Below are 57,671 nucleotides of genomic sequence, written 5' to 3' on the forward strand. Positions count from 1 at the left end.
TGGCTGAGAAAAATTTAATGCCGTTATCTTGATAAGGATTGTGTGATGCTGAGATCACTAAACCAGCAGACAAGCGCAATGCTTTAGTGAGATAGGCTACACCCGGTGTGGGTATGGGGCCGCAAAGCATGACATCCACACCAGCTGCGGCAAATCCAGCCTCTAATGCCGCCTCTAAAAGGTAGCCCGACACACGCGTATCTTTGCCAATGAGAATTTTGCAACGCTCACCTGGCTGCGCATCACGAGTAAGCACTTTGCCAGCGGCATAACCCAAGCGAGTCATAAACTCAGGAACGATAGGAAATTGCCCTACCTCTCCACGGATTCCGTCTGTGCCAAAGTACTGTTTTTTCATGACTGTAATTATAAAACTTAGACAGAGCCATCCAGCTGAATAGCTTCCCAGAGCTTTAAAGCATCTACCGTCTCGGCTACATCGTGCACTCGGATAATGTTGGCGCCTCTATCGGCGGCCATAATAGCCCCAGCAATGCTGGCAGCTACACGTTCATTCGTATCCTTACCTGTTATTTTGCCAATCATGGATTTGCGAGAGATGCCAGCCAAAACAGGAAGCCCTAATGATGAAAATTCAGCAAAATTTGTCAACATATTCAGGTTGTGCTCCAGACTTTTACCAAAACCAAAGCCTGGATCAATAGCAATTCGATCGTTTGCAATACCAGAAGAAGTTAAAAGGTCAGCACGACCCCTGAGAAACTGTTTTACTTCTGCAATCACATTGATGTATTCGGGATTGAATTGCATCGTTAAAGGGTCACGTTGCATGTGCATCAGAACGATACCGCAATCATTACTCTCTAATACAGCTTCAACCGATCCGCTTTGGCGCAGAGCCCAAATATCATTCACGCAATCCACGCCAGCATGCAATGCTTGTCGCATTGTTTCTGACTTGTAAGTATCGATTGAAAGTGGGACTCCGCAATCTTTGAGAGCCCCAATTACAGGCAACACCCTATCAAGCTCTTCTTGGAGCTCTACAGGTTCGGCACCGGGTCTTGTTGATTCACCGCCGATATCAATGAGATCCACGCCATCTGCAAGCATACGCTCAGCTTGTGCAATTGCATCCTTTGGAGATCTAAATTTACCGCCATCGGAAAAGGAATCAGGCGTAGCATTCAGAATGCCCATAACAATTGGGCGTTTACGTTTATGAAAGTCAAAAAGAAAACGCCCACAACGCCAAGTTGCGGGCATTTCTTGCTGGCTTTGATAGTGCATCAAAGACTGGAGCTTGCTAGCTTACTTAAGCTGTAGCAGGAGCACTACCCGCCGCAGGACCAGGTGTTCCTGCAGAATTACCAAACTGCGTTGCAGGCGGTGGTTTAGGTGACCGTGGAGGGCGACCTTCCATGATGTCATTAATCTGATCAGCATCAATGGTTTCCCACTCGAGCAATGCTGCAACCATGGCCTCAACCTTATCGCGGTTTTGCTCTAAGATCGATTTCGCTAATGCGTATTGACTATCAATCAGCATCCGAATTTCAGCATCCACTTTTTGCTGGGTGAGTTCAGAAACTGTTTTGGTGCTGTTGCGACCAAAAATACTCTCTGATTCGGTATCAACGTAAACCATGGTGCCTAAGCTATCACTCATGCCGTAACGAGTCACCATATCGCGAGCCATCTTGGTGGCACGTTCAAAGTCATTGGATGCGCCTGTACTCATGGAATGCAAGAAAACTTCTTCAGCAGCACGGCCGCCAAAAAGAATCGCTAATTCTTCTAACATGCGGTCTTTGTAAAGATTTACGCGATCGAATTCTGGTAACTGCCATGTAACACCTAAAGCCATACCGCGAGGCATGATGGTGACCTTATGAACGGGGTCTGCCTTAGGAAGGACTTTAGCCACTACCGCATGACCAGACTCGTGATAAGCCGTATTACGGCGCTCCTCTTCACGCATTACAGCAGATTTGCGCTCAGGGCCCATATAGATCTTGTCTTTAGCATCTTCAAAGTCTTTCATATCTACCGAGCGCTTATTGCGACGTGCGGCAAATAAAGCAGCTTCATTGACTAAGTTAGCTAAATCAGCACCAGAGAACCCCGGTGTGCCGCGCGCCAAAACGGCAGCATTGACATCAGGGTCAATAGGCACTTTACGCATATGCACTTGCAGAATTTGCTCACGACCGCGGATATCAGGCAAACCAACATGAACTTGACGATCGAAACGACCGGGGCGGAGTAATGCTTTATCCAATACATCAGAGCGGTTAGTTGCAGCAACAACGATTACACCGCTATTACTTTCAAAACCATCCATCTCAACTAACATTTGGTTCAATGTTTGTTCGCGCTCATCATTGCCACCACCCATACCGGCTCCGCGATGACGACCTACCGCATCGATTTCATCAATAAAAATGATGCAAGGAGAATTTTTCTTGGCATTTTCAAACATATCACGCACGCGTGAGGCGCCAACACCAACAAACATTTCTACGAAATCAGAGCCTGAGATCGAAAAGAAAGGCACCTTGGCTTCGCCCGCAATCGCACGTGCCAGCAAGGTTTTACCAGTACCAGGAGGGCCTACAAGCAATACACCGTGTGGAATACGCCCACCAAGCTTTTGAAACTTTTGCGGATCTTTTAAGAAATCCACCAACTCAAATACTTCTTCCTTAGCTTCATCACATCCAGCAACATCTGCAAATGTAACGGTGTTGCTATTCTCATCAATCAGGCGAGCTTTCGATTTTCCAAAGGAAAATGCGCCGCCTTTACCACCACCCTGCATTTGGCGCATCATGAAAAACCAAAAACCAATAATTAACAATGTTGGCCCAAGATAGTACAGAGCAGAAACCAACATATTGGGTTCATCATCTGCTTTACCAGTAACTTGAACTCCATATTTCATGAGGTCACCCACCATCCAGATATCACCTGGAGAGATGATGGAGTACTTATTACCATCGGCTGGTGTTACTTGTAAGGTGCGACCCTGTACATCAACTCGCTTAACTTTGCCGGCTTTGGCATCGTCCATAAATTGAGAATAGGTAACCTGTGCTTGATCCTTGGGCTTGTCAAACTGTTTAAAAACAGTGAAAAGTACCAAGCCCACAATGAGCCACACACCGATTTTCTGGAACATATTGCTGTTCAAAATGAGTCCTTTTCTGGATTGAACCAGGAGTTAAAGCGAATCGCTACCTAAGTATTTGATTCTACTACCACCTTTTTTCAAGGGCTAATGGCATATATATTTAATAAACCCTTGATAAACGGGGGTTATTGAGCGTTTATGAGCCCTATTTTGGCTGCTTTAGGTTTCTACCTAGAAGGAAAATCTCTGAAGATCTGGCTCTGGATGCCTTAGGTTTCCTAGAGGCTACTGTTTTAAAGACCTTTTTAAAGGATTCAACAATCTGGCTGTAGCCACTACCGTTAAAGCACTTTATTAACAAGGCACCTTCAGGTTTTAAATGAGCAACAGCAAAATCAAGTGCAATTTCAGCCAAAAAAGCCATTCTGGCAGCATCGGCCACACCAACCCCAGATAAGTTTGGAGCCATATCAGATAGAACTAAATCAACCTTTCCGTCAGCCTCTTTTGGAAGAAGTGCCTCAAGCGCAGCCAGACCCTCATCCTCACGGAAATCGCCCTGAATAAAACTCACATCGGCGATATCTTCCATGGGCAGAATATCAATAGCAATGATTTGCCCATCCGGTTTGCCGGATTCAATTTTGGGGTTACTTTTACCAAGCTCAGTTAAGCGATTCCGTGCGTACTGGGACCAGCTCCCTGGGGCACTCCCCAGGTCAACGATAGTCATGCCTGCTTTAATGAGATGATCTTGCTCGTCAATTTCACTGAGCTTGTAAACCGCCCTTGCGCGATAGCCCTCTTTCTGAGCCATCTTCACATAGGGATCGGTCAAATGATCCTGTAACCAACTTTTATTAAATTTATTCTTTGCCACAACTTACCCACTTTCGGGTTCTATTTTCCTAGTTTCCGCCTTCTAAAGCAAAAGGAATTCAAGGGAAAAATCGTTAAATTCATCCCAATAAGCTCATTTTGATAGTGAATGCTCTATCATCGACCCCATGACTGCACTCGCCCTTACCCCCGCACAACGCAAATCCCTCAAAGCCGATGCACATGACTTAAGTCCTGTGGTGATGATTGGTGGCGATGGCTTAACTCCTGCTGTAATCAAGGAGGCCAAATTAGCGATCAATCATCATGGCTTAATAAAGATCCGCGTTTTTGGAGATGATCGTGAAGAGCGTATCGCTATTTTTGAAGAACTCTGCGATAAGTTAGATGCTGCACCAGTACAACATATTGGCAAATTGCTGGTCTTATGGAAGCCAAAAGATGTTGTGGATGAAGCCTTCAGTAATCTTGGTCGCTCAAGTAAGCAAACGAAGAAGTCGCTTCAGGCACCACGCACTAAGCGACAACCCAATCGTAGTACTACGAAATCAGGTATTCGCACGAGCACTTCCGAGCGATCTGATCGTCGCTCTGCTTCCAATAAATCACCTTTTGAACGAGCGGCTGCCGTAAAGTCAGCAACCCCAAAAAAACGAATCCTTCGTTCAGAGGCAGCTGAATCTAAGATTGGCTGGTCTTCTCCTGGCTATAGAAAAGCAACAGCAGCACCGGCGCCCATTAAGAAGCGCAAAGTGAGAATGAGCAGCAACAAGAAAAAATCACTGGGCTCTTAAGTAAGGGCTCAATACAAAACGCCGCTAGTCGGCGTTTTTTGTTGTCCGCCATAGGAGCGCAAGACCAAGCAGCGCCTGAATCATAAAGAGAATACTAGATGCACCATGCAGTCGACTAAACATGGGCGCATAGGATGATTCGCGTACTGATAAACCTAGATATAAGGCTTGATCCCTCAAAGCGTTCATCCAAGGAATGAGGATGAAGGCAGACCCAATTGAGCAGGCTAAGATACCAAGCAATATCCAGCGCGTCAGACGGTATTGCGATATGTTTTGGCGAACAAGATAGTTTGCCGTCACCATCAAAATGGTGCAGATGATTACACCAGAATAAGCAGTAAGTTTAAAAAGAGCTGCGGCAACCATGCCAGCGACTTGTCGATCGCCAAGACTAGCAAAGAGAATGGGTACAACTAAAAAACCAATGGTAATGTAACCGCCAACCCAGAGGCCTGCAATCAGGCTAAATACTCTCTGGGTACGGATGTGATGCATTAGACGTAACGCACTGCCAGAATTTCAACTTCACGATTGCCGCCTGGTGCCTGCACAGCAACCACATCACCCTGTTCCTTGCTGATTAATGCACGTGCAATTGGGGAGCTGATAGAAATCTTACTTAAAGCGATATCTGCCTCGTCATCACCAACGATTTGATATGTGAACTTAGTGCCGTCTTCAAGATCCTCTAGGTCAACCGTAGCGCCGAAGACTACACGTCCAGAGACATCCAGCGAAGCAGGATCAATAATTTGAGCCGCTGAGAGCTTGCCCTCAAGCTCCTGAATGCGACCCTCAATAAAGCCCTGTTTCTCTTTAGCGGCATCATACTCAGCATTCTCAGAGAGATCGCCTTGAGCACGAGCTTCTGAAATAGCATTAATGACTGCAGGACGCTCTACGTGTTTGAGGCGGTGCAACTCCTCTTTCAGAAGTTCTGCACCGCGTTTGGTAATTGGAATTGTGCTCATACTGCTACCTAACTTAAATTCTTGCGCAAAATTACGCATCTAAAAAGTAAATTTTAGATTAAATGAGCGCCTTATGTAAGTTCTGCAATGAATAGACCTCCAGAGACTCAAGTTTGCCATTTTGAGAAGCCAGCAATCCGTCCATCACTGCCCGGGCCGCACTAATGGTTGTGTAATACGTTACGCCATTAGCCTGGGCACTAGTGCGAATCGATCTAGAGTCAGCAATGGCAGTACGTGTCTCATCCACAGTAGTAAATACCAATGAAATCTCACCATTTTTAATGAAATCCACAATATGGGGGCGCCCATCTTTTACTTTGTTTACAACCCTTACCGGCAAGCCAGCCGCCTCAATAGCCGCAGCAGTGCCTTTAGTGGCAACCATTGGGAAGCCTAGCTGATGTAATAGCTTGGCAACCTCAATTGCTTTTGGCTTATCACTATCTTTTACTGTCAAAAGAACTGTCCCGCTCTTAGGCAGCTTGATGCCAGCGCCTAATTGAGACTTAAATAAGGCCTCACCGAAAGTCTTGCCAACTCCCATCACCTCTCCAGTAGATCGCATCTCTGGTCCGAGAATAGGATCAATGCCCGGGAATTTATTGAATGGAAATACTGCTTCCTTGACTGAGAAGTATGGAGGCTTCACTTCAGTCTTAATGCCCTGCTGACTTAATGATTGACCCACCATGCAGCGAGCCGCAATCTTTGCTAGTTGCAGGCCTGTTGCTTTAGATACAAATGGGACAGTACGTGACGCACGTGGATTAACTTCCAATACATAAATCACATCTTTTCCATCGACATTCTGAATAGCAAACTGTACATTCATCAGGCCAATGACATTCAGACCCTTAGCCATTGCAGCAGTTTGGCGTTTGATTTCCTCTACTGTCTTATCTGATAATGAATATGGAGGCAACGAACAAGCGGAGTCGCCGGAATGCACGCCAGCCTGCTCAATATGCTCCATGACACCACCAATGAAAACAATCTCACCATCACTGATGCAATCCACATCACACTCAATCGCGTCATTAAGGAATCGATCTAACAACACTGGTGAGTCATGGGAAACCTTCACGGCTTCACGCATATACCGCTCCAAATCGCGACCATCATGAACAATTTCCATTGCGCGACCACCCAAAACATAAGATGGACGAACCACTAATGGATAGCCAATCTCATCAGCCAACTTTAGAGCTTCTTCTTCAGTACGCGCTGTGCGATTCGGTGGTTGACGTAAACCGAGGTCTTGCAAGAGCTTTTGGAAACGTTCGCGGTCTTCCGCAGCGTCAATCATGTCAGGCGAAGTGCCAATGATTGGCACTCCATTACGTTCAAGATCAAGAGCCAATTTCAAAGGAGTTTGACCGCCATACTGAACGATTACACCCTTGGGCTTTTCTTTAGCAACAATCTCGAGAACATCCTCTAGAGTTAGAGGCTCAAAGTAGAGGCGATCAGAGGTATCGTAGTCGGTTGAAACGGTTTCTGGGTTGCAGTTGACCATGATGGTCTCGTAACCATCATCACGCATTGCTAATGCGGCATGTACGCAGCAATAGTCAAACTCGATACCCTGACCAATTCGATTTGGGCCTCCACCCAGAACCATGATCTTTTCTTTGTTAGTTGGCTGCGATTCGCACTCGCCATGCTCTGCTTCGTATGTTGAATACAAGTAGGCAGTATTTGTTGAGAATTCTGCCGCGCAGGTATCTACACGCTTGTAGACAGGAACCACTTTTAAGCGATGACGTGCAGCACGCACTGAAGCAGCATCGACACCCAATAATTTTGCTAAGCGACGATCAGAAAATCCTTTTTGCTTTACAAAGCGCAGTTCTGGTGCTGTGAGGCTATCAATCTTGCGTTGTTTGAGTTCAGCCTCAATGGTAATTAGCTCTTCAATTTGCTCCAAGAACCACGGATCTACTCTCGTCTCGCTATAAATCTCGTCAAGACCCATGCCCATACGGAATGCATCTGCCAGATACCAAATACGATCTGGACCTGGTTCATTAATTTCGTTGATGATGTCATCGAGGTCTGTAGATACTTCATCCAAGCCATCAACACCAACCTCAAGACCACGCAGTGCTTTTTGGAAGGACTCCTGGAAAGTGCGACCAATCGCCATGACTTCACCAACAGACTTCATCTGCGTCGTTAAACGAGAATCTGCTTGTGGAAATTTCTCAAAAGCAAAACGGGGAATCTTCGTAACCACATAATCAATCGAAGGCTCAAATGAAGCGGGTGTTGCACCCCCGGTAATGTCGTTCTTGAGTTCGTCTAGGGTGTAACCAACAGCCAGCTTAGCGGCAATCTTCGCAATCGGGAAGCCTGTCGCTTTGGATGCTAATGCTGATGAGCGTGATACTCGCGGGTTCATCTCAATGACGATCATGCGACCATCTACTGGATTGATCGAGAACTGAACGTTAGAGCCACCAGTATCAACACCAATTTCCCTCAGAACAGCAATCGATGCATTACGCATGATTTGATATTCTTTATCTGTAAGAGTCTGCGCAGGAGCTACCGTGATGGAGTCACCGGTATGCACGCCCATTGGATCTAAGTTTTCAATCGAGCAAACGATGATGCAATTGTCGTTGCGATCACGTACCACTTCCATCTCAAACTCTTTCCAGCCTAAGAGGGATTCTTCAATTAAGAGCTCACGAGTTGGTGATAAATCAAGACCGCGCTTACAAATCTCTTCAAATTCTTCACGGTTATAAGCAATGCCACCGCCTGAACCACCCATGGTGAATGAAGGACGAATAACTACTGGGAAACCTGAGCTACCAGTTTCTTGTTGTATACGTTGTTGAACTGCATGAGCCTCATCCATAGAGTGCGCAATGCCAGACTTTGCAGAACCCAAACCAATTTTGGTCATGGCCTCTTTAAATTTTTGGCGATCCTCAGCTTTATCAATCGCTTCTGGTGATGCACCAATTAATTCGCAGCCGTATTTTTCCAATACGCCATGACGATGCAAATCTAATGCGCAATTGAGTGCAGTTTGGCCACCCATAGTTGGCAAAATTGCATCCGGCTTTTCGGTAGCAATAATGCGCTCTACTACTTCCCAGGTAATTGGCTCAATATAGGTTACATCGGCCATCTCTGGGTCAGTCATGATGGTTGCAGGATTGCTGTTGACCAAAATAACTTTGTAACCTTCGTCACGCAAAGCCTTACATGCTTGCGCTCCAGAATAGTCAAACTCGCAAGCCTGGCCAATCACAATCGGACCAGCGCCAATAATGAGGATGCTCTTAATGTCGCTACGCTTAGGCATTATTTGCCCTCCTTCTTGCTGGCAGCATTCATGAGCTCCACAAATCGATCAAATAAATAGGCAATGTCATGAGGACCAGGAGAGGCCTCAGGGTGCCCCTGGAAACACAGTGCTGGCTTATCTTTCCAAGCCAAACCCTGTAAGGACCCATCAAACAAGGAGACGTGAGTAACACGAATATTGTCCGGTAGAGTTTTGGCGTCAACAGCAAAGCCGTGATTCTGAGATGTAATCGCTACGCGTCCAGTATCTAAATCTTTTACAGGATGGTTGGCGCCATGGTGACCAAATTTCATCTTCAAGGTTTTAGCGCCTGCGGCAAGGCCCATGATTTGATGTCCCAAACAAATGCCAAACGTTGGCACGCCTTTTTCAATAATTTCTTTGGCAGCAGCAATTGCGTAATCACATGGACCAGGATCTCCAGGGCCATTTGAAAAGAACACGCCATCAGGATTCATGGCCATTACTTCAGCAGCGCTAGTTTGTGCAGGCACCACTGTCAGTTGACAACCACGTTCTGCAAGCATCCGCAAAATGTTGCGTTTCACACCAAAATCATAAGCCACCACTTTTTTGACTGGCTTGTTGGCGTCTAAAGTTCTATAGGCAGGCTTGCCATCAGGACCATGCAGATCCCATTCTGCTTCGCGCCATTCATATGGTTTTTGTGTGGTGACTACCTTGGCAAGATCTAAGCCTGACATTCCGGGGAAAGCCTTTGCAAGCTCAAGAGCCTTTATGCCTAGATTTTCATAACTGTCGCCTACTTTGCCGGCAACAATGGCACCCGATTGAGCACCCTTGTCACGAAGAATTCGGGTGAGTTTACGAGTATCAATGCCTGCAATGCCCAGAACGCCGGCCTTGTTGAGATAGTCATCCAGGGAACCTTCTGAGCGGAAATTGGAAATGCGTTTTGGCATATCTTTAATAACTAAACCTGCAGCATGAATCTGATCAGATTCTGCATCTTGTGCATTTACACCTACGTTACCGATATGCGGATAAGTCAATGTCACGATTTGGCGTGAGTAGCTGGGATCAGTAATGATCTCTTGATATCCAGTCAATGCAGTATTAAAGACAACTTCGCCGGTAGTTTCGCCTGCGGCGCCAATACTAAATCCGGGAAATAAAGTGCCGTCGGCTAAAGCCAACACGGCGGAAGGAAAAGAAGGAAGCAAGGGTGACAAACCATCTCCAGTCCCTGCTCCATCCGACGCTCAAAACCCTCAAAAAAGACCAACCCGAGGATGTTTTTGGCGGGAGGTGAGTGTCTTTAAGCGCTAGGGTATTTAATTAGTTTCGAACCCTGTAATCATACCATTTCTGCTCGTAAACCCTTGAATACCCAGCCATATAGGGCTCTAGAAGGAAAAAGCTCCTCCAGCCTAGTGACTAGAGGAGCAATTTTGCCCAAAGTTGCAGTTATTAAGCCTTGGCGCTTTGCTCAATAATAGTTTTGATTTGAGCCAATACAGACTGATCATCCATGGTGCTGATATCGCCAGGATCGCGACCTTCTGCAACGGCCTGAAGAGCGCGACGCACAATCTTCCCAGAGCGAGTCTTAGGTAGAGCTGAGACGATATATACGCGCCCCGGACGAGCGATCGCACCTAGAGTGGTATCCACAGTCTTCATACATTCCGCTTCTAGGGTTGCAGTATTTGAAGAATCCTTCGGAATCACGAATGCAATCGCAGCCTGTCCCTTTAATTTATCTTCAATACCCACTACGGCAACTTCTGAGACATTCGGATGGCTAGAAATGCTTTCTTCAATTTCACGTGTACCAAGGCGATGTCCAGCAACGTTGATTACGTCATCAGTACGTCCCAAAATAAAGAAGTAGCCATCTTTATCTTTGATGCCCCAGTCAAAAGTTGAATAAATCAACTTACCAGGAATTGTTTCCCAATAAGTGCTAATGAAGCGCTTGTCGTCACCCCAAACAGTTTGCATGCAGCCTGGAGGCAACGGGCCTTCAATCGCAATCACACCTTTTTGGTCTGGACCCAACTCTTCAGAGGTTGCATCATCAAGCAACTTCATGTTGTAGCCAAATGAAGGAACACCTGGAGAGCCAAACTTATGCGGCATGACTTCAACACCACGTTGAATAGCTAGCATTGGCCAGCCAGTCTCAGTCTGCCAGTAGTTATCAACGATTGGTTTATTAATTGCACCGTGAATCCAACTTGCTGTTGGCTCATCTAATGGTTCGCCTGCCAAAAACAAGGCGCGCAATTTAGAAAGGTCATACTTCGTTAAGAAGGCAGGATCTTGTTTTTTGAGCACGCGGACAGCTGTTGGTGCAGAGAACATCACTGATACTTTGTACTTATCTACCAGCTCCCACCAAATACCCGCGTCAGGACGCAAAGGCGTACCTTCATACATGATGGTTGCCATACCTGAAAGCAATGGTGCATAAATAATGTAGCTATGGCCAACTACCCAACCAATATCGGATGTACAGAACATCGTCTCACCCGCATTGCCGGTAAAGATGTGCTTCATAGATGCCGCTAGAGCAACGGCATATCCACCTGTATCACGCTGCACACCTTTTGGTTTGCCAGTAGTGCCAGAGGTATACAAAATGTATGAAGGATGAGTTGCGTCAACCCACTCAATCGGCACCACATCATTTAAATGCTTTTGACGTTCACTTGCATAATCCAAATCACGGCCAGCAACGGTAGTGAATTCGGTTAGACCGCGATTCACAATCAAAACCTTTTCTGGTTTGTATTCAGCTAAAGAGATTGCTTCATCCAATAACGGCTTATAAGGCACAGCTTTACCGCCACGAGCACCTGCCTCAGCAGTCACAATTAATTTAGGTTTTGCATCATCAATACGAGAAGCGAGGCTATGGGAAGCAAAGCCACCAAACACAACAGAGTGAATGGCGCCAATACGAGCACAAGCAAGCATTGCAAAACAAGCCTCAGCAATCATCGGCATGTAGATTAATACGCGATCACCTTTTTTAACGCCTGCAGATTTATAAATTGCAGCCATACGATTCACTTCATCGTATAGCTCTTTAAATGTATAAGCCTTCTCTTGATTGGTTTCTGTTGAGACTGCCACTAAAGCGATTTGATCTGGACGATCTTTAAGATGGCGATCGACTGCGTTGTAACAAAGGTTTGTCAGGCCACCCTCAAACCATTTCGCAAATGGCGGGTTGTTGTAATTGAGAACCTGATCAAATGGTTTTTCCCAGTGAATTAATTGCGCCTGCTCACCCCAAAATCCGTCTGGGTCTTTAATTGAGCGCTCGTGATGTGCTTTATAGGACATGGTCAACCTGATTTCTTTAAAAAAGTTACTCAAATTACTGGCTCTTGCTCACTGCTTTGCCATTGTTACTGCTGGCTGAGGCTGGTGAACTACCATTTTTCGCAGATTTTGCAAGCCCTGTCGATGCGGATTTATGCTGAGATGCAGCATTTTTTGCGGAAGAATTACCCTTAGAAGCATTCTTTTCGGCGGTTTTTGGATGATTTACAGGTGCGCACTTAACTGGTTTTGAGCCTTTTGCCCCCCTAGCAGGCTTAGGACACTTCGGCGCAGGCGGCGCAGGTTTTTCAAGGCTGAGGCTGGCGTTTTCTGCCATGGCAGTCGAAACATCACCTGGCCGACGGTTTGTTTTTGGTATTAATACAGTGGAGCCGGAGCGGATACGCATTCCCCTGGGGATACCATTAACCTCCCTCAATGTATCGACATCGACACCTAAGGTTTTTGCTGCTTGGTCCACGCTCTCCGTTTTAGTTACTTGAACAGCCGTCCATGACGACAGTGGCTTGTCGTATTGCTTCAAATTGGATTGAAATATTTCAGCGTGAGCAAACGGCAACAATATCTGCTGATTGGCATTACTCAAAATTAAGGGCTTATTAAATGATGGATTCAGGCTATGAAATTCATCTGCAGGGATTTCAGCCAACTTAATGACTAAGGCCACGTCAATGTCACTACCGACATCTACCGCAACAAAGTAAGGGTGATTTTCAAGATCAGGCAATACGATTCCATAAGCCTGTGGATCTAAAACAATTTGTCGATAGGCCATTAATTTTGGAACGTAATTCCGAGTTTCACGCGGCAGAGTCAAGCTCTCATAATCGGTCGGCAAACCAGCTGCGGCATTACGCTTTTGTGCTTTGGCAATATTTCCAGCGCCCCAGTTGTAGGCAGCCAGAGCAAGCTCCCAACTACCAAACTGATTATGCAAGCGCTGCAGGTAATCTAAAGCTGCATCCGTTGACTGCACGACATCACGTCTTTCATCTCTGAATACGTTTTGCGTTAAGCGGAAGTCTTTTCCGGTGGCGGGCATAAATTGCCATAAACCCACTGCCTTTGCACTAGATTTAGCATTGGTAACGAAAGCGCTCTCAACAAAAGGTAGGAGCGCAATTTCTGTCGGCATATTACGTGCGTTAACCTCTTGAACAATGTAAAACAAATAGCGTGATGATCTTGTCATAGAACGATTCACGTAATCTGGTCTTGCGGCCAACCAGCGGACTTGTTCAATTTCCAATGGCGTATTCATGGACTCCATCTGAAAGCCATCTCTTATTCGCAGCCACAAATTATCTGAAGGTGCGTAGACTTTGCTGACAGATTGATTTTTGAGGTTTACCCGTGTTGCCCTAGATGCCTTTGAATTCGTTTTCGTTGGAGTATCAGAAGACCAATCTCCAGTACTAGCGCAACCACTTAAAAAGGCAGCAATTAGTATTGCCGCATAAATCAAGCGCATCAGAAACGATCTTTCCAGGCGCGAATAACTGCCAATACATGCGCAGCTGTTGGTAAGTTATCTTGCTCTGAAACTTCCTTTGCCATCGCAGTTACTTCAGCCTGATCACAGCGCATAAAGGGATTTACCTGCAGCTCCTGGCCAATCGTTGTTGGTAGCGTTGGCAAGCCCTGCTCTCGCAGTGATTTTGCTTGCTCATCCCAAGAGAGTAGATTGAGATTATTCGGCTCAACTGCTAGCGCAAAACGAATATTGGATAAAGTGTATTCGTGGGTGCAGTAAACCAAGGTATTTTTTGGTAATGCCGCAAACTTTGCGAGGGACTCCGACATTTGGGTAGGCGTGCCTTCAAACAATCTTCCGCATCCCGAGGCAAACAAGGTATCTCCACAAAAGAGCATGGGTTCAACAACATTGGCTTGCATGTTGGCAAAGTAAGAAATGTGACTCAATGTGTGGCCAGGAACTTCGAATACCTTAAGGCTAATTCGGGGTGACGCAATTTCAATCTTGTCATCCTGCATTACTGCGACAGTTCGCCCCGGAATGTTTTCGCCTACTGGGCCCCATACGGGAATATCAGCACCCAGAGCTTTCAATAAATGAAGAATGCCGCCTGTATGGTCAGCATGGTGGTGGGTAATTAAAATTCCCTTGAGGGTTAAGTTTTTTAACCTCAAATACTCAAGGACTGGGGCACAATCTCCTGGGTCAACCACCAAGGCAGCACTACCATCATGAATGCACCAGATATAGTTGTCATCAAAAGCCGGTATGGGCCAGACCTGCAATAAAGTATTCTTATCCATAAACCGATGATACCAACCCCACCCATCCCCTCTCAGATGCCTGCACCCCCCTGGAGCTCATGGGAAAAATGGCTCCAATCGCCACCTGGGCGCTATGTTCTTGGCTGGGAGCAACGCTGTTTTGATCAAATTGTTGCAGATGTCTTTGGATTTCATGCAGTCCAGATTGGTCTGCCGCAAATTAACGCCTTAAATGAAAATCGGATGCCCCTGCACGCCATCCTGATTCATTCAAACGACAGTCGAATTGATGCAGCGCGCTTCAACTGGCACCTTATTGAAGGCAATGCCACAGAACTTCCTTTTGCAAGCGAGAGTTTGGATTTAATAGTTTTGCCTCACGTTTTAGAGTTTGCTGCTGACCCGCATCAGATTTTGCGTGAGGTAGATCGAGTGCTTCGACCTGAAGGTCGCCTCATCATATCCGGCTTCAATCCTGCCAGCTTATGGGGTGCACGTCAGTATCTCAGTAGATTAATTGGCACACCCTACCTTCCAAGGGACGGTCAATTCATCAGTCTCATTCGCATCAAGGATTGGTTGGAGTTACTAAACTTTTCCTTAGATCGCGGTCACTTTGGTTGTTACAAATTTCCGCTTCAGGGTGAATCCGTTATGGGCAGAATGAATTTCCTAGAAAAAATGGGGAATCGCTGGTGGCCCATATTTGGCGCTGTTTTCTTGGTCTCTGCCATCAAAAGACATCAAGGCATGCGACTCATTGGCCCAAGCTCAAAGGTGCGAATTCCAGCCATACAGCAATTAACACCCGCTGCCGAGCGAAGCAATATTCAAAAACACCTCAAAAACAACAATTCCAAGTAAATTATTGCCATGCCGCATTCCAAAGCCCATCCTCACATCGTGATCTATACCGATGGAGCCTGCAAAGGCAATCCAGGTCCTGGTGGCTGGGGAGCGGTTTTAAGATCGGGTGGCCATGAAAAGCATATTCATGGGGGTGAAAAGCTCACCACCAATAACCGTATGGAGATTTCCGCTGTCATTTTTGCCTTAAAAGCCCTCAAACAACGTAGTACGGTTGAGTTATGGACCGATTCTCAATACGTTCAAAAAGGGGTCACGGAATGGCTTGAGGGCTGGAAGAAAAGAGGCTGGAAAACAGCCAGCAAAGAACCAGTAAAAAATGCCGATCTTTGGCAAGAGCTTGATGCCCTACTTCCATCCCATGAAATCTCCTGGCATTGGGTTAGAGGTCATAACGGGCACCCTGGGAACGAGTTGGCTGATCAGCTTGCCAATAAGGGTGTTGAGGAATTTTTGCCTTAGATCCAAGAGCTGCCTATGGCCACCATTTAGGCCATCTTATGAGAGAATGAACCTGCTCTAAAAGCCATAGAAACAGCACTAAAACCAGATAAAACCAAGAAAAACGAGACTGTGTCAATAATAGAATCCTCACTCGATAAGGCTGTTGCCAAACTCGGGCAATTGAAAAATACAGGCAAAGCCCGTTTATGTGCGCTTTGGCAAAAATGTGCTCCACAAATTGCCCGCATCAAGCAATTGGATTACGCCACCCTGAAATCCCTAGCAATTCGATTCAAATGGCGCATTCTTTTGGTGCTCATTATTCTTTATGCAGGATCAAAGACTTATGACTATTTCTTTCCTGCATCCGAGAAAGCTGGCGGCCCAGTAACCATTACTTCAGTAGTGGTTGAGAAAAAAGATGTTCCACTCATCATTGAGGCTACAGGCACCATTGTTTCGAATAGCATTGTTGATATTAGGCCGATGGTTACGAACACCGTTGCCAAGGTTGAAGTGAAAGATGGTCAAGAAGTTAAAGCGGGTGACCTACTCTTCACCTTGGATGATCGCAATGACAAAGCGAACTATGAAAAGCTCAAAGCACTGGCGGATGATGCTCAAAAGCAATATTTGCGTGCAAAAGAACTTGTAGCTAAAAACTTTATTTCTAAGGCGGGCTTAGAAACCAGTCTTGCTAATGCTAAATCAGCGCAAGCCGCTGCACGTGCTGCAGAAGTGCAACTGTCTTTTGATTACATTAAGTCCCCTATTGATGGTCGTGCTGGCATTGTGAACGTATTCCCAGGGTCACTAGTGCAGGCTAGCAATATTGTTTCTACCGCAACCAGCTCTACCGCCACATCTAGCGTGGGTTCTATGGTGACCATTACTCAATTGAACCCAATCAATGTCCAGTTCGTCATCCCCGAAAAAGACATTCCCATCATGCTCGAGAATCAGCTTGATGGAGAGGCTATGACCGTCAAAGTGACGGTTGGTGATAGCGGTAAAAAAACATATGAAGGAAAAGTATTGGTGATTGATAACCAAGTAGACCCTTCAATAGCTGCGGTTCGCGTTAAAGCACAAATACCCAATGACGACAAAACATTATTACCGGGACAATTTGCACGCGTATCCCTGGTTGCCAACACCTTAAAAGACGCACTAGCGATTCCTTCACAAGCGGTCATCATTAATGCTCGCGGCAAAATGGTTTATGTTGTCGACAAAGATGGCAAGGCTGTTTCCAAACCTATTAAAGTGGTTTATGAATACCTAGGGTCAACCGTTGTTACAGGCATTGAACCTGGCGATAGAGTAGTTGTTGAAGGCAAGCAAAACTTGCGCCCTGGAAGCAAGGTGCGCGAGTCTAAGAACGCTGCCCCTGCAGCAAATGCACCAGCAGCTCCTACAGGAGCGCCGAGCACAGTTGCCCCTACCAACCCTTCAGCCGCAGAGAAGAAATGACGCTCTCCGAATTATGTATTCGGCGTCCGGTAATGACGGTACTGCTCTCGGTAGCAACCGTCATTGCAGGCGCAGTTGCCTACGTCAAAATTCCTGTCGCCGCCCTACCTAGTTTTAATACGCCTGTTATTTCTGTTGGCGCCTCTTTGCCAGGCGCATCCCCAGAAAACATGGCGTCTGCTGTTGCGCTGCCACTTGAGAAGGAATTCTCAACGATTGACGGCATTAACGTCATCAGCTCAACTAATTCACTTGGCAGCACCAGCATTACTCTGGAATTTAATAACGACAGGGATATTGATAAGGCGGCTGTAGATGTGCAAGCAGCTTTGTTGCGTGCACAAAAAAGACTGCCTATTGAAATGACGGTGCCACCCTCGTATCGCAAAATCAATCCAGCAGATACACCGGTTTTGGTAGTTCGAATGAGCTCACCATCTATCAGCTTGTCTGATATCAATCAGTACGCAGAAAATCTCGTTTCACCCAATTTATCTACGATAAGCGGTGTTGCACAGGTGTTGGTGTATGGCGCCAAGCGATACGCCGTTCGGGTACGCGTACACCCAGATGCTCTAGCCAATCGCAATTTAACGATCGATGATATTGCTGCTGCTGTAAATAAGGCTAACTCTAATAGCCCAGTAGGCGTATTAGATGGTCCCCGCCAAGCCATCACTATTTACGCCAATCCCCAACTGGTTAGACCAGAAGAATTTGCAAACTTAATCGTGAGCCAAAAAAATGGCTTACCAATTTATCTCAAGGATGTTGCCGACGTCATTGAAAGTTATGAGGATGTCAAAACGCTGGCAAGCTCAAATGGTGAGCGCTCAATTGCGGTTGCGATATTGAGACAACCTGGCGCCAATACCGTAGATGTGGTCAAGTCAGTAAAAGAATTGCTACCCCAACTGCAAAAGCAAATGCCAGAGTCTATTCGGTTACAACTTCTAAACGACCGATCTCTCTCCATTATCGAGGCGATCCATGACGTTAACTTTACGCTGGCATTAACCGTGCTACTCGTGATCCTGGTGATCTTTTTGTTTCTAAAGCATGTATCAGCAACCATCATTCCTTCAATTAGCTTACCCATCTCACTCATCGGCGCTTTTTTCTTGCTGTACTTTATGGGCTATAGCCTGGATAACATCTCCCTTTTAGGTATTACCTTAGCCGTTGGTCTGGTTGTTGATGATGCCATCGTCGTCCTTGAAAACATCATGCGTTATGTTGAGCAAGGTATGGATCCCCTCAAGGCCTCACTCAAAGGCAGCAAAGAAGTTGGCTTCACCATTATCTCCATCTCCATTTCACTAGTTGCAGTCTTTATCCCACTCTTTTTTATGCCGGGTCCAATCGGACTGCTATTTAGAGAGTTTGCAGTTGTTGTTTCACTCTCCATTCTCGTTTCTGCGGTTGTGTCTTTAACCGTTGTACCGATGCTGTGCAGTCGCTTCCTACCCAAGCCTGGTCAACACGCAAAAGAATACGCAATCAACAAGAAATTTGATCGCTTGTTTGAATGGATGCTAAAAACCTACATTCATTACTTAGATCTTGCTTTAAAGAATCGTAAGATGGTTTTGTGGGGTGCGATATCTACCTTTGTAATCACCGTGGTATTGTTTATCAATAGCCCTAAAGGCTTTTTCCCAGAAGAAGATATCGGTCAGATCTTAGCAACAACTGAAGCTTCTGAAGACATCTCTTTCCGCGCTATGTTGGCCTTGCAGGATCAGGCTGCCGAACTGGTAAACACTGATCCAAACGTAGCGAGCTCTATTTCTGTCATTGGTGGTGGAGCAAGTTCTGGCTACAACACTGGTCGTATTTTTATTATTCTCAAACCCAAAAGTGATCGCGCTAAGATGGCCAAAATCATGGAGGGTTTGCGTGCCAAGTTCAAGGAAATACCCGGGCTACAAGTCTATATGCGCCCTGTACAGAACTTACAACTCGGTGGCAAAAGCAGTAAGAGTCGCTATCAATTTACATTACAGAGTGTTGGTTTTGAAGGTGTAAACGAGTGGGCGGATAAGCTCATGCAGAAAATGCGTGCCGACCCCATGTTTAGAGACGTCACCAGCGACTCTCAAATGAAGGGCTTGAACGTCAAAATCAATATCGATCGTGAAAAAGCTGCCAGTGCTGGAGTCAGTATTGCTGATATCCGCTCTGCTCTCTATAACGCTTTCGGGGAAAAACAGGTTTCCACTATTTACACACCCGTAAATACGTATTACGTCATTCTGGAGGCCGCTGTTGAGGACCGGCAATATGAGACTGATCTTAATAAAATCTTTGTGCGCGGTCGTGCCACTGACAAGTTAATTCCACTATCAAGCCTTGCTACCTTTACGCGCACTGTAGGTCCTACAGCCGTGAACCATCAAGGTCAGATTCCTGCGGTTACCCTATCCTTTAACTTAGCCCCGGATGTTTTCTTGGGAGATGCCACCAAGCAGATTGAATCATTCACCAAAGCTATAGATCTTCCACCATCCATCATTACTAGCTATGGTGGTGATGCTGCTGTATTTAAAAGCAATCAATCGGGCCAGTTAATTCTGATCTTCTCTGCGTTGGGCGTGATTTATATATTGCTGGGCGTTTTATACGAGAGCTACATTCATCCGCTGACGATCTTGGCAGGATTACCATCAGCAGCAATTGGTGCAATCCTGGCGTTGCGTATCTTCGGATTCGAGTTAACCATCATTGCATCCATCGGCATTCTGCTACTTATTGGTATTGTGAAAAAGAATGCAATTTTGATGATCGATTTTGCATTGGATGCACAACGCAACCAGAGAATGACTCCCGAGAAGGCTATTCGTGAAGCCTGTATTTTGCGCTTCCGCCCCATCATGATGACCACCTTTGCAGCCTTGATGGGCGCCATTCCGATTGCTTTTGGTTTAGGCGCGGGAGCTGAATTACGCCAACCACTGGGCATTAGTGTGGCTGGCGGACTCATCTTTTCACAATTTGTGACACTGATCATTACTCCTGTTATTTATCTTTATCTCGATAAGTATGCGGGCAATGGTCCAATGGAAATTCCACCTGCCGTTCTAGAGGGAACCTAATGCGTCAAGTTATTCTCGATACAGAAACTACGGGTTTAAATCCAGCCACTGGCGATCGAATTATTGAAATTGGTTGCGTAGAAATGGTTGGCCGTCGCCTAACCGACAGAACCTTTCATTACTACATTAATCCAGAGCGTGATATTGATGCCGGAGCATTCGCAGTTCACGGACTTTCTAGAGAATTTTTATCTGATAAGCCCATCTTTGCAAACATTGTTGAACAATTAATTGAATTCGTGGATGGCGCGGAAATTGTGATTCATAACGCAGCGTTTGACTTGGGATTTTTGGACAATGAATTTGCATTACTTAAGCGGCCGCCATTCCGCAACCTTGCATCGAAAATTACCGATACGCTTTTAGACGCGCGTCAAATGTTCCCCGGTAAGCGCAACTCATTAGACGCTTTGTGTGAACGTTTCTCTATTAGCAATAAACATCGCACATTGCACGGCGCTTTATTGGATGCCCAGCTCTTGGCTGAAGTCTATGTAGCAATGACTAGAGGTCAAGAAGACCTTTCTATTGATCTGATTGATTACACAGTAGGTGCGGACTCCCTTGGTCACGCCATGGCATTGCCTACAGACCTTAAGGTGCTGGCTGCTAGCGATGATGAATTACAAAACCATGAAAAAATCTTGGCTGAAATTGCTAAGGCAAGTAAAAAGGACCCCATCTGGAGTCCTTTGAGTGTTGCTAGCTAACAGTAATTCAGTTAATTAGATTGCTGCGGCAATCGCCTTACCCAAATCATCTGTTTTTGCCGTTCCGCCTAGATCTGGTGTCAATGGAGCATGCCCCGGACCTGAGGATAAAACCTTTTCAATTGCAGAAAATATTGCTATACCAGCTTCTGGATAGCCAAGGTGATCTAACATCATCGCCCCACTCCAAATTTGACCAATTGGATTGGCAATCATCTTGCCGTAGATGTCGGGTGCTGAGCCATGCACTGGCTCAAACAGGGATGGGAACTTGCCCTCTGGATTAATGCTGCCCGATGGAGCAACCGCAATAGTGCCAGTACAAGCTGGACCCAAGTCAGAAAGGATGTCTCCAAATAAATTACTAGCCACAACGACATCAAATCGATCTGGATTCATCACGAAATGAGCGGCCAAAATATCAATGTGATATTTATCAGTCCTTACATCAGCAAACTTTTTAGACATTGCTTCAACACGTTCATCCCAATAAGGCATGGTGATGGCAATACCATTTGACTTCGTAGCAGAAGTTAAATGCTTTTTCGGGCGACTTTGCGCAAGATCAAAGGCGTATTGCAAGATACGATCAACGCCCTGCCTTGTAAAGATGGATTCCTGAATTACCACTTCCCGATCGGAATCAGGGAACATTTTTCCACCAACGCTAGAGTATTCACCTTCGGTGTTCTCACGCACTACGAAAAAATCAATATCGCCAGGCTTGCGATTGGCCAATGGGCAAGGAACGCCTGGAAGCAATCGCACTGGGCGTAAGTTAACGTATTGATCAAAGCAACGGCGGAATTGAATCAAACTTCCCCACAAAGAAACGTGATCAGGAAGAATGTTTGGCATACCTACGGCACCAAAGAAGATGGCGTCGTACTTCATCAAAGTATCAAACCAATCATCCGGCATCATCTTGCCGTGCTTCAGATAGTAATCACAACTTGCAAAATCGAAGTGATCGAATTGCATACCCAGATTGAATTTGCGGTTGGCCGCCTCTAAGGCTCGCACGCCCTCGGGCATCACTTCCTTGCCAATGCCATCACCTGGAATAACAGCGATCTTTGGGTTCTTAAAAATTTTCTTTGCGTTCATAAGTTCCGTGTCTCTTTATTTTTATTGAATATTGATTTTACAAAGCCTAACTAATTGCCCGGCGGATTTCATCGGGAGCTTTCTTACCCCCTTTTTCACCAGATTCGCTATCGTAATTGCTTGTATTTTCAATGGTCTCAGGCACATCCTCCTGCATACGGATATTGTCTTTGGGGCAGATTGGTGCGCCATAGCTAGCCCATTTTTTAAGCAAGGTAACCTCATAGCCACATTGACCACACTTAGCCTTACTGCGACTGGCATTACTGGGTCTAGGGGGCGGAAACACAATTGCTTGGTGTGGGTATGGCCCTAACTCTTGGCTGATCATCATCAGCTTTACGGTTAGCTCCTCAGTAGCATGCGCCATTCTGGCTGGGCCTTCCAATCCGACTGTCTGAGCAATGCCCTTGAAATCTTCACCATGACCACTAAAGCAGTCGTCTACGGCATGGCAAAGCTCATGTACCAAGGTGTCCAGTAGTTGCACAGGCTCATCTAACTTAGGGGAAATAAATATTTCATTCACACCACCTCCTGAACGCTCACGCGGCCAACACTGACCAAGTGTTGTCCTTGGACTACTGGAGGCTGGAAAGCCGCATGAAACCCTTACCGGCGGGATTGCATAACCTGCCTTAGAAAAAACAGGCTCTAAGTGTCTCACTGCGTCCTCTAGCCATGCCTCACGAACTGTATGTTGCTTCATCTAACTTCTCTTTATCTCGAATATCTGGAACAAAAACCACCAATTGCGATCATACGCCACCAAAAGTAGAATGAACGAATGAAAGATCTTGAAAGCCTCAGTGCCACCCAAGCCATCAAAGCACTCTCTAAAAGAGAAATCAAAGCGACCGATTTATTGCTTTCCTGTCTGGACCGGATAGGGCAAAAAGAGAGCATTGTCAGGGCCTGGACCAGCCTTGGTAAGGAGAATGCCTTATCTCGTGCCAAACAACTAGATAAAGGCGCTTTTCAAGGCATTCTGCATGGTCTACCGATCGGGGTTAAAGATCTTTATGACACCTATGATTTGCCAACCTCCTATGGCTCCCCAATTTATGCAAATCACTACCCCATTACAGACGCCGTTTCAGTTGCATTAATGCGTCAAGCCGGCGGCATCATTTTAGGGAAAACAGTTACCACCGAGTTTGCAGCCTTCAAGAGTGGCGTTACTAGCAATCCCCATCACCCTAAGCACACGCCTGGAGGATCCTCCAGCGGTTCAGCAGCAGCGGTTGCAGATTGGATGGTGCCGCTTGCCACCGGGAGCCAAACAGCTGGATCCATTATTCGCCCCGCGTCTTTTTGTGGCGTAGTGGGTTTCAAGCCCAGTCTAGGCAAAATTAGTATTGCTGGCATCAAGAGTTTATCTGTAACTCTAGATACGATGGGCTGCTTTGGCCGGACCATTGAAGATGTTGGGCTTGGTGTAGCAGCCATGAGTGGTGATCATCGCCTCGCAAAAATAGAAGCCCTACACAACAAACCTCGCATCGCTATCTGTAAAACAGCCAACTGGTCTGCTGCACAAAAAGAGACGGCCACCGCCCTTGCGGTCGCACGTCATGCCGCAGAAATCATCGCTAAGGGTACGGTTGATGATATGAAATTGCCGAAGGCCTGCGATGGACTTACGCAAGCACAAAGTCGGATCATGCTTTCTGAAATGTCGCGCAGCTTGTTATTTGAGCGAGTACATCACGCCAAGAAACTGAGCCCCCAGCTCAGTAAGCAGCTCAGCGATGGCGCTGAAATTAGTTGCGAACAATATACAAAAGACATACATCTTGCTGAGAAAGCAAAAGCTTCTGTTGCTCAATTATTTAACGATGAGGTTGATATTCTCATTGCGCCAAGCGCAATAGGCGAAGCTCCTAGCATCAAGGACGGAACTGGGGATCCTATTTTCTGTCGTGGCTGGACACTTCTGGGGCTGCCATGCATCAATATTCATGTTGCGAATGGGCCCAATGGATTGCCGGTTGGGGTTCAGTTAATCGCTGGGCCAGGTAAAGATCATTTTTTACTCAGTGCTGCGCGTGCCTTCGTGCTTGCGTTGCCTGACCCCACTTTACGAGATCAGGCATAGGTCAAACTTTAGTCAAGCGTAATATTTGCTGCTTTAATGGCCTTACTCCAAAAAGGAATTTCCTTTTTAACTAATGCATCAGTTTGATTTGGACCCAGGTAACGTAGCTCGACACCAGCAGCATCTGCACGCTCTTTAATTTCTGGCAAAGACAAGCTTTGTTTCACAGCATCCGTTAGCTTAGAAATAACTGGTGCTGGTGTCCCAGCAGGTGCATACAAAGCAACCCAAGATTCCAATTGAAAAGACGGAAGGCCAGCTTCAGCCGTAGTGGGCACATTAGTCATACCTGGGTGACGATTTTTGCCTGTCACAGCCAGGCCCTTCAGTTTGCCGCTCTGAACATGTTGCATGACTGAGGGTGGCGTACTGATAAAAACTTGCACTTGACCAGCCAACACATCCTGAATTGCTGGCCCAGATCCCTTATAGGGAACGTGCACCATGTCTACCCCGGTAGTTTGTTTAAAAATCTCTGTGCCAATATGAGAAACAGAGCCATTACCTTGAGATGCATAGTTCAACTTGCCTGGATTGGCTTTTGCGTAAGCAATAAATTCTTTGAGATTATTCACTGGAACCGATGGATGCACAGCAATGACATTGGTAGAAACGGTTAACAATGCAATCGGAGAAAAGTCCTTGATTGGGTCCCAAGGTAATTTATCGAATAAAGCAGGGTTACCTACGTGATACCCAGAGTAGGAGATTAATAAGGTGTATCCATCTGGTTTTGCCTTAGCTACATATTGATAGGCGGTATTACCACTTGCGCCCGGCTTGTTATCAACTACCACAGGTTGACCGATGACGCGCGTTAATGGCTCGCTTAACAGTCGAGCAGAGGTATCCACTAATCCACCTGGCGGATTGGGGACTACCAGGGTAATAGGCCGATCAGGAAAAGATTGAGCAAAGGACGAACAAGCAATGCACAGACCAAGCGTTGCAACAACCTTACGTATTACTGAATAATTTTTCATCTTTGTCTCCAACGTTTTTTGAATATTTATCGCTGCCCTACTTTTACATCGCCAAAAATTGCTTGGGCTTCACGAGGCAGGCAACGCCAATAGCGCTCATTTGCAGTAACGGTGCCATTTAATGCTGCCGCAGCTTCCCATGCCCAACGTGGCTTGTATAGGAATGCTCTTGCCAGAGCGATGAGATCTGCATCACCAGCCTGCAGAATAGCTTCCGCTTGTTGTGGCTCGGTAATTAAACCAACGGTCATGGTTGGCAAACCAGATTGGTCTTTAACGATCTTGGCAAATGGCACTTGGTAGTTTGGGCCAATTGCAATCTTCTGCTTTGGTGAAATGCCTCCTGATGAGATATGAACAAAATCGCATCCGATTGGCTTGAGTCTCTTTGCAAAATCAGCTGCCTCTTCTGGGGTCCAACCACCCTCTATCCAGTCGCTAGCTGAAATTCGGATACCAAGAACGCCCTGATAGGCGGCTCGCACAGCTGCAAATAATTCCAGAGGGAAACGGATACGGTTTTCAAATGAGCCACCATATTCGTCGGTGCGCTGATTAGCAATCGGCGATAGAAATTGGTGCAACAAGTAACCGTGTGCGCCATGCAATTCAATACCATCCAAACCAATGCGAGCGGCACGCTTGGCAGATGCAACAAAGTCCTCGATCAATTGTTTTAGTTCTGATTTGGTCAACTCATGTGGAAGGCGCTCACCATCCAATTGAGGGATAGCAGATGGCGCCAGAGTCTCCCAGCCACCCTGATCCTTCGCAAGTAGTTGACCGCCATTCCAAGGAGTAGCACTGGAAGCCTTCCGACCTGCATGAGCTAGCTGTATAAAAACTGCTACCGCCGGAGCTAATGCTCGTGCACGAGTTAATTTATCCTTTAACGCCGCTTCTGTGCGGTCGTCCCAGAGACCTAAACAGGCTGGCGTAATCCGTGCCTCAGGGCTCACCCCAGTAGCTTCAATAATGAACAAAGCTGCACCGCTATTGAGCAAGTTACCCCAATGCATTAGATGCCAGTCGGTTGCCTCGCCGTTATTGGCCGAATATTGGCACATCGGGGCGATCACAATGCGATTAGAAAGCTCCAAAGGCCCTCGTGGGGAATTGAGGGTATAGCGTGAAAATAAAAGACTCATGGAAGGCCTCAGAAAGTCCAAAAATAGGTCAAAAATACGAAAATTGCCGTAAAGCGATAGAATACTTAAAAAGCAGAATAAACGAGACAGCGAAGTCGTGCAGGCCACAAGGCTAAGCGACTTTTTATCAAAAACCCTTAAAATACTCATTACAAGAGACTATGAACGCACCTCAAGCCTTTGAATCTAAAGAAGATATTGGTCACTATGTTGGCGGCCATGTAGTTAATCCTAAAGACGGTCGATTTGCCGATGTATACAACCCTAGCAAAGGGGCTGTTGCTCGTCGCGTTGCCCTTGCTAGCCGCAAGGAAGTTGATGCTGCTGTGGCAGTGGCGCAAAAGGCCTTCGAGACCTGGAGCCAAACCAGTCCATTACGTCGTTCCCGTATCTTATTTAAATACCTAGAGCTCTTGAATGCCAATCGTGATGAATTGGCTGCGATCATTACAGCCGAACATGGCAAAGTATTTACCGACGCCCAGGGTGAAGTTACCCGAGGTATTGAAATTGTGGAATTTGCAACTGGGATTCCAGAGTTACTCAAAGGCGACTACACCGAACAAGTTTCAACAGATATCGATAACTGGGTAATGCGCCAGCCATTAGGCGTAGTAGCCGGTATCACACCTTTTAACTTCCCTGTCATGGTGCCAATGTGGATGTTCCCAATGGCAATCGCTTGCGGCAATACATTCATTCTTAAGCCCAGCCCTACAGATCCTTCTGCCTCATTATTTATGGCTAGATTACTCAAAGAAGCTGGTCTTCCGGACGGCGTATTTAACGTTGTTCAAGGCGATAAAGAAGCGGTGGATGCCTTAATTGAAAATCCAGATATCAAGGCAGTAAGCTTTGTAGGATCTACGCCTATTGCTAACTACATATATGAGCGTTGCGCTCATTTTGGCAAGCGCTCACAAGCTTTGGGTGGAGCCAAGAATCACATGGTCATCATGCCTGATGCCGATATTGATAAGGCGATTGATGCATTGGTTGGCGCTGCCTACGGGTCAGCTGGTGAACGCTGTATGGCGATCTCAGTTGCAGTCTTGGTTGGCGATGTAGCTGAGAAGATCATGCCTAAGCTTATTGAGCGCACAAAGAGCCTTAAAGTTAAAAACGGTATGGAGCTCGATGCTGAAATGGGTCCTATCGTAACTAAAGCAGCACTTGAGCGCATTACTGGTTATATCGAAAGTGGTGTTGCATCAGGCGCTAAGCTTCTCGTCGATGGTCGCGGGCTTAAAGTACCCGGCAGCGAAAATGGCTTCTTTATTGGTGGCACGTTATTTGACAGCGTCACCCCCGATATGAAGATTTACCTAGAAGAAATCTTTGGGCCAGTTTTATCTTGCCTACGTGTGGCCAACTTTACTGACGCACTCAACTTAGTGAATTCTTGTGAATTTGGTAATGGCGTTGCTTGCTTTACAAGTGATGGCAATATTGCCCGTGAATTTGCCCGTCGCGTTCAGGTGGGCATGGTTGGTATCAACGTACCTATTCCAGTTCCAATGGCATGGCACGGTTTTGGCGGCTGGAAAAAATCTATCTTTGGCGATATGCACGCATATGGCAAAGAAGGCGTCCGCTTCTATACTAAGCAAAAGAGTGTGATGCAGCGCTGGCCTGAAAGCATTGCTAAGGGCGCAGAGTTTGTGATGCCTACCTCTAAGTAATCAGTTGATGTAGATAAAAAGCGATCTTCGGATCGCTTTTTCTTTGCTAATTTATTGCCGAATCATTATTGAAGCGTATTTTTGAGAGCAGGAATCATTGGCATTGAAAGTACGTCGATACCCTCTTCCCTTAATGCTTCGGCTTCATCTAAGGTAGTTTGGCCGCGAATACTTCTCTCGGGAGACTCCTTATAGTGAATCTTTCTGGCTTCATCCGCAAAAGAATCACCAACATCTTCTGAGCGACCCATTAATTCACGCATGCCTTTTAAGAAGGCAGCTTGAACCTGTGCCTCCAGATCAGAATGATCTTTGCCGGTAAGAGCAACTACGCCTCCACTTAGATTTTCTGAATGAGTCTGAGGGACTGCTAACTCAGTCGAGGCAGATTTGCCAATATGTGGAGCTGAAGGCATGCGGGTGACTTCTGTACTTTCACACACAGGACAAGCCAGGATACCCTTCTCTTGCTGCGCAAGGCAGTCCTCTTCCGAGGCAAACCAACCTTCAAATCGATGGTCTAGTGGACAAGCTAAGTTATAAACTTTCATAAAACGTATATTGGGGCAAAAACGATAAATTCAACACCCCTATTTTAATCGGGTTTGAATTTATCTACTTGATAGGCATGGGCTTTACTAAGCCCTTGCGATATCGATCAAGCCAGTAAGTGGATATGGTGGTTTTGACGTCGGTAATCTCACCGGACTCAACCCAACCCAGCAATTGATCCAGTGGAGCGGCAAATACATCTAAAAACTCTTCATCATCTAAATGGCTATTACCAGGGACCAGATCTTCAGCCAAATAAATATCAATGAACTCGGTTGAATAAGAAATCACCGGATGTATACGTCGTACATAACTCCATTTTTTTGCCGTATAACCTGTTTCTTCTTGAAGCTCTCGTTGCGCACAAACTAAATGATCTTCACTGGGATCTAATTTTCCAGCAGGAATCTCTATGCAGGCTTTTGCTATTGGATAACGATACTGGCGCTCAAGAAGCACCCTGCCATCATCCAAAATCGCAATAATAGCCACTGCCCCAGGATGCGTTAAATACTCACGAATAGCCTGCTCACCATCGGGCAGAGATACCGTATCCCTTTTCATATTTAAAAAGATACCGCCGTATAGATCCTCACCTGAGATACGCTCTTCACGTAAATGGATATCACCCACAGGCAAATCTTCAAAGGTCTTTTCAGTCATGGTTCTTAATAAAAATATTTATGCAGTGAATAGTTTAAGCATCTTAATTAATCTAGATGTCATTTTGATGGCCTAAAAACAATAAAGGCCCCTTGCGGAGCCTTTAGAGAGATGCCTCGCTTAATTATGACCCCAATAGAGTGCGGCGCATCGCATCCAGACAGAGACTCATCAAACCTGCGGGGACAATGCCAATAGCCAATACCAGAATGCTATTTAGACTCAAAATGCCTTTAGCAAAGCCAGATCCAGAAACGGTGATTTCATGCTCAGGTTCATCAAAGTACATGACCTTAACCACTCTGAGGTAGTAGAAAGCGCCAATCAATGATGCTATGACAGCAATAACGGCTAAGAAGGTATGCTCAGCATCCACCAAAGCCTCAAGAACACCCAACTTAGCAGCAAAACCCACTGTAGGCGGAATACCGGCTAAGGAGAACATCATGACAAGGCCAATAAATGCAAACCATGGATGTTTCTTGTTCAGACCCTTGAGACCATCTAAGGTTTCACAGTCATAACCTTTACGAGATAACACCATCAATAAACCGAAGGTGCCAAGTGTAGTTAATACATAAGTGATAGCGTAGAACATGGCTGCGCTAAATGCATGGTCGTCAAATACGGAGAGCATGCCTAAGAGCACAAAACCCATTTGCGCAATAGCTGAATAAGCCAACATGCGCTTCACATTAGTCTGGGCAATCGCAGTCACGTTACCAACCACAAGGGATAGCACTGCTAGCAAAACCAACATTGGCTGCCAGTCACCTAGCAATGGCAGCAAGGTATTGACCAGTAAACGGAACAATAATGCAAAAGCAGCCAACTTTGGAGCTGCAGCAATCATCAAAGTGACGGCTGTTGGTGCGCCTTGATAAACATCAGGCACCCACATGTGGAATGGAACCACACCCAATTTGAAAGCTAAACCAGCTACGATAAATACCAATCCAAAAGCCATTACCAAATGATTTACACGGGGGTCAGCAACGGTTTTAAAGATTTCGATTAAGTCCAGGGATCCAGTAACGCCATAAAGCATCGACATGCCATAAAGCAAGAAACCAGATGCTAACGCGCCCAAAATGAAATACTTAATGCCTGCCTCTACACTCTTTTCGCTTCCATGACGCATTGCAACCAATGCATAAGTTGGCAGAGCCATCAGCTCTAAGCCGAGATACAAAGTCAGAAGATTTGCGCCAGAGATCAATACGAATTGACCAAGCAATGCAAGCAAAGCCAAGACGATAAAGTCAGGACGGAATAAAGCGCGATCCATTAAATATTGCTTGGAATAAATCAAACTAACCAATACAGCAATGCATGAACAGGCCTTAAGCAAGTTCGAAAATGGATCAGACTGGAACAAGCCATTCATTGCCACTAAAGCGGGATCACCCATGCGTCCTACAAAAGCAAAAATGAGGTAGGCCAACAAAATAATCGAGAAGAAATAAACAAATCCAACGCCACGTGGAGTATGGAAAATATCTTGCTCTACACCTGGTGTGGACGTGACCCTCTCGCGAACATAAACGCTAGCAACCAATAGCAAACAGGTTGCTACGAGCAAAACAAGTTCCGGCAGGATGGCGTATAGGTCGAATGCTTGCATTTGTACTTACTCAGAGTTTGCTTACAGCAACATGCTGCAGCAGATTAATCACGGCTGGATGAATAATGTCGGTAAATGGCTTTGGATATACACCCATACCAATCACACAGATGGATAGAACTACCATTAAAAAATACTCACGGCAATTGAGGTCCTTCAACTCTTCAACATGGGCGTTATTAATGGTGCCAAAAAATACCCTTTTCACCATCCAGAGTGAATAGGCAGCACCCAAAATTAATGCAGTCGCTGCCAGGATGCCGATAACAAAGTCATAATCAACCGCAGCCAATATCACCATAAATTCGCCGACGAAACCAGAAGTTGCTGGTAGACCACAGTTAGCCATGGCCATCAACACAGCGAATGCGGTAAATGCTGGCATACGATGCACAACGCCACCGTAATCAGCGATCTGACGGGTATGCATACGGTCATACAACACGCCAATCGATAAGAACATTGCGCCAGCAACAAAGCCATGTGAAATCATTTGTACAATGCCGCCCTCAATCCCTAGTGGACTGAAGAGGAAGAAGCCTAAGGTGACAAAACCCATATGCGCTACCGATGAGTACGCAACCAGCTTTTTCATATCCTTTTGAACTAAAGCAACTGCGCCAACATAAATCACAGCAACCAAAGACAAGAAAATCACAAATGGGCCTAAATACTGGCTCGCGTCTGGTGCAATCGGCAATGAGAAACGTAGGAATCCATACGCACCCAGCTTAAGCATGATTGCGGCCAAGACTACGGAGCCTCCGGTAGGCGCTTCAACGTGCACATCAGGTAACCATGTATGCAATGGCCACATTGGCACCTTCACTGCAAATGCCATAAAGAAAGCAGCAAACAATAGAATTTGCTCAACAATATCTAGGCGGGCATTTTGCCAGGCCAAGATATCAAAGGTATTGGTTACGTTGTACAGATACAGCATGGCAATTAAAGTAAGCAAAGAGCCAAGCAATGTGTACAAGAAGAACTTGAATGCAGCGTAAATACGATTATGGCCACCCCATACACCAATAATGATGTACATCGGAATCAATGTTGCTTCAAAGAAAACGTAGAACAGCAATGCATCGAGCGCACAAAATACGCCAATCATTAATCCAGAAAGGATCATGAAGGAAGCCATGTATTGAGATACTTTGGTTTCTATCACTTCCCAGGCTGCAATCACCACAATGACGTTGATGAAGGCAGTAAGCACAATAAACCAGACAGAAATACCATCAATGCCCAGATAGTAATTAATGTCGTAGCGCGGGATCCAGCTAATCTTTTCTACAAACTGCATGCCAGAATTGGCAATATCAAAATTGAGTACCAATGGGAGTGTTGCGATAAAGCCCAGAACAGCACCAATTAAGGCTAACCAGCGAACGCCGGCAGTTGGCTTTTCGGAACCATAGAACAAAATAATGAGTCCAAAGACAATCGGGGTCCAGATGGCGTAAGAAAGAATCATAGTGGCTACTTAAGTAACAAAGGCCTAGCGAACAAAAGGCAGGTAAGCATACATAACCCAAGCAAGCAGCACCGCTAAGCCCGCAATCATTGCGAAGGCATAGTGATACAGATAACCGGATTGCAAATGGCGAATGACTCCGGCAAAGCGCCCTACTGCATGCGCACTGCCGTTAACAATGAATCCATCGATAACCTTTTGATCACCGCGATGCCACAAGAGGCTGCCGATCCAAATGAGACCTTTGGCAAACACAGCTTGGTTAAATTCATCGAGGTAGTACTTGTTATCAAATAATTTTTTGATTGGTGCAAAAGCTTGAGCAACTTTTGCCGGTAACTTTGGTGCCCAAAGATAACCAATGGCGGCGGTCAATACACCAAGCACTACCAATAACAATACTGGGGATGTAAATGCATGCATAGCCATGGCAACTGGGCCATGGAATTCATCCTCTAACTCTTTCATGACTGGATGACGAGCTAAATCAATGAATATGGAATCACCAAAGTAAGTTCCAAATAGTAATGGAGATATTGTGTAGAAACCAATGATCACCGATGGGATCGCCAAGAGAATCAAAGGCAATGTCACAACAAACGGTGATTCATGTGGTTTTTGACCTGGAGCCAATCCATGGTGCGCATGGTCATCGCCCTGCTCCGCATGATCGTGGTGGTGGTCATGGGCATGGGCATCATCATGACCCCAGCGTGCTTTTCCGTGGAAAACATAGAAATACAGACGGAAGGAATACAAAGCAGTCACAAATACACTAGCCATTACTGCAAAGTACGCAAATCCAGAACCTGGGATATGGCTTGCAGCAACCGCTTCAATAATGGAGTCTTTTGAATAGAAACCAGAGAAGAATGGTGTACCCACTAAAGCCAGGTTACCCAATAACATCATGAGGCAAGTAATAGGCATGTATTTCCAGAGACCACCCATCTTGCGCATATCTTGCTCATGATGCATACCAAGAATTACGCTACCGGCCGCAAGAAACAGCAAGGCCTTAAAGAATGCGTGGGTCATTAAATGGAAGATAGCAACTGGGTATGCTGAAACACCTAATGCAACAGTCATATATCCCAACTGAGATAAGGTGGAATACGCAACGACACGTTTAATGTCGTTCTGCACAATACCGAGGAAGCCCATAAAGAGCGCAGTGATTGACCCAATCACCAAGATAAAGCTTAATGCTGCATCTGAGAGCTCGAATAATGGTGACATGCGAGACACCATGAAGATCCCTGCAGTAACCATCGTCGCAGCATGAATCAATGCAGAAATTGGGGTTGGGCCTTCCATTGAATCAGGCAACCATACATGCAATGGGAATTGTGCAGATTTGCCCATTGCACCAATAAATAGGCAAATACATGCAACGGTCATCAAATTCCAGCCAGTTCCAGGGAGAGTTTGAGCTGCTAATGCGGAGTTCTGTGAAAAGATCACGTCGTACTGCATCGAGCCTGTGCTCGCAAGCAAGATACCAATGCCCAGAATGAAGCCAAAGTCACCCACACGATTAACCAAGAAGGCCTTCATATTGGCAAAGACAGCAGACTGGCGCTCAAAATAGAATCCGATCAACAAATAGGACACTACACCCACTGCCTCCCATCCAAAGAAGAGCTGCAAGAGGTTATTACTCATCACCAGCATCAACATGGCGAAAGTAAATAGTGAAATATATGAGAAGAAACGGTTGTAGCCCTCTTCACCATGCATATAGCCAATGGTGTAGATGTGAACCATCAATGACACAAAGGTCACTACGCACATCATGGTTGCAGTCAGAGGGTCAATCAGGAAACCAATATCTAAATTAAGCTCACCCAACTGCATCCAACGATACACAGTTCCATTGAAATAGAAACCGTCCATCACCTGAACCAACACATTGCAAGAAAGTACAAATGCAATTGTTACGCCCAAGATAGTCACGAACTGACTTGCGCCATGACCGATGCGATTACCACCTAATTTAGTACCAAAGAAGCCAGCAATGATGGAGCCAACTAGCGGCGCCAAGGGAATTGCGCACAGTACGGGAATATTTAAGGTCAATTGCATGACTAGCCTTTTAGGTGGTCAAGATCTTCAGCATTAATGGTGTCAACCTTACGGAAGAGCACAACCAAAATTGCCAAACCGATAGCTGCTTCAGCAGCTGCCACAGTCAAAATAAAGAATACGAATACTTGACCCGCCATATCGCCCAAATAATGAGAGAAAGCGACAAAGTTCATGTTCACTGCAAGCAACATCAATTCAATTGCCATCAGCAAAACAATCACATTCTTACGGTTCAAGAAAATTCCAATAACACTGGTTGCGAAAAGGATCGCACCAAGGACTAAGTAGTGAGCAAGAGTGATATTCATTTTTTAGCCTCTCTTGCATCCTGCTTTGCAGCCATATCTGAGCCCATCTTGACAATGCGCATACGATCTCCAGCAATGACATTGACCTGCTCGTGAATATTTTGTGCTTTCGAGTCTTTGCGGTTGCGCAATGTCAAAGCAACGGCGGCAATAATCGCAACCAACAAGATCACACCAGCCACTTCAAAAGCGTAAACATAGTCAACGAAGATCAACATACCTAAAGCTTGAGTGTTATTAGCCATCACCTCTTCTGGCATGGGCTGAACAGGTGCATTAGTACCGATAAAGCTACGAATAATCACAATTGATAATTCCAAAACAATCACCGCACCCATTAAAAAGGCTACGGGTAAGAATTTTTTGAAATCACGGCGCAGATGCTCCAAATCCAAATCGAGCATCATGACTACGAAAAGGAATAAAACCATTACAGCGCCAACATAAACCAGAATCAGAGCCAAGCTTAAGAACTCAGCCTTCAGCAGCATCCAAAGTCCTGATGCACAAAAGAAAGCTAGCACCAAGAACAAGGCAGCATGCACAGGATTGCGAGCTGTAATCACGCGCAAAGCAGAAATTACTAGCAAACCCGCAAAGCCGTAGAAGAAAACAGCAAATAAAGTGGATGGATCGAATGTCATATTAGTTCAGCTCAATTCGATTAACGGTAAGGTGCATCAGTTGCACGGTTAGCGGCGATATCTTTTTCATATTTATCACCAACGGCCAGGAGCATTTCTTTTGTGAAGTACAAATCGCCACGCTTATCGCCAAAGTATTCAAAAATATTGGTTTCAACAATTGCATCAACTGGGCAAGCCTCTTCACAGAAACCACAGAAGATACATTTAGTAAGATCGATGTCATAACGAGAGGTACGACGTGTGCCATCATCACGCTCCGCTGTTTCAATTGTGATTGCATAAGCCGGACATACCGCCTCACAAAGTTTGCAACCAATACAACGCTCTTCGCCATTTTCATATCGACGGAGTGCATGCAATCCGCGGAAGCGATTAGACAATGGCGTCTTCTCATCTGGATATTGAACCGTGATCTTAGGTTTAAAAAGATAGCGGCCAGTAATAGACATGCCAGTCAAGATGTCTTTAAGCATCAAGCTATCGAGGAATTGGGAAATTTTCTTAAACATGATTGATCAACTTATTTCCAAATATTCCATGGGGAAACAACCCAAGCACCGATAACCACCACCCAGAATACTGAGATGGGAATAAAGATCTTCCAGCCTAAACGCATAATTTGGTCATAGCGATAGCGTGGCAATGTGGCACGCAACCAGATAACACAGGAAAGGAGGAAGAATGTCTTGCCAAATAACCAGAAGAAACCAGGTATATCACGCAAGATTGGTAAATCAACGATCGGCAACCAACCACCCAAGAACATGATGGAGGCAACGGCTGCAATCAAAATCATATTGGCGTATTCGGCCAAGAAGAACATGGCAAATGACATGCCTGAGTACTCAACCATATGTCCAGCAACAATTTCAGACTCACCCTCAACCACGTCAAATGGATGGCGGTTTGTTTCAGCAACACCAGAGATAAAGTAGATTAAGAACATTGGCAGCAATGGGAGCCAATTCCATGAAAGGAAATTCAATCCCATGCCTGCAAAATAACCCTGCTCTTGCGACGCTACGATTGCGCTCAGATTCAGAGATCCCGATGTCAGCAATACAGTAACTAAGGCGAAGCCCATAGCGATTTCATAAGAAATCATTTGTGCTGATGCGCGCATTGCGCCAAGAAACGGGTATTTAGAGTTAGATGACCACCCTGCCAAGATCACTCCATAAACACCGATAGATGAAATTGCCATGATGTACAGAAGTCCAGCATTTACATCCGCTAATACCATCTTCGCTTGAAATGGAATAACAGCCCATGCCGCAAACGCCGGCATGATCACCATAATTGGTGCTATGAAATACAGAACTTTGCTTGCCTGTGCAGGAGCAATGATCTCCTTCATCAAGAGTTTCAATGCATCCGCAATTGGTTGCAATAAACCCAAAGGTCCTACGCGATTCGGGCCAAGGCGAATATGCATCCAACCAATCAGTTTTCGCTCCCAAAGGGTTAAGTAAGCAACGCAACCGAACATAGGTAGCACGATGATGACGATGCGCACCAAAGCCCAAACCAATGGCCATAAAGAACCAAAAATGGCTTCGCCTTGGGTGGTAACGAGGTTTAAGAAATCATCCATCTCTTACCTTATGCCTTACTCACAGTTACTGGACCGAACATAGATCCCAATTTCGCACTAGCCATAGTTCCAGCAGAAACTCTGATGGCGCCTGGCGCTAGATTTACTTCTAAGGTTGCTGGCATATCAACTGATTGAGCGCCTTGAGTAACGCGAACAGCATCACCCTCTTTTAGACCCAACTCATCAAATGTATTTTTGTTTAAACCGACTTGATTGCCACGCTTTGCGTCACGTGTTAATTGCAATGCAGATGAACGACGAACGATTTGATCGCCAGCGTAAATATTGACATCGGCTAGACGCTCTAGACCATTCGATGGGGCAACATTGCCATTAGAGATAGCGCTACCAGTAGATTGATTGCTAAGACGTGTGCAATAGTTTTCAGGAAGCGCCTCACCCAATACCTCTTCCGGCACATTAAATAAGAAACCATCTAGACCCAACAAGCCACCAAGCACGCGTAACACTTTCCATGCTGGACGAGAATCAGCCAAAGGCTTTACAGAAGGTTGAACTGTTTGAGCTCTGCCCTCTAAGTTCACAAAAGTTGAAACGGTCTCTGAGAATGTAGAAATAGGGAGAATTACATCGGCTACTTCTAATAAATCGGCACTCTTATAAGCACTCATTGCGATAACAGTGTTTGCCTTAGCTAATGCAGCACGAGCTGCAGCAGGGTTAGGTAAATCCGAATCTGGTTCGATATTCATCAAAATCACAGCGCGACGATCGCCAGACAATATAGATTCAACGCCAGCACCATTTGCATTTACTAATGATGCGCCCACAGCATTTCCGCCTACAGGCAAGAAACCCAAGGTTGCGCCAGTCTGCTCAACAATAAATTGAGCCATCACATGCAAATCTGACGCATGTGGGTGTGCAATTGCAGCAGAACCAATCAACACTGCAGAAGATTCACCCGAGATTAAGCTATCAGCGATCTTTTGCGCCGCTTGTGAAACTGCCAGGTTTGCTGTGCCGGCTGGAGCGCTGACTGATTTTGCTTTAGCAACAGCAAGTGCAACTTCACTTAATGCATTGAGCCATGCGCTTGGAGCCGCAGCAATACCATTGCCTGGGATAAGCCAGTCATCACCACCTGCATCAATGCGAGTAACTTGTAAACCACGCTTGCTAGCCGTACGAATACGAGCAGCCAATACTGGCTGATCTTTACGCAAGAAGCTACCAATAACCAGCATGCGATCCAATTCATTAATTTTTGTAATCGGCATACCTAGCCAAGGAGCCACAGCTGCACCATTAATATCTGTTTGACGTAGACGCGTCTCAACTTGCTTAGATCCCAAACCACGTACTAACTTTTGCAGAAGATGCAACTCTTCTGTACTGGAAATTGGGTGAGCTAATGCACCTATAGACTCAGGACCACTTTCAGCTGAAATAGTTTTGATTGAATGAGCAACGTAATCTAAAGCAGACTGCCAATCAGTTTCCAACCACTGACCGCCCTGTTTTACCATTGGTGTGGTAACGCGATCTGGACTATTTAAACCTTCGTAAGAGAAACGATCACGATCGCTAATCCAGCATTCATTAATAGCTTCATTTTCGAGCGCAACAACACGCATTACTTTATTAGCTTTGGTTTGAACAGTAACATTCGCACCTAAACTATCATGTGGGCTTACTGAGCGTTTACGACCTAATTCCCAAGTACGTGCAGCATAGCGGAATGGCTTACTGGTCAATGCACCAACTGGGCACAAATCAATCATATTTCCAGATAACTCTGAATCTACAGTCTGACCAACAAAGGTGGTGATTTCTGAATGCTCACCACGGTTAACCATGCCTAATTCCATTACGCCAGCAACTTCTTGACCGAAACGAACGCAGCGGGTGCAGTGGATACAGCGCGTCATCTCTTGCATCGAGATCAACGGACCTACGTTCTTGTGGAATACGACACGCTTCTCTTCGTCATAGCGAGAATTTGACTTACCGTAACCAACAGCTAAGTCTTGTAATTGGCACTCACCACCTTGATCACAGATTGGGCAATCTAGTGGATGGTTAATTAAAAGAAACTCCATTACAGAGCGTTGAGCTTCAACTGCTTTAGCAGAATGTGTAAACACCTTCATGCCTTGAGTCACTGGTGTTGCACAAGCAGGCAATGGCTTTGGCGCCTTCTCAACTTCAACTAAACACATGCGGCAGTTAGCCGCAATGGATAACTTCTTGTGATAGCAGAAGTGAGGAACGTAGGTGCCGAGCTTATTCGCGGCGTGCATCACCATCGAACCTTGCGGAACTTCTACAGCCTTACCATCTAATTCGATTTCTACCATGCTCACTTTTAGATATCCCGTGCTCTAAATCTTTATAAAGGTTTCGCAGAATCTAAGCAGCGCTTATGTTCTACGTGATACGCAAATTCATCCATGTAATGCTTCAACATGCCACGTACAGGCATTGCTGCTGCATCACCTAATGCGCAAATTGTGCGACCTTGAATGTTGGCAGCTACGTCATTAAGCAAATCCAAATCCTCTGGACGCCCTTCGCCATGCTCAATACGATGAACTATGCGCCATAACCAACCGGTACCTTCACGACATGGGGTGCACTGACCACATGATTCCTCGTGATAGAAATAAGACAATCGCTCCAATGCGCGAACCATGCAACGCGTTTCGTTCATGACGATCACCGCACCTGAACCCAACATAGATCCAGCTTTGGCAATGCTGTCGTAATCCATTGTGAGTTCCATCATCTGCGCGCCAGGTACAACAGGAGAAGAGGATCCGCCAGGAATGACTGCTTTCAAAGGAATGCCGTCACGCATACCGCCTGCAAGCTTCAATAGCTCGGCGAATGGCGTCCCCAATGGAATCTCATAGTTACCTGGATGCACTACATCACCTGATACTGAGAAAATTTTCGTGCCGCCATTGTTTGGCTTACCAAGATCCAAATAAGCCTGGCCACCAATTGCCAGGATGAATGGCACTGCAGCGAATGTTTCAGTATTGTTAATCGTCGTTGGCTTGCCGTACAGACCGAAACTCGCAGGAAATGGTGGCTTAAAGCGCGGCTGTCCTTTTTTTCCTTCCAAGGATTCCAATAAAGCAGTCTCTTCACCGCAAATGTACGCACCCCAACCTGGAGCAGCATGCAGTTGGAATGAAAAATCGCTTCCTAAAATCTTATCGCCCAAGTAACCGGCCGCACGAGCTTCTTCTAAAGCCTCCTCAAAGCGTGAATACACCTCAAAGATTTCGCCGTGGATGTAGTTATAGCCTGCTGAGATACCCATGGTGTATGCACCAATAATCATACCTTCAATCAAAGCATGAGGGTTGTATCGCATGATGTCGCGATCTTTAAAGGTACCAGGCTCACCTTCATCACTATTACAAACAAGATATTTTTGTCCCGGGAATTGACGTGGCATAAAGCTCCACTTCAATCCGGTTGGAAAGCCTGCACCACCACGACCGCGAAGTGAAGATGCCTTCAATTCAGCAATAATGGCATCAGGCGCTACTTTATCGTTAATTAAACGACGTAATTGCTGATAACCGCCGCGACTTTCGTAATCTTTTAAACGCCAATTTTCACCATTTAATCCAGCAAGGATTAACGGTTTAATATGACGGTCGTGCAAGCTGGTCATGCTGCTTTTCCTTCCGCACGCAATTCATTCAACAATGCATCAATCTTTTCTTTGCTCATAAAGCTACACATGCGCTTGTCATTCACGAGCATTACAGGTGAATCGCCACATGCACCCATGCACTCACCTTCTTTAAGAGTAAACGTTCCGCATGGGGTAGTTTCGTTGTAACCAATACCAAGAGTTTCTTTTAAGTATGTCGCTGCTGTCTCACCGTGGGTTAATTGGCAAGGCAAATTCGTACAGATCACCAATTTATATTTACCAACCGGCTTGGTGTTGTACATGTTGTAGAAAGTAGCAACTTCATCAACAGCAATGCTTGGCATTTCTAGAATTTGCGCTACAGTCTCAATGACTTCAGGCGAAACCCAACCTACCTCAGTTTGGGCAGCAATTAAGCAGGCCATTACTGCAGATTGTTTATGCTCTGGCGGGTACTTAGCGATATTGCGATGAATATCGGCTAATGTTTTATCGGATAGTTGAAGGGTTGTAGTCATTAAATAATCCTTGGCACGCTCTATTAGCGGTCAATCTCCCCGAACACAATATCTTGGGTACCGATAATGGTTACTGCATCAGCCAACATGTGGCCGCGTGACATCTCATCCATGGCAGACAAATGCACAAAACCTGGCGCACGAATCTTCATGCGATAGGGCTTGTTAGCGCCGTCTGAAATCAAATAAATACCAAACTCACCTTTTGGATGCTCAACAGCTGAGAAGGCCTCACCATCAGGAACATGAATACCTTCAGTAAACAATTTGAAATGGTGAATCAATTCCTCCATATTGGTTTTCATATCCACACGCTTCGGTGGAGAAACCTTATGGTTATCGCTCATGACAGGACCTGGATTTGCTTTCAACCAAGCCACACATTGTTTGATGATGCGATTCGATTGGCGCATCTCTTCCATGCGCACTAAATAACGATCATAAGAGTCGCCATTTACACCAACCGGAATATCAAAGTCGAGACGGTCATACACTTCGTATGGCTGTTTCTTACGCAAATCCCACTCGATACCAGAGCCGCGCAACATTGGACCAGTGAAGCCGAGCTGCAAAGCACGCTCTGGAGTCACAATGCCAATATTCACTAAACGTTGCTTCCAGATACGGTTGTCGGTTAATAAGTTGCAATACTCATCAACATTAGCGTCAAAACCATTGGTAAATTGCTCGATGAAATCTAACAAGGTGCCGCTACGATTTTCATTTAAACGCTTGACAGCTGAAGCGCTACGAATCTTAGATTTATCGTACTGAGCCATTTGATCTGGCAAATCACGATAAACACCACCTGGACGATAGTAAGCAGCGTGCATACGCGCACCAGATACCGCCTCGTACATATCGAAAATATCCTCACGATCACGGAAGGCGTATAGGAAGACAGCCATCGCACCAACGTCGAGACCATGACAACCGATCCAAAGCAAGTGATTTAGTAAACGAGTTAGCTCGTCATACATCACGCGAATGTATTGAGCACGTAATGGCACATCAACTTGCAGTAATTTCTCAATGGCCATGACATAAGCATGCTCATTGGACATCATTGAAACGTAATCCAAACGATCCATATAAGGAACGTTTTGAATCCAAGTACGTGTTTCAGCCAATTTTTCAGTGGCACGATGCAATAAACCAATATGCGGATCGGCGCGTTGGATCACCTCACCGTCGAGCTCAAGCACCAAGCGGAGTACGCCGTGCGCCGCAGGATGCTGGGGACCAAAATTGAGTGTGTAGTTCTTAATTTGTGCCATGACTTAAACCGGACCTCCATACTGCTCTTCACGAACAATGCGTGGAGTAATTTCTCGAGCCTCAATCGTGACTGGCTGATAAACAACGCGTTTCAACTCTGGGTCATAACGCATTTCTACATTACCGCTGATTGGGAAATCTTTTCTGAATGGATGGCCAATAAAGCCATAGTCGGTCAAAATTCGACGCAAGTCATCATGACCATCAAATAGGATGCCGTAGAGGTCAAATGCCTCACGCTCAAACCAATTGGCAGAATTCCAGACTGGCGTAATCGAAGCAACAACTGGATAGCTATCGTCTGGAGCGAATACACGAACACGCAAACGCCAGTTATGCTCCAAAGACAATAAATGACTTACAACACCAAAGCGTTGACCACCCCATGCGCCTTCACGGAAGTCTTGATAATCCACTCCACATAAGTCAATCAATTGTTCAAAGGCAAGACTTGGGTCATCCCGCAGTAACATGGCGGACTCAAAATAGGTATCTGCGTTAACGACAACCGTAACTTCACCCAATGCAATCTCAATTGATTGAACGCGTTTACCTAAGACTTTTTCTAGGTTGGCTGCAAGTTGAACTAAACGATCTGACATTGTTTAAGCCTTCCGAGCAATCGTGCTGGTGCGAGCGATCTTCGATTGCAACTGAATAATTCCGTAGATCAATGCTTCTGCTGTTGGAGGACAACCAGGTACATAAATATCCACTGGAACGATACGGTCGCAACCGCGCACTACCGAATAGGAGTTGTGATAGTAGCCACCGCCATTGGCGCAAGATCCCATGGAAACTACCCAACGTGGTTCTGGCATTTGGTCATAAACCTTCCGTAAGGCAGGAGCCATTTTGTTGCATAAAGTACCGGCAACAATCATCAAGTCAGATTGGCGTGGTGATGGACGGAAGACCACACCAAAGCGGTCTAGGTCATAACGAGAGGCGCCCGCATGCATCATTTCAACCGCACAGCAAGCCAAACCAAAAGTCATTGGCCATAAGGATCCATTACGCGTCCAGTTAATCAACTGATCCGCAGTGGTGGTAACAAAACCTTCTTTGAGAACGCCTTCTAATGCCATATCTATCACTCCCAGTCGAGAGCGCCCTTTTTCCAGATATATACAAATCCCACAATGAATTCCAACAAGAAAATCACCATAGAGGCGTAGCCAAGCCACCCAATATCACGAAGAGCTACACCCCATGGAAATAGGAATGCAGTTTCTAAGTCAAACAGGATGAAGAGAATGGCAATGAGGTAGTAGCGCACATCGAACTTCATACGCGCATCTTCGAAAGCTTCAAAACCGCACTCATATGGGGAGAGTTTTTCAGCATCAGGCTTCGAAGGGGCCAAAATTTTTCCGAGGAACATGGGGACTAATCCCACCCCAATACCTACGAGGATAAAAAGCAAAACAGGAAAGTAATTAGCGAGATTCAAAATAGCCCTGATTCGTTTGTCTGGTAAATCCTAAAAGCAGCAAATTGTTAATTATTCCACTACATAAAGCATTGATTCAGAGCAAAAACCCTTACCAATACTTCTTTTTGGTGCCGACGGCGAGACTCGAACTCGCACAGCCTAAGCCACTACCCCCTCAAGATAGCGTGTCTACCAATTTCACCACGTCGGCATCTTGCAAAACCTATCAATTCTACTGCATTGCACAAGCCATCCACCCCATTTTTGAGGCAGATAAATACGTAAAAACCTACTTTTTTACTTAGGAACTGCTGGTTTGCTTGGGTCCTGAACGGGTGCTACTGGAGCCACTACAGGAGCTACCGTGCCAGAAAGGACACCAGGGCTCGTTTCTTTCTTATTTCCAATCCAGGTGATACCTAAGGTGCAAATAAAGAAAACTGCGGCAAAAACTGCGGTGGCGTGTGATAGAAAATTTGCAGAACCGCTGGCGCCAAAGAGACTTCCAGAGGCTCCTGAACCAAAAGCAGCACCCATATCGGCACCCTTACCCTGTTGCAATAGAACCAACAAAATGACAGCTAATGCTGAAATCACCTGCAATACGATCAATAAGGTCTTAAACCATTCCACAGCTCATCTCCAATAAAAATTTATGCCTTACAGATAGCCAGAAAATCTTGCGGGTTCAATGAAGCACCCCCAACCAATCCACCATCGATATCCGGCATAGCAAACAATTCAACAGCATTGTCAGGTTTGACGCTGCCGCCGTACAAAATTCCTACGTGCGAGGCCACATCCTCATTAAATTCCGCCAATTGAAGGCGAATAGCACGATGCATGTCTTGTGCAACTTGGGCACTTGCAACCTTACCCGTACCAATCGCCCATACTGGTTCATACGCAATTAAGCAGTCTGCGAGGCGATCTTGCAAAACATTTACCTGCTTGGCAACCTGAGCACAAACAATCTCTTCTGCTCTGCCAGAATTACGCTCATCAGCAGTTTCGCCCACACAGATCACCGGCGTCATTACACTATCCAAAACCTGTAAAGCCTTAGCGGCAACAACTTCCTCAACCTCTTGATGCATTTGACGGCGCTCAGAGTGCCCAACAATGACATAAGCACAACCAACTTCTTTCAACATGGATGCCGAAACTTCTCCGGTAAATGCACCTGCACTATGAGCAGATGCATCTTGAGCACCCAGATTCAAAAACGCCAATGAATGCTCTGCAATCAACTGGGCGCATTGAGTCAAATAAGGAAATGGCGGACATACTGCATATTTGCGTCCTGAAGGCATACCACTCTCCATGCCACGGGCAACGGTTTTAATCCAGTCTTGATTGCTTGCAAGACTGCCATTCATTTTCCAGTTTCCGATAACGATGAGGGGTCGCATAGGGTGTTTAATAATCTAAACAGTTAAAACGATTTTGCCAACGTGTTCAGATGATTCCATTAGCGCATGGGCATCTGCTGCCTGATCTAGGGTAAATGTTTTGTAAATAACTGGCTTTAACTTGCCAGCATTCAACAATGGCCAAACATGCTCATAAAGCTGTTTAGTAATCTGCTTCTTGAAAGAAACTGGGCGTGGACGCAAAGTGGATCCGGTAATCGTTAAACGACGACGCAGAATTTGACCAGTGTTCACTTCAGCTTTAGAGCCGCCCATAATGGCAATAATGACAATACGCCCATCATCAGCCAAGCAATCGATTTCTTTTTGAACATAAGCTCCAGTGACCATATCCAAAATGACGTTAACGCCTTTTCCATTGGTAGCTTTTTTGATTTCTTCAACGAAATCCTGTGTCTTGTAATTAATTGCAAGATCGGCGCCTAAAGCCACGCAAGCTGCACACTTCTCATCAGTGCCAGCCGTTACAAATACCTTGTGACCTAAAGCTTTGGCAATCAAGATTGCAGTAACGCCAATACCACTGGAGCCGCCTTGAACTAACAAAGATTCACCCTCAGACAATTCACCACGCATGAAGACATTGCTCCATACTGTGTAAAAGGTTTCAGGCAACGATGCCGCTTCCTCATCGGTAAAGCCCTTGGGATATGGTAAGCATTGCGCCACAGGTGCAGTACATAGTTCAGCGTAACCACCGCCCTGAACAAGAGCACAAACTTTATCGCCTACCTTAAAGCCAAAGACGTTATCGGCATGAGCCAAATCACCGCCAACAATTTCACCAGCCACCTCAAGACCGGGAATGTCGGATGCGCCTGCTGGAACCGGGTAATGCCCTTTACGCTGCAAAACGTCAGGACGATTAATACCAGCAGCCAAAACTTTGATCAAAATTTCACCTGACCCTGCAGCTGGAGCCGACGGATCAGGACGAGTAGTTGGCACCAACATTTCTGGGGTACCAAACTCTTTAATTTCAATTACACGCATAGAAATCCCCGCTAGGAAATGATCTTAAGCAGACTCGCCTGATGCAGGAGCAGCTTCAGCCACTGCTTCAGTTGCGCCAGCTAAAGGAGCAATGGTGCCACCTTCATCAGCCATCGCAGCCTTCAATGACAAACGCAAACGACCACGCTCATCAGCAGCTAGTAATTTCACGCGAACTACCTGGCCTTCGGCTAGGTAATCTTTAACTTCTTTTACACGCTCATTAGAAATTTCTGAAATGTGCAAGAGACCGTCTTTACCAGGAAGAATGTTTACTAGAGCGCCGAATTCAAGCAACTTCACAACCGGACCTTCGTAGATCTTGCCTACTTCAGCCTCAGCAGTGATGCCTTCAATGCGAGCCTTAGCTTCAGCCATACCCTCTGCAGATGTAGAAGCAATCGTTACGGTGCCGTCATCTTTGATATCAATGCTGCAGCCCGTTTCTTTAGTCAACGCCTGAATTGTTGCGCCGCCCTTACCGATTACTTCACGAATCTTGTCTGGATGAATCTTGAAAGAGACCATGCGTGGTGCATGAGCAGACAATTCTGTACGAACTGAACCCATTGCCTCTTGCATTTTGCTCAAGATGTGCAAACGACCTTCTTTAGCTTGTGCTAAAGCAACTTGCATAATTTCTTTAGTAATGCCTTGAACTTTAATGTCCATCTGAAGAGCGGTAATACCATTAGCAGTACCTGCTACCTTGAAGTCCATGTCGCCTAAGTGATCCTCATCACCCAAGATGTCTGTCAACACAGCAAAACGGTTGCCATCAAGGATCAAGCCCATTGCTACACCAGCAACGTGCGCCTTAACTGGAACGCCTGCATCCATCATCGCCAAACAGCCGCCGCAAACAGAAGCCATTGAAGATGAACCATTGGACTCAGTAATCTCAGAAACGACACGAATGCTATATGCGAAATCTTCTGGGCTAGGTAATACTGGAATCAATGCGCGCTTAGCCAAACGACCGTGACCGATTTCACGACGCTTTGGGCTGCCTACACGGCCAGTTTCACCAGTAGCAAACGGAGGCATGTTGTAGTGGAACATGAATCGATCGCGGTATTCACCTTCAAGCGCATCGATAATTTGCTCGTCACGTGCAGTTCCTAAAGTGGCTACCACGAGAGCTTGGGTTTCGCCGCGAGTAAACAATGCAGAACCGTGTGTGCGTGGCAATACGCCGTTACGAATTTCAATTGGGCGAACAGTACGTGTATCACGACCATCAATACGTGGCTCACCATTCAAAATCTGGCTACGCACGATCTTCGCCTCGATTTCAAACATGATGTCGCTAACTGCAACAGCATCGACTTCACCCTCTTCAGCCAATTTAGCCAATACTTCTTTAGAAATTTCTTTTAGCTTGTCTGAACGAGCGCCCTTTTGACGAATCTGATAGGCCTCACGCAATGGTGCTTCAGCTAATGCGGTGACCTTAGCAATAAATGGTTCATCTTTAGGAGCTGCAGTCCAATCCCACTCTGGCTTGCCAGCTTCACGAACTAAATCGTTAATTGCATTAATAGCTGTTTGCATTTGGTCGTGACCATATACAACCGCACCCAGCATCACATCTTCAGATAATTGATTTGCTTCGGATTCAACCATCAATACAGCCGCTTGTGTACCGGCAACAATTAAATCGAGTTCGCTAGTAGCTTGTTCTGTGCGGGTAGGATTCAAGAGGTACTGACCATTTGCGTAGCCAACGCGCGCTGCGCCAACTGGACCAGCAAAAGGAATGCCGGAAACAGCCAAGGCTGCAGAGGCTGCGATCAATGCTGGAATATCAGCAGGAACATCTGGGTTGATGGACAGCACGTGCACCACAACCTGTACTTCATTCAAGAAACCTTCTGGGAACAAAGGACGCAATGGACGATCGATCAAACGAGAGATCAATGTCTCACCTTCAGATGGACGCCCCTCACGACGGAAGAAACCACCAGGAATCTTGCCGGCTGCGTAGGTCTTTTCTAAGTAATCAACAGTTAATGGGAAAAAGGATTGGCCTGGCTTTGCAGACTTCGAGGCAACAACTGTACCCATTACAACTGTGTCATCAACGTTAACGATCACGGCACCACCGGATTGACGAGCAATCTCACCCGTTTCCATGGTTACCTGGTGATTGCCCCATTGAAAACTTTTTACTGCTTTTTTAAACATAGTCATTCTGATCTTCTCCAAATTGTTCACGCAAAGCTCACATGAGCAGTACGCTTGCCGTGGGATAAAACAGTGTCACGACAACACTGGAGCGATTTAAGATCACAAGGGATGCCATTCCAGGGAGACTCTGAATCAGTTTTCAGAAACTCATTGGAATGACACAATCCCCTACACAAATAATCTTGAAACGCCCAAAAAACATGCCATCTGCTTAAGACTGAATCCGCGAAGAAACAACCCTAAGATAGATGGCATTGCATACCGATAAGAATTACTTACGGAGACCTAATTTCTCGATCAATGCGCGATAGCGATCCAAATCTTTGCCTTTGAGGTAATCCAAGAGGCGACGGCGACGTGAAACCATCTTCAACAAACCACGACGGCTGTGATGATCTTTAGCGTTAGCCTTGAAATGGGGGGTTAATTCATTGATGCGGGCTGTGAGCAAGGAAACTTGAACTTCAGGGCTACCCGTATCATTTGCGCTGCGCGCGTTTTCTTTGACGATTTCCGCCGTTTTAATATCAGCAACTGCCATTTTTAATACTCCTAACTTGCGAACACTTGAGCTTTCACCCTTTAGTGTCGTGCGTGATTAACAAAAAAACAAAAAAGCTTTACAAATCAAAGCCCTCGAATTGTAGCAGAGCCTAACTCTTTTTACGGAATTGTATGTAGGGAGCGCACATAAGGTATTATCAAATTCTACTACAGAATTACTATTTTTCCTTTAAATACAAAGGCTTACATATAATGCACCCCGTTTATCGAGCAATTTTCACCACCTTATGCCTCGGAATTGGCTTATTTCAACCCGCCCATGCTCAATTCGGCTCTTTTTTTGGCCCAGATAAGTCAATCGCCGAACAACGCCAAGATATCTTGATTAAGAGCCAGTCCATCTTGAAGCAACTATATGAAGCCCAGCCAAAAGCAAAGGAGCTGATTGAAAAGTCAGTAGGTTATGCAACCTTCAGCAATATTGGAATGAAAATTTTGATCGCAGGTGGAGGTACTGGCAGTGGCGTTGTTTTTGATAAGGCCACAAAAAAACCAATCTACATGAATATGGCTGAAGTTCAAGCGGGGTTGGGACTCGGAATTAAATCATTCCAGAATATTTTTGTATTTCAAAATGAAGCAGCCATGAACGACTTTATTAATTCAGGCTGGACATTCGGTGGGCAAGTTACCGCTGCAGCCAAATATGAAAAAGATGGCGATGCCTATCAAGATGCTACCGTTGTTGCTCCAGGCGTATTGATGTATCAGCTTACCGACTCCGGCCTTGCCGCAGAAATCACCGGCAAGGGCACGAAGTACTATAAAAATGCTGACTTAAATAAATAAGCCTATTGATGACGCCTAGGGCGTCATCTGTGCATTAAGCTTTGCTTGGCTTGGATCATGCAATTTATTCAATGCGGATAAGTATGCTTTTGCAGAAGCTGCAATGATGTCAGGATCGGTGCCAACACCATTCACAATGCGCCCGCCTTTAGCTAAGCGTACTGTTACCTCTCCTTGAGATTGAGTGCCTGAGGTAATCGCATTGACGGAATAAAGTAACTGCTCCGCCCCACTCTTCGCAATTTCTTCAATTGCGTTCAAGCTAGCATCCACAGGACCATTGCCTTCTGCTTCAGAGCTCATTTCCTTATCACCCATGCGGAATGTCACACGTGATTTAGGGCGCTCACCAGTCTCAGAGTGCTGACTCAAGGAGATAAATTTGTAATGCTCTCCCTCTTCATCCGACTTTGAATCAGACATAATCGCAATAATATCCTCGTCAAAAATCTCTGACTTTTGATCAGCCAAAGCTTTAAACCTAGTAAACGCTTCGTTTAAATCAGCCTCAGCTTCGACGCTAATGCCTAACTCTTGTAAGCGCTGCTTGAATGCATTGCGACCGGATAATTTACCCAAAACAATCTTATTGGCAGACCAACCTACGTCTTCTGCGCGCATGATTTCATAGGTATCACGGTTTTTTAAAATACCGTCCTGGTGAATACCGGATGTATGTGCAAACGCATTCGCACCTACAACTGCCTTATTGGGCTGCACTACAAAGCCGGTAATTTGGGAAACCAATTTGGAGGCTGGCACGATTTGAGTCGCATCAATGCCACAAACCATATCAAAATAGTCTTTACGCGTACGTAATGACATCACAATTTCTTCCAAGGCTGTATTGCCAGCGCGCTCACCCAAGCCATTTATCGTGCACTCAATTTGACGGGCACCGCCTATTTTTACTCCAGCCAAAGAATTTGCAACAGCCATGCCTAAGTCGTTATGACAATGCACTGACCAGACTGCTTTATCAGAGTTAGGCACTCGGGTGCGCAAAGTTTTAATGAACTCACCATATAACTCTGGCGTTGCATAACCTACAGTATCTGGAATATTAATGGTGGATGCACCTTCATTAATTACAGCCTCCACTACTCTGCATAAGAAATCCATCTCAGAGCGATAGCCATCTTCAGCAGAGAATTCAATATCAGATGCTAAGTTACGAGCAAATCGAATAGAACGCTTAGCCTGCTCTAAAACTTCCTCAGGAGACATACGCAACTTCACAGCCATATGTAATGGACTGGTAGCCAAAAATGCATGAATTCTTTTGGCATTGGCGGCTTGCAATGCGTCAGCGGCACGAGTGATGTCCTTATCGTTTGCTCTTGCTAAAGAACACACGATCGAATCCTTGACTGCTGCAGCCACAGCAGATATGGCCTGGAAGTCACCTTCAGAGCTAGCAGCAAAACCTGCCTCAATCACATCTACCTTCAGGCGCTCAAGTTGACGAGCAATACGCACTTTCTCGTCCCTGGTCATCGAAGCGCCCGGGGATTGTTCACCGTCACGTAAAGTTGTGTCAAAAATGATTACTTTGTCGCTCATCACTGCTCTCCAGTTTTAAATACTTCGGAACTTATTCAATTACAAATCTCATAAAACAAAAACCCCAGCAATTTGCTGGGGCTGGTATATGGTGGTTAATGAATATCTTTTATCTCATTAACTCAGGCCTTACCCGCCCCAAGCGATAGGCTTAGTGCTAGAAGCAGTTTCCCGCTTGGAAGACCGGTTAAAAGTGAGAAATTCATCAACATGGAATTAATATACCCCAAAAATAGCGGATTAGCTAAAACGCTTACCACTCAGTCTTTCCCAGGCCCAAATTACATAACCCGAGATAGAGTACACAACAAACAAGCCAAATAGGGTTAATGGCGGGTTAGAAGAGATCAAGACAAAGGTCAAAATCATCAATACCATCACACCAAATGGCACGCGATAGCGGACATCTAAGGCTTTGCCACTATAAAAACGGGCGTTGGATACCATGGTAAGTCCAGCATAAACCGCAATGAAGAAGGTAACCCACGGAATAGCAGTATCACGAACCGGAATCTTATTGTCATCCGCAAGCCAGATAAATCCAGCCATCAAAGCACCAGCAGCTGGACTTGGCAGGCCTTGAAAAAACTTCTTATCGACAACGCCAGTGTTCACATTAAAACGAGCAAGACGTAAGGCGGCACCAGCACAGTAAGTAAATGCTGCTAACCAGCCCCACTTACCCAAATCCTTCAAAGCCCATTCGTAGGCTACCAAAGCTGGCGCAACGCCAAAAGAAACCATATCCGCAAGCGAATCATATTGCTCACCAAAAGCACTCTGTGTGTTTGTCATGCGAGCTACACGGCCATCCATTCCATCGAGCACTAAGGAAGCAAAAATGGCTATCGCAGCAATTTCAAACTGGTGGTTCATCGCATTCACAATCGCAAAGAATCCACAAAACAATGCGGCAGTCGTAAATGCATTTGGTAAAAGATAGATGCCCTTGCTACGTAAGCGGGGCTTTTGAGGGTGCAACTCCTCTACTTCATAATCGACCCCATCACCCAACTCTTCCGCCCAAAGTTGCTCAGAGGATTGGGTATGACGGTGAGAGAGGCGGCTACGGTCAATACGGCCACGACGGCGAAATGTGCTCAAAGCGTATCCCAGTAAAAGATTTGAATCAATCCAAGCCAGGCAAACGTGCCAAGGCTGTATTCGTTGCAAATACTTTATCACCAACAGAAACCAATGGCTCTGCAGTTAAGGGTAAATACACATCAACACGGGATCCAAAGCGAATAAAGCCGTAACGCTCACCCGCCTTCAGGCGGTCACCAATATGGATATAGCAAAGAATGCGACGAGCAATCAGACCTGCAACTTGAACTAGAGTCACCATTTGACCGTTGGCATCAATTACAACAGCATTGCGCTCATTCTCAGTTGAAGCTTTATCTAAATCTGCATTCACAAACTTGCCTGGGAAATACTGAATCTCTTTAACCAGACCATTTACTGCACTGCGATTGGAATGGACATTGAATACATTCATGAATACGCTGATCTTGAGCGCCTCACGACCCGCATAAGGATCGTTTGCTTTTTCAACAACCACAATACGACCATCCGCAGGGGATAAAACCAAATCACGTCCGAGCGCGGGAATGCGCTGGGGGTCGCGAAAGAACTGCAAAACAAAGATAAAGATGATCCACAACGGCCATGACCAAGCTATGCCACCGAGATAGTGAACTAGCAAAGTCACCGCCCCCACTAACGCTAAATACGGCCAACCTTCTTTCGCAATAATGGGATGTGGATACATCATCTTTGTTCTGAGCCTTTTATTGAACTTCTATTAATTGGATGCTTAGTTCTTGGTTTGATCCACTAACTTGTTCTTCGCAATCCAAGGCATCATAGCGCGCAACTTAGCACCTACCACTTCGATGTCATGCTCTGCATTCAAACGACGACGAGAAATCAAAGTAGGCGCACCTGCTTTGTTTTCCAAAATAAAGCTCTTAGCGTATTCACCAGTTTGAATATCTTTCAAACACTGACGCATTGCATTCTTAGTATCTTCTGTAACTACGCGTGGGCCAGTGACATATTCACCGTACTCAGCGTTATTAGAGATTGAGTAGTTCATGTTAGCAATGCCACCTTCGTAGATCAAATCAACGATCAACTTGAGTTCATGCAAGCACTCAAAGTAAGCCATCTCAGGAGCGTAACCAGCCTCAACCAAAGTCTCAAAACCAGCCTTGATCAACTCTACTGCGCCACCACAGAGAACAGCCTGCTCACCAAACAAGTCTGTTTCAGTTTCTTCACGGAAGTTCGTTTCGATGATGCCGGCACGACCGCCGCCGTTTGCTGTTGCATAAGACAAAGCAACATCACGTGCAGAGCCAGATTTGTCTTGGTAAACAGCGATCAAATGAGGAACGCCGCCGCCTTGTGCGTAGGTACCGCGAACTGTATGGCCAGGGGCCTTAGGAGCAATCATGATCACATCTAAGTCAGCGCGTGGTTGAACTTGACCGTAGTGAACGTTAAAGCCGTGAGCAAAGGCAAGGGCAGCGCCCTGCTTGATATTGCCGTGAACTTCTTTGTTGTAAACATCAGCGATTTGCTCGTCGGGCAACAACATCATGACTACGTCAGCATCTTTCACAGCTTCGCCTACTTCTTTAGCTGTCAAGCCAGCATTCGCTGCCTTGCTCCAGGAAGCGCCGTCTTTACGCAAACCAACAGTCACATTAACGCCAGAATCTTTAAGGTTCAATGCGTGTGCGTGACCTTGTGAACCATAACCAATGATGGTGACTTTCTTGCCCTTGATGAGGGACAAATCAGCGTCTTTATCGTAAAAAACTTTCATGCTCTTTCCTTGTATTGAAAATGTAATTAATGCAGTAATCCGTTAATAAAATTAAACCTTGAGGATGCGTTCACCACGACCAATTCCAGAGCCACCCGAACGGACGGTTTCCAGAATCGATGCGCGATCGATCGAATCAATAAAGGCATCCAACTTGGCACCATCACCGGTTAACTCGATGGTGTAACTCTTATCAGTCACATCAATAATGCGACCGCGGAAGATATCAGTAGTACGTTTGAGCTCTTCACGTTCCTTGCCTACAGCGCGCACCTTGATCATCATGAGCTCACGCTCAATATGAGGCCCTTCGCTTAAATCAAATACCTTAACCACCTCAACCAGACGATTTAAGTGTTTGGTGATTTGCTCAATAACGTCATCGGATCCAAACGTCACAATAGTCATGCGAGACAAAGATGGATCTTCGGTGGGCGCAACACTCAAAGTATCGATGTTGTAGCCACGAGCGGAAAATAAACCCACTACACGCGATAAGGCGCCCGGCTCGTTCTCAATGAGTACAGAAATAATATGTCGCATTAGAGATCCTCGCTACCCAAAAGCATTTCAGTAATACCCTTGCCTGCTTGAACCATAGGCCAAACGTTTTCTTCTGGGTCTGTCTGGAAATCCATGAAAACAGTGCGATCTTTTAAGCGAATCGCTTCTTTCAGGGCGCCCTCAACATCGGATTTCTTTTCAATACGCATGCCAACGTGACCATAGGCTTCAGCTAACTTCACAAAGTCAGGTAAAGAGTCCATGTATGAACTTGAGTAGCGCTTGTTATAAGTAAGCTCTTGCCACTGACGAACCATACCTAAGTAACGGTTATTCAAGGACACGATCTTCACAGGGGTGTCGTACTGCTTGCAAGTCGACAACTCTTGAATGCACATTTGAATGGAGCCTTCACCAGTAATGGTGAATACGTCTTTTTCAGGGAATGCCTTCTTGATACCCATGGCATATGGCAAGCCAACACCCATCGTACCTAAGCCACCGGAGTTAATCCAACGACGTGGTTTATCAAATTTGTAGAACTGTGCAGCCCACATTTGATGCTGACCTACGTCAGAGCAAATAAAAGCATCACCACCAGTGAGCTCCCACAATTTTTGCACTACATACTGTGGCTTCACGATTTGAGAAGCTTCGTCGTATTTCAAGCAATCTTTTTTGCGCCACTCGTTAATCTGATCCCACCAAGCAGCAACCTTATCGCCGTTTTTACGCGGACCGGCTGCTTTGAGCTGGGAGGTCATTTCAACCAATACTTCTTTGAGGTTGCCAACAATCGGAACATCCACCTTCACGCGCTTAGAAATCACGGAAGGATCGATATCAATATGAATAATCTTGCGCGGATGACTTGCAAAGTGCGCAGTATTACCAATCACGCGATCATCAAAACGGGCACCAATTGCAATCAACACATCACTGTGCTGCATTGCCATATTGGCTTCGTATGTGCCATGCATACCAAGCATGCCTAAAAACTGAGGGCTTGTACCCGGGAATCCACCCAAGCCCATCAAGGTATTAGTCACTGGATAACCAAGTAGGTCAGCAAACTCTTTGAGCTCTGGAGCTGCATCAGAAAGAATGACACCACCACCGGTGTAGATGTATGGGCGTTCAGCCTCTTGGAGCAAGGCAACTGCTTTGCGAATCTGGCCGCTGTGACCCTTTAAAACAGGGTTATAGGAGCGCATCTCCAAAGTCTCTGGATATTCAAATGGCCCCTTGGCCGCAGATACGTCTTTAGGAATATCAATCAATACAGGACCTGGTCGGCCAGTCTGGGCAATGTGAAACGCTTTCTTGAGAACCAGCGGAAGATCTTTAACATCTTTCACTAAGAAGTTGTGCTTTACCACTGGACGCGTAATACCAACGGTATCAGCCTCTTGGAAAGCATCTTCACCAATTGCATATGTTGGTACGTTACCGCTAATGATTACCATCGGAATGGAATCGGTATATGCAGTGGCGATACCGGTAACCGCATTGGTTACACCAGGACCTGAAGTCACTAGGGCAACACCCACTTTACCGGTCGCGCGCGCATAGCCATCTGCCGCATGCACTGCTGCCTGCTCATGGCGAACAAGAATGTGTTCAAACTTGTCCTGCTTAAAAATTTCGTCGTAGATAAAGAGAACAGATCCACCTGGGTAACCCCAGACGTACTCAACACCCTCTTTGTGTAATGCATGCACGAGCATTTCTGCGCCAATCATTTCTGGAGGCGCTGCATCATTTTTTGTATTTGCTGTGTCTTTGTTAGCTTTAGAAGCTAAAAATTCGGCGCTGCTTGTATTCATTTTCTTTCGTCCTTTGCAATTTTCGGCAAAAAATTGTTTGGTCTGTTCTATCTCCTGCTTATGGCCTGAGTTCGAACGGCGCTGCTACCCGAAAAAACCACTTCTTGAATGAGATTCTAGGTAGTAAGCCCTATATTCTATAGCAATCCCCTAAAATGAACCAATTCTTACCGATTCAGGTCTAATCCATTGCATGGCATCAGCCCAAGAACTATCTGACTTTCTGAGTAGTGTCGAGCAGCGTGCTTTTAAGCAGGCGGTTTATGCCGTGCGGGATGATGACGCCGCTTTAGATATTGTTCAAGACGCCATGATCAAATTGACCGAAAAGTATGGCGATCGGCCCGCAACGGAACTCCCTCTGGTGTTCACTCGCATCCTGCAAAACCGCATTCACGACTGGTTTAGACGCCAAAAGGTCCGAAATACCTGGGTCAGCTTGTTCTCCAGCATGGGCAAAAAGGGTGATGAAAACGATGATTTTGACCCCCTAGAGTCCCTTTCAGCCCCAGATGACAGTGAAATTCACCAGGATGGGGCTTTTAAACTTGAAAAGAGTCAGCTTTTACAGGCTCTGGAGTCAGAAATATCTAAATTGCCTGTACGTCAACGAGAAGCCTTCCTGATGCGTTATTGGGATGAGCTAAGTATTACGGAGACGGCCCAGGCGATGAATTGCAGTGAGGGAAGTGTCAAAACTCACTGCTCTAGAGCCACTCAAACATTAGCTAAAGCATTGAAATTAAAAGGAATTACGCTGTGAAACACTTTGATGACCAATTTACCCAGACCCAAGTCGACCAATTTGGTCAGGCTAGCGCTGCCCTGCTCCGTCAAGGTACTCAGAATATTCCGCAGCACATCAAGGATCGCCTTTATGCCGCGCGTATGAAGGCCCTTTCTGTCAGGAAGCCAGAAAAAGTACGCCTTCAAAAGCAAGTTTTGGCAGGCTCAGCCCG

The 57,671-nt window shown here is 45.8% G+C and carries 53 protein-coding genes and 1 tRNA gene (2 of these 54 running past the window's edge); 11 read left to right on the forward strand and 43 right to left on the reverse strand.

Going from position 1 to position 57,671, the window contains the following annotated elements; translation table 11 throughout:
• The 4 genes from glmM to ICV36_RS05100 form a co-directional block, all read right to left on the reverse strand.
• Positions 1–358, reverse strand: the 5' end (the start) of a protein-coding gene (glmM, locus tag ICV36_RS05085; RefSeq protein ID WP_215401482.1) for a phosphoglucosamine mutase. It extends 986 nt beyond the left edge of the window; 358 of the gene's 1,344 nt are visible here — the first part of the coding sequence; its start codon is at positions 356–358; its stop codon lies off the left edge, out of view.
• A gap of 17 nt (positions 359–375) precedes the next feature.
• Complete coding sequence (gene folP, locus ICV36_RS05090) at positions 376–1,251, reverse strand: dihydropteroate synthase (RefSeq protein ID WP_251375106.1); 876 nt, start codon at positions 1,249–1,251, stop codon at positions 376–378.
• A gap of 25 nt (positions 1,252–1,276) precedes the next feature.
• Positions 1,277–3,154, reverse strand: a complete 1,878-nt coding sequence (gene ftsH, locus ICV36_RS05095) for an ATP-dependent zinc metalloprotease FtsH (protein WP_215401483.1) — start codon at positions 3,152–3,154, stop codon at positions 1,277–1,279.
• A 145-nt stretch (positions 3,155–3,299) separates the two neighbouring features.
• Positions 3,300–3,974: an RlmE family RNA methyltransferase gene (locus ICV36_RS05100; protein WP_215401484.1), complete on the reverse strand. Its 675-nt coding sequence runs from the start codon at positions 3,972–3,974 to the stop codon at positions 3,300–3,302.
• A 127-nt stretch (positions 3,975–4,101) separates the two neighbouring features.
• On the opposite strand from ICV36_RS05100, the gene ICV36_RS05105 reads away from it, so the two are divergent.
• Positions 4,102–4,728 (forward strand): YhbY family RNA-binding protein, encoded by a 627-nt coding sequence (locus tag ICV36_RS05105; RefSeq protein ID WP_215401485.1) that lies wholly within the window; start codon positions 4,102–4,104, stop codon positions 4,726–4,728.
• A gap of 24 nt (positions 4,729–4,752) precedes the next feature.
• On the opposite strand, the gene ICV36_RS05110 is transcribed toward ICV36_RS05105, so the two are convergent.
• The 7 genes from ICV36_RS05110 to gloB form a co-directional block, all read right to left on the reverse strand.
• The gene (locus ICV36_RS05110) at positions 4,753–5,226 is read right to left on the reverse strand and encodes a DUF4149 domain-containing protein (RefSeq protein WP_215401486.1); all 474 of its coding nucleotides are present in this window, start codon (positions 5,224–5,226) and stop codon (positions 4,753–4,755) included.
• Positions 5,226–5,702 carry a transcription elongation factor GreA gene (gene greA, locus ICV36_RS05115; protein ID WP_215401487.1) on the reverse strand — a complete coding sequence of 159 codons (477 nt, stop codon included), beginning with the start codon at positions 5,700–5,702 and terminating at the stop codon, positions 5,226–5,228. The genes ICV36_RS05110 and greA overlap by 1 nt, the downstream gene beginning before the upstream one ends.
• Before the next feature lie 58 nt (positions 5,703–5,760).
• Positions 5,761–9,024, reverse strand: a complete 3,264-nt coding sequence (carB, locus tag ICV36_RS05120; protein WP_215401488.1) for a carbamoyl-phosphate synthase large subunit — start codon at positions 9,022–9,024, stop codon at positions 5,761–5,763.
• The gene (gene carA, locus ICV36_RS05125; protein WP_215401576.1) at positions 9,024–10,211 is read right to left on the reverse strand and encodes a glutamine-hydrolyzing carbamoyl-phosphate synthase small subunit; all 1,188 of its coding nucleotides are present in this window, start codon (positions 10,209–10,211) and stop codon (positions 9,024–9,026) included. The genes carB and carA overlap by 1 nt, the downstream gene beginning before the upstream one ends.
• A gap of 247 nt (positions 10,212–10,458) precedes the next feature.
• A complete protein-coding gene (locus ICV36_RS05130; RefSeq protein WP_215401489.1) occupies positions 10,459–12,342 on the reverse strand; it encodes a propionate--CoA ligase in 1,884 nt (627 codons plus the stop codon).
• A gap of 34 nt (positions 12,343–12,376) precedes the next feature.
• Entirely contained in the window at positions 12,377–13,813 is a 1,437-nt protein-coding gene (locus tag ICV36_RS05135) for a transglycosylase SLT domain-containing protein (RefSeq protein WP_215401490.1), read from the reverse strand.
• On the reverse strand, positions 13,813–14,622 hold the full coding sequence (gene gloB / locus ICV36_RS05140) for a hydroxyacylglutathione hydrolase (RefSeq protein ID WP_215401491.1): 810 nt from the start codon (positions 14,620–14,622) through the stop codon (positions 13,813–13,815). Before gloB ends, ICV36_RS05135 begins: the two co-directional genes overlap by 1 nt.
• 36 nt (positions 14,623–14,658) lie before the next feature.
• Between gloB and ICV36_RS05145 the strand changes: the two genes are divergently transcribed.
• The 5 genes from ICV36_RS05145 (at position 14,659) to dnaQ (ending at position 21,172) form a co-directional block, all read left to right on the forward strand.
• Positions 14,659–15,447, forward strand: coding sequence for a class I SAM-dependent methyltransferase (locus tag ICV36_RS05145; RefSeq protein WP_251375108.1), 789 nt, complete (start codon positions 14,659–14,661; stop codon positions 15,445–15,447).
• A gap of 9 nt (positions 15,448–15,456) precedes the next feature.
• Positions 15,457–15,912, forward strand: coding sequence for a ribonuclease HI (gene rnhA / locus ICV36_RS05150; protein ID WP_215401493.1), 456 nt, complete (start codon positions 15,457–15,459; stop codon positions 15,910–15,912).
• Between the two features lie 111 nt (positions 15,913–16,023).
• On the forward strand, positions 16,024–17,367 hold the full coding sequence (locus ICV36_RS05155; protein ID WP_215401494.1) for an efflux RND transporter periplasmic adaptor subunit: 1,344 nt from the start codon (positions 16,024–16,026) through the stop codon (positions 17,365–17,367).
• Positions 17,364–20,462 carry an efflux RND transporter permease subunit gene (locus tag ICV36_RS05160; RefSeq protein WP_215399569.1) on the forward strand — a complete coding sequence of 1,033 codons (3,099 nt, stop codon included), beginning with the start codon at positions 17,364–17,366 and terminating at the stop codon, positions 20,460–20,462. The genes ICV36_RS05155 and ICV36_RS05160 overlap by 4 nt, the downstream gene beginning before the upstream one ends.
• Positions 20,462–21,172: a DNA polymerase III subunit epsilon gene (dnaQ, locus tag ICV36_RS05165; protein ID WP_215399570.1), complete on the forward strand. Its 711-nt coding sequence runs from the start codon at positions 20,462–20,464 to the stop codon at positions 21,170–21,172. Before ICV36_RS05160 ends, dnaQ begins: the two co-directional genes overlap by 1 nt.
• A gap of 15 nt (positions 21,173–21,187) precedes the next feature.
• On the opposite strand, the gene ICV36_RS05170 is transcribed toward dnaQ, so the two are convergent.
• Both ICV36_RS05170 and ICV36_RS05175 read right to left on the reverse strand, forming a co-directional pair.
• Complete coding sequence (locus tag ICV36_RS05170; RefSeq protein WP_305848868.1) at positions 21,188–22,279, reverse strand: tartrate dehydrogenase; 1,092 nt, start codon at positions 22,277–22,279, stop codon at positions 21,188–21,190.
• A gap of 46 nt (positions 22,280–22,325) precedes the next feature.
• Positions 22,326–22,988 carry a SprT family zinc-dependent metalloprotease gene (locus tag ICV36_RS05175; RefSeq protein WP_215399571.1) on the reverse strand — a complete coding sequence of 221 codons (663 nt, stop codon included), beginning with the start codon at positions 22,986–22,988 and terminating at the stop codon, positions 22,326–22,328.
• A gap of 78 nt (positions 22,989–23,066) precedes the next feature.
• On the opposite strand from ICV36_RS05175, the gene ICV36_RS05180 reads away from it, so the two are divergent.
• Positions 23,067–24,377 (forward strand): amidase, encoded by a 1,311-nt coding sequence (locus tag ICV36_RS05180; RefSeq protein ID WP_215399572.1) that lies wholly within the window; start codon positions 23,067–23,069, stop codon positions 24,375–24,377.
• A gap of 8 nt (positions 24,378–24,385) precedes the next feature.
• Here ICV36_RS05180 and ICV36_RS05185 read toward each other — a convergent pair whose 3' ends face one another.
• Both ICV36_RS05185 and ICV36_RS05190 read right to left on the reverse strand, forming a co-directional pair.
• On the reverse strand, positions 24,386–25,360 hold the full coding sequence (locus tag ICV36_RS05185) for a tripartite tricarboxylate transporter substrate binding protein (protein WP_215399573.1): 975 nt from the start codon (positions 25,358–25,360) through the stop codon (positions 24,386–24,388).
• 26 nt (positions 25,361–25,386) lie between these two features.
• The gene (locus tag ICV36_RS05190; RefSeq protein ID WP_215399574.1) at positions 25,387–26,508 is read right to left on the reverse strand and encodes an NADH:flavin oxidoreductase/NADH oxidase; all 1,122 of its coding nucleotides are present in this window, start codon (positions 26,506–26,508) and stop codon (positions 25,387–25,389) included.
• Between the two features lie 161 nt (positions 26,509–26,669).
• On the opposite strand from ICV36_RS05190, the gene ICV36_RS05195 reads away from it, so the two are divergent.
• Positions 26,670–28,190 carry a CoA-acylating methylmalonate-semialdehyde dehydrogenase gene (locus tag ICV36_RS05195; protein WP_215399575.1) on the forward strand — a complete coding sequence of 507 codons (1,521 nt, stop codon included), beginning with the start codon at positions 26,670–26,672 and terminating at the stop codon, positions 28,188–28,190.
• Between the two features lie 65 nt (positions 28,191–28,255).
• Here ICV36_RS05195 and ICV36_RS05200 read toward each other — a convergent pair whose 3' ends face one another.
• The 22 genes from ICV36_RS05200 to rpsO form a co-directional block, all read right to left on the reverse strand.
• Positions 28,256–28,741 (reverse strand): DUF1178 family protein, encoded by a 486-nt coding sequence (locus ICV36_RS05200; protein WP_215399576.1) that lies wholly within the window; start codon positions 28,739–28,741, stop codon positions 28,256–28,258.
• Positions 28,742–28,805: 64 nt separating this feature from the next.
• Complete coding sequence (locus ICV36_RS05205; protein ID WP_215399577.1) at positions 28,806–29,405, reverse strand: NUDIX domain-containing protein; 600 nt, start codon at positions 29,403–29,405, stop codon at positions 28,806–28,808.
• Positions 29,406–29,529: 124 nt separating this feature from the next.
• Complete coding sequence (nuoN, locus tag ICV36_RS05210) at positions 29,530–31,029, reverse strand: NADH-quinone oxidoreductase subunit NuoN (RefSeq protein ID WP_215399578.1); 1,500 nt, start codon at positions 31,027–31,029, stop codon at positions 29,530–29,532.
• Positions 31,030–31,039: 10 nt separating this feature from the next.
• Positions 31,040–32,506 carry an NADH-quinone oxidoreductase subunit M gene (locus ICV36_RS05215; RefSeq protein ID WP_215399579.1) on the reverse strand — a complete coding sequence of 489 codons (1,467 nt, stop codon included), beginning with the start codon at positions 32,504–32,506 and terminating at the stop codon, positions 31,040–31,042.
• Positions 32,507–32,530: 24 nt separating this feature from the next.
• Positions 32,531–34,591 (reverse strand): NADH-quinone oxidoreductase subunit L, encoded by a 2,061-nt coding sequence (gene nuoL, locus ICV36_RS05220; RefSeq protein ID WP_215399580.1) that lies wholly within the window; start codon positions 34,589–34,591, stop codon positions 32,531–32,533.
• Between the two features lie 2 nt (positions 34,592–34,593).
• Positions 34,594–34,902 carry an NADH-quinone oxidoreductase subunit NuoK gene (nuoK, locus tag ICV36_RS05225; RefSeq protein WP_215291988.1) on the reverse strand — a complete coding sequence of 103 codons (309 nt, stop codon included), beginning with the start codon at positions 34,900–34,902 and terminating at the stop codon, positions 34,594–34,596.
• Positions 34,899–35,546 (reverse strand): NADH-quinone oxidoreductase subunit J, encoded by a 648-nt coding sequence (locus ICV36_RS05230; RefSeq protein WP_215399581.1) that lies wholly within the window; start codon positions 35,544–35,546, stop codon positions 34,899–34,901. The genes nuoK and ICV36_RS05230 overlap by 4 nt, the downstream gene beginning before the upstream one ends.
• A gap of 20 nt (positions 35,547–35,566) precedes the next feature.
• Complete coding sequence (gene nuoI / locus ICV36_RS05235; RefSeq protein ID WP_215399582.1) at positions 35,567–36,058, reverse strand: NADH-quinone oxidoreductase subunit NuoI; 492 nt, start codon at positions 36,056–36,058, stop codon at positions 35,567–35,569.
• 11 nt (positions 36,059–36,069) lie between these two features.
• On the reverse strand, positions 36,070–37,143 hold the full coding sequence (gene nuoH, locus ICV36_RS05240) for an NADH-quinone oxidoreductase subunit NuoH (protein ID WP_215399583.1): 1,074 nt from the start codon (positions 37,141–37,143) through the stop codon (positions 36,070–36,072).
• Positions 37,144–37,151: 8 nt separating this feature from the next.
• Positions 37,152–39,467, reverse strand: a complete 2,316-nt coding sequence (nuoG, locus tag ICV36_RS05245) for an NADH-quinone oxidoreductase subunit NuoG (protein ID WP_215399584.1) — start codon at positions 39,465–39,467, stop codon at positions 37,152–37,154.
• 32 nt (positions 39,468–39,499) lie between these two features.
• Positions 39,500–40,798 carry an NADH-quinone oxidoreductase subunit NuoF gene (gene nuoF / locus ICV36_RS05250; RefSeq protein WP_215399585.1) on the reverse strand — a complete coding sequence of 433 codons (1,299 nt, stop codon included), beginning with the start codon at positions 40,796–40,798 and terminating at the stop codon, positions 39,500–39,502.
• Positions 40,795–41,301 carry an NADH-quinone oxidoreductase subunit NuoE gene (gene nuoE, locus ICV36_RS05255; protein ID WP_215399586.1) on the reverse strand — a complete coding sequence of 169 codons (507 nt, stop codon included), beginning with the start codon at positions 41,299–41,301 and terminating at the stop codon, positions 40,795–40,797. Before nuoE ends, nuoF begins: the two co-directional genes overlap by 4 nt.
• A gap of 23 nt (positions 41,302–41,324) precedes the next feature.
• On the reverse strand, positions 41,325–42,578 hold the full coding sequence (locus ICV36_RS05260) for an NADH-quinone oxidoreductase subunit D (RefSeq protein ID WP_215399587.1): 1,254 nt from the start codon (positions 42,576–42,578) through the stop codon (positions 41,325–41,327).
• A 3-nt stretch (positions 42,579–42,581) separates the two neighbouring features.
• A complete protein-coding gene (locus ICV36_RS05265) occupies positions 42,582–43,181 on the reverse strand; it encodes an NADH-quinone oxidoreductase subunit C (RefSeq protein ID WP_215399588.1) in 600 nt (199 codons plus the stop codon).
• A gap of 3 nt (positions 43,182–43,184) precedes the next feature.
• On the reverse strand, positions 43,185–43,667 hold the full coding sequence (locus ICV36_RS05270) for an NADH-quinone oxidoreductase subunit B family protein (protein WP_215399589.1): 483 nt from the start codon (positions 43,665–43,667) through the stop codon (positions 43,185–43,187).
• 5 nt (positions 43,668–43,672) lie between these two features.
• The gene (locus tag ICV36_RS05275) at positions 43,673–44,032 is read right to left on the reverse strand and encodes an NADH-quinone oxidoreductase subunit A (RefSeq protein WP_012357790.1); all 360 of its coding nucleotides are present in this window, start codon (positions 44,030–44,032) and stop codon (positions 43,673–43,675) included.
• A gap of 108 nt (positions 44,033–44,140) precedes the next feature.
• A tRNA-Leu gene (locus ICV36_RS05280) sits at positions 44,141–44,225 on the reverse strand.
• Between the two features lie 86 nt (positions 44,226–44,311).
• Positions 44,312–44,647 (reverse strand): preprotein translocase subunit SecG, encoded by a 336-nt coding sequence (gene secG, locus ICV36_RS05285; RefSeq protein ID WP_215399590.1) that lies wholly within the window; start codon positions 44,645–44,647, stop codon positions 44,312–44,314.
• Positions 44,648–44,667: 20 nt separating this feature from the next.
• Positions 44,668–45,426, reverse strand: a complete 759-nt coding sequence (gene tpiA / locus ICV36_RS05290) for a triose-phosphate isomerase (protein ID WP_215399591.1) — start codon at positions 45,424–45,426, stop codon at positions 44,668–44,670.
• A 15-nt stretch (positions 45,427–45,441) separates the two neighbouring features.
• Complete coding sequence (locus tag ICV36_RS05295; RefSeq protein ID WP_215399592.1) at positions 45,442–46,440, reverse strand: NAD(P)H-quinone oxidoreductase; 999 nt, start codon at positions 46,438–46,440, stop codon at positions 45,442–45,444.
• Positions 46,441–46,464: 24 nt separating this feature from the next.
• The gene (pnp, locus tag ICV36_RS05300; RefSeq protein ID WP_215399593.1) at positions 46,465–48,633 is read right to left on the reverse strand and encodes a polyribonucleotide nucleotidyltransferase; all 2,169 of its coding nucleotides are present in this window, start codon (positions 48,631–48,633) and stop codon (positions 46,465–46,467) included.
• Positions 48,634–48,901: 268 nt separating this feature from the next.
• Positions 48,902–49,171 carry a 30S ribosomal protein S15 gene (gene rpsO, locus ICV36_RS05305; RefSeq protein ID WP_068323724.1) on the reverse strand — a complete coding sequence of 90 codons (270 nt, stop codon included), beginning with the start codon at positions 49,169–49,171 and terminating at the stop codon, positions 48,902–48,904.
• Positions 49,172–49,386: 215 nt separating this feature from the next.
• On the opposite strand from rpsO, the gene ICV36_RS05310 reads away from it, so the two are divergent.
• On the forward strand, positions 49,387–49,983 hold the full coding sequence (locus ICV36_RS05310) for a YSC84-related protein (protein WP_215399594.1): 597 nt from the start codon (positions 49,387–49,389) through the stop codon (positions 49,981–49,983).
• Between the two features lie 15 nt (positions 49,984–49,998).
• On the opposite strand, the gene ICV36_RS05315 is transcribed toward ICV36_RS05310, so the two are convergent.
• The 6 genes from ICV36_RS05315 to ICV36_RS05340 form a co-directional block, all read right to left on the reverse strand.
• Positions 49,999–51,546 (reverse strand): 2-isopropylmalate synthase, encoded by a 1,548-nt coding sequence (locus ICV36_RS05315; RefSeq protein WP_215399595.1) that lies wholly within the window; start codon positions 51,544–51,546, stop codon positions 49,999–50,001.
• 240 nt (positions 51,547–51,786) lie between these two features.
• Positions 51,787–52,650 carry a CDP-diacylglycerol--serine O-phosphatidyltransferase gene (gene pssA, locus ICV36_RS05320; RefSeq protein WP_215399596.1) on the reverse strand — a complete coding sequence of 288 codons (864 nt, stop codon included), beginning with the start codon at positions 52,648–52,650 and terminating at the stop codon, positions 51,787–51,789.
• Between the two features lie 25 nt (positions 52,651–52,675).
• Positions 52,676–53,323, reverse strand: a complete 648-nt coding sequence (locus ICV36_RS05325; protein ID WP_215399597.1) for a phosphatidylserine decarboxylase — start codon at positions 53,321–53,323, stop codon at positions 52,676–52,678.
• 42 nt (positions 53,324–53,365) lie between these two features.
• Positions 53,366–54,382: a ketol-acid reductoisomerase gene (gene ilvC / locus ICV36_RS05330; protein WP_215399598.1), complete on the reverse strand. Its 1,017-nt coding sequence runs from the start codon at positions 54,380–54,382 to the stop codon at positions 53,366–53,368.
• Between the two features lie 51 nt (positions 54,383–54,433).
• Positions 54,434–54,925, reverse strand: coding sequence for an acetolactate synthase small subunit (gene ilvN / locus ICV36_RS05335; RefSeq protein WP_011902903.1), 492 nt, complete (start codon positions 54,923–54,925; stop codon positions 54,434–54,436).
• Positions 54,925–56,712: an acetolactate synthase 3 catalytic subunit gene (locus tag ICV36_RS05340; RefSeq protein ID WP_215399599.1), complete on the reverse strand. Its 1,788-nt coding sequence runs from the start codon at positions 56,710–56,712 to the stop codon at positions 54,925–54,927. The genes ilvN and ICV36_RS05340 overlap by 1 nt, the downstream gene beginning before the upstream one ends.
• Positions 56,713–56,905: 193 nt before the next feature.
• Here ICV36_RS05340 and ICV36_RS05345 point away from each other — a divergent pair, with 193 nt between their 5' ends.
• The gene (locus ICV36_RS05345; protein WP_215399600.1) at positions 56,906–57,475 is read left to right on the forward strand and encodes an RNA polymerase sigma factor; all 570 of its coding nucleotides are present in this window, start codon (positions 56,906–56,908) and stop codon (positions 57,473–57,475) included.
• A protein-coding gene (locus ICV36_RS05350; protein ID WP_215399601.1) for a DUF3619 family protein crosses the window boundary here: on the forward strand, positions 57,472–57,671 show its 5' end (the start). 259 nt of this gene lie beyond the right edge of the window; only the first 200 of its 459 coding nucleotides appear in the window; the start codon lies at positions 57,472–57,474; its stop codon lies off the right edge, out of view. The genes ICV36_RS05345 and ICV36_RS05350 overlap by 4 nt, the downstream gene beginning before the upstream one ends.

Source organism: Polynucleobacter sp. MWH-UH35A (genome assembly GCF_018687075.1).
GTDB lineage: Bacteria > Pseudomonadota > Gammaproteobacteria > Burkholderiales > Burkholderiaceae > Polynucleobacter.

Bases quoted from the DNA above. Each gene is read 5' to 3' on its own strand.
- folP (WP_251375106.1), bottom strand. From the start codon at position 1,251: ATGCACTATCAAAGCCAGCAAGAAATGCCCGCAACTTGGCGTTGTGGG.
- ICV36_RS05105 (WP_215401485.1), top strand. From the start codon at position 4,102: ATGACTGCACTCGCCCTTACCCCCGCACAACGCAAATCCCTCAAAGCC.
- ICV36_RS05110 (WP_215401486.1), bottom strand. From the start codon at position 5,226: ATGCATCACATCCGTACCCAGAGAGTATTTAGCCTGATTGCAGGCCTC.
- greA (WP_215401487.1), bottom strand. From the start codon at position 5,702: ATGAGCACAATTCCAATTACCAAACGCGGTGCAGAACTTCTGAAAGAG.
- carB (WP_215401488.1), bottom strand. From the start codon at position 9,024: ATGCCTAAGCGTAGCGACATTAAGAGCATCCTCATTATTGGCGCTGGT.
- ICV36_RS05130 (WP_215401489.1), bottom strand. From the start codon at position 12,342: ATGTCCTATAAAGCACATCACGAGCGCTCAATTAAAGACCCAGACGGA.
- ICV36_RS05135 (WP_215401490.1), bottom strand. From the start codon at position 13,813: ATGCGCTTGATTTATGCGGCAATACTAATTGCTGCCTTTTTAAGTGGT.
- gloB (WP_215401491.1), bottom strand. From the start codon at position 14,622: ATGGATAAGAATACTTTATTGCAGGTCTGGCCCATACCGGCTTTTGAT.
- ICV36_RS05145 (WP_251375108.1), top strand. From the start codon at position 14,659: ATGCCTGCACCCCCCTGGAGCTCATGGGAAAAATGGCTCCAATCGCCA.
- rnhA (WP_215401493.1), top strand. From the start codon at position 15,457: ATGCCGCATTCCAAAGCCCATCCTCACATCGTGATCTATACCGATGGA.
- ICV36_RS05160 (WP_215399569.1), top strand. From the start codon at position 17,364: ATGACGCTCTCCGAATTATGTATTCGGCGTCCGGTAATGACGGTACTG.
- dnaQ (WP_215399570.1), top strand. From the start codon at position 20,462: ATGCGTCAAGTTATTCTCGATACAGAAACTACGGGTTTAAATCCAGCC.
- ICV36_RS05170 (WP_305848868.1), bottom strand. From the start codon at position 22,279: ATGAACGCAAAGAAAATTTTTAAGAACCCAAAGATCGCTGTTATTCCA.
- ICV36_RS05175 (WP_215399571.1), bottom strand. From the start codon at position 22,988: ATGAAGCAACATACAGTTCGTGAGGCATGGCTAGAGGACGCAGTGAGA.
- ICV36_RS05180 (WP_215399572.1), top strand. From the start codon at position 23,067: ATGAAAGATCTTGAAAGCCTCAGTGCCACCCAAGCCATCAAAGCACTC.
- ICV36_RS05185 (WP_215399573.1), bottom strand. From the start codon at position 25,360: ATGAAAAATTATTCAGTAATACGTAAGGTTGTTGCAACGCTTGGTCTG.
- ICV36_RS05190 (WP_215399574.1), bottom strand. From the start codon at position 26,508: ATGAGTCTTTTATTTTCACGCTATACCCTCAATTCCCCACGAGGGCCT.
- ICV36_RS05195 (WP_215399575.1), top strand. From the start codon at position 26,670: ATGAACGCACCTCAAGCCTTTGAATCTAAAGAAGATATTGGTCACTAT.
- ICV36_RS05200 (WP_215399576.1), bottom strand. From the start codon at position 28,741: ATGAAAGTTTATAACTTAGCTTGTCCACTAGACCATCGATTTGAAGGT.
- ICV36_RS05205 (WP_215399577.1), bottom strand. From the start codon at position 29,405: ATGACTGAAAAGACCTTTGAAGATTTGCCTGTGGGTGATATCCATTTA.
- nuoN (WP_215399578.1), bottom strand. From the start codon at position 31,029: ATGCAAGCATTCGACCTATACGCCATCCTGCCGGAACTTGTTTTGCTC.
- ICV36_RS05215 (WP_215399579.1), bottom strand. From the start codon at position 32,506: ATGATTCTTTCTTACGCCATCTGGACCCCGATTGTCTTTGGACTCATT.
- nuoL (WP_215399580.1), bottom strand. From the start codon at position 34,591: ATGCAATTGACCTTAAATATTCCCGTACTGTGCGCAATTCCCTTGGCG.
- nuoK (WP_215291988.1), bottom strand. From the start codon at position 34,902: ATGAATATCACTCTTGCTCACTACTTAGTCCTTGGTGCGATCCTTTTC.
- ICV36_RS05230 (WP_215399581.1), bottom strand. From the start codon at position 35,546: ATGACATTCGATCCATCCACTTTATTTGCTGTTTTCTTCTACGGCTTT.
- nuoI (WP_215399582.1), bottom strand. From the start codon at position 36,058: ATGTTTAAGAAAATTTCCCAATTCCTCGATAGCTTGATGCTTAAAGAC.
- nuoH (WP_215399583.1), bottom strand. From the start codon at position 37,143: ATGGATGATTTCTTAAACCTCGTTACCACCCAAGGCGAAGCCATTTTT.
- nuoG (WP_215399584.1), bottom strand. From the start codon at position 39,467: ATGGTAGAAATCGAATTAGATGGTAAGGCTGTAGAAGTTCCGCAAGGT.
- nuoF (WP_215399585.1), bottom strand. From the start codon at position 40,798: ATGACCAGCTTGCACGACCGTCATATTAAACCGTTAATCCTTGCTGGA.
- nuoE (WP_215399586.1), bottom strand. From the start codon at position 41,301: ATGACTACAACCCTTCAACTATCCGATAAAACATTAGCCGATATTCAT.
- ICV36_RS05260 (WP_215399587.1), bottom strand. From the start codon at position 42,578: ATGGCACAAATTAAGAACTACACACTCAATTTTGGTCCCCAGCATCCT.
- ICV36_RS05265 (WP_215399588.1), bottom strand. From the start codon at position 43,181: ATGTCAGATCGTTTAGTTCAACTTGCAGCCAACCTAGAAAAAGTCTTA.
- ICV36_RS05270 (WP_215399589.1), bottom strand. From the start codon at position 43,667: ATGGCATTAGAAGGCGTTCTCAAAGAAGGTTTTGTTACCACCACTGCG.
- tpiA (WP_215399591.1), bottom strand. From the start codon at position 45,426: ATGCGACCCCTCATCGTTATCGGAAACTGGAAAATGAATGGCAGTCTT.
- ICV36_RS05295 (WP_215399592.1), bottom strand. From the start codon at position 46,440: ATGCGTGTAATTGAAATTAAAGAGTTTGGTACCCCAGAAATGTTGGTG.
- pnp (WP_215399593.1), bottom strand. From the start codon at position 48,633: ATGACTATGTTTAAAAAAGCAGTAAAAAGTTTTCAATGGGGCAATCAC.
- rpsO (WP_068323724.1), bottom strand. From the start codon at position 49,171: ATGGCAGTTGCTGATATTAAAACGGCGGAAATCGTCAAAGAAAACGCG.
- ICV36_RS05310 (WP_215399594.1), top strand. From the start codon at position 49,387: ATGCACCCCGTTTATCGAGCAATTTTCACCACCTTATGCCTCGGAATT.
- ICV36_RS05315 (WP_215399595.1), bottom strand. From the start codon at position 51,546: ATGAGCGACAAAGTAATCATTTTTGACACAACTTTACGTGACGGTGAA.
- ICV36_RS05325 (WP_215399597.1), bottom strand. From the start codon at position 53,323: ATGATGTATCCACATCCCATTATTGCGAAAGAAGGTTGGCCGTATTTA.
- ilvC (WP_215399598.1), bottom strand. From the start codon at position 54,382: ATGAAAGTTTTTTACGATAAAGACGCTGATTTGTCCCTCATCAAGGGC.
- ilvN (WP_011902903.1), bottom strand. From the start codon at position 54,925: ATGCGACATATTATTTCTGTACTCATTGAGAACGAGCCGGGCGCCTTA.
- ICV36_RS05340 (WP_215399599.1), bottom strand. From the start codon at position 56,712: ATGAATACAAGCAGCGCCGAATTTTTAGCTTCTAAAGCTAACAAAGAC.
- ICV36_RS05345 (WP_215399600.1), top strand. From the start codon at position 56,906: ATGGCATCAGCCCAAGAACTATCTGACTTTCTGAGTAGTGTCGAGCAG.